This window comes from Pseudomonas reinekei (assembly GCF_001945365.1).
Classification (GTDB): Bacteria; Pseudomonadota; Gammaproteobacteria; order Pseudomonadales; family Pseudomonadaceae; genus Aquipseudomonas; species Aquipseudomonas reinekei.
This window is the reverse complement of the sequence record NZ_MSTQ01000019.1, coordinates 1-55877: the sequence shown is the minus strand read 5'-3', so window position 1 is coordinate 55877 and position 55877 is coordinate 1. Positions and strand designations below refer to the sequence as shown.

Sequence of the window (55877 nt, the reverse complement as noted above, 5' to 3'; positions counted from 1 at the left end):
AGTCGGCGGGCATCGGCCGCACTTTGCTATCGGCCTTTGGCTCTTGCCAGTCGACCTGGATCGCCTCGACCGCACGTTTGGCGTGCCACCAGCGCTCGGCGACCACCGCTACAGCGCCCGGCAGACGATGCACGGAATGCACGCCTTTCATTGCCTTGACCTGGTCTTCGTTGCGCAGATTGCCCACCGTCATCCCTAGGCGCGGGGCATGTTGAACGGCAGCATGGAGCATGTCGTCGATCTTCAGATCGATGCTATACAGCGCCTTGCCTGTGGATTTGTCATAGGCATCGAGGCGCTTCACCGGTTTGCCGATCCAGCGGAACTGGCTCGGATCACGCAGCTTCACAGAGGCCGGATCAGGAACCGGCAGATCCATCGCACGCTCGGCCAGTTCACCGTAGGCCAGCGAGCGGCCCGACTTGGCGTGCACGACTTTGCCAGGCTCGGTGGTCAATTCACCTACCGGCACGCCGAGTTGCTGCGCGCCCGCCTGCAACAACATGGCGCGGGCGAGGGCGCCGAGGCGGCGCATCACCGGATAGCTCATGCGCACCGACATACTGCCGCCGGTGATGCGCATGCCGTTTTCCATCACCACGTAGGCTTCTCCGGGCGGCGCTGCTTCGACCAGGAAGGTTGCCGGGTCGGCATCCAGTTCTTCACCGACAATCTGCGCCATCGCAGTGAACGTCCCTTGTCCGCCTTCCATGAACGGGCAGAGCAGACGCACGCGGTTGTCCGGGCGGATCTCGAGAAACGCCGGGACCTGCGTGCCACGCTCGGCCGTCGCTGCCGCTTGTACCCGTGTCACACCGAGTGGCAGACCGAAGCCGAGCACCAATGCGCCGACGGCGGTACCGGTCAGAAAACGTCTGCGCGACACATTGATCGGTTCATGCAGATCCAGTACTGAAGCGTGTTGTGAAGGGTCGATACGAACGTTCATCACGCGTCCCCCTTGCCGGCAAGCTCATGCACGGCGGCATGAATGGCGTTGTAAGTACCACAGCGGCACAGATTGACCATCGCCGCCTCGATCTGCGCATCACTCGGTTTGGGGTTCTGTTTGAGCAGCGCGGTGGCGGCCATTACCTGCCCGGACTGGCAGTAGCCGCACTGGGCGACCTGCAGATCGACCCAGGTCGAGACGACTCGTTTGCCCACGTCATCGCTTTCGATGGCTTCAATGGTGGTGACCTCGCGGCCAACCACACCCGCCACCGGCGTGACGCACGAGCGCACGACGTTGCCGTCCACCAGCACCGAGCAGGCGCCGCATTGCGCCAGTCCACAGCCGTACTTGGTCCCGGTCATGCCCAGATCATCGCGGATCACCCACAGCAAGGGCGTATCGGCGTCGGCATCGACCTGATAGGTCTTCTGGTTGATTCGTAGTTCCATGGTTCACCCGCTGATCATCGGTTGACGTGCATTGTTATGAGCGGTGACATGCGGCGAGGCGCATCACCGGTGAAGCTGGTTGTTCGATCAATTCGCTACGGTGCCGAGCGCTTCAGCCTCGAACGGTTGCCCGCGCAGAAGGGCGATGTCACGACTTGGAGCGGTGCCGAAAAGCCGGCCGTATTCGCGGCTGAATTGCGAAGGACTTTCATAGCCGACCGCAAACGCCGCGCGCGACACATCGAGGCGCTCTACCAGCATCAGCCGCCGTGCTTCGTTGAGCCGCAGCCATTTCTGGTACTGCAGCGGACTCATGCCGGTGAGCTGGCGGAAATGATGGTGAAAAGTCGGCGCACTCATCTGCACCCGCGCGGCCAGATCGTCGATGCGCAGGGCATCGGTGTAGTTGACCTTGAGCCAGTCAATGGCCTTGGCGATGCGATAACCCTGGCCATCGACGGCAATCATCTGTCGCAGCGGTGGGCCTTGGTCGGTGTGGAGCAGCCGATAGTGGATCTCTCGGAGAATCAGCGGCGCCAGAACCGGGATCGCCTCGGGTTCATCGAGCAATGCCAGCAGGCGATCGAGCGCGTCCTCCAAAGCTGATGACAGGCTGCCAATCGCGGCGCCCGTACCCGTTGATGGCTGGCGCTTGGCCGGCAAGCCGCTCTTGGTGATGACCTCGGCAAGCATGCTGACATCCAGCTTCAGCACGAAGCCGACACAGGGCCGCTCGGGACTGGCGAGCATCACTTCGGAGTTGGCGGGCAGATCCAGCGACGTGACCAGAAACCGGGACGGGTCATAGCTGTAGCCCTCACCACCGACCCACAAGCGCTTTTCGCCGCGACCCACGAGAATCAGGCTGGGCTCGATCATGCACACAACGGGGGGCGCCGGCTGGTCGCGACGAAACAGCGTTAGCCCGGGTATGGCCGTGGCGAAGTCACCCGGTGCGTTCACACGCGGGTCGATGTGCCGTGCCAAAGGTGATTCCTGGGGCAGAGGGGTCGGGATCATATGGGCTCACTCCTTTGACCGGACTCTAATGCGCGCGCGAGACGTTTCCTATCCGTCACCCTGCATCCCCAGAGGATCAGGCAAGCATTCAAGAGGAATGCACTAGGGAAGCACCGGATTGACCGGGAGAATGTGTCTATCTGTTACAGGGGTAGTGCCCGGACGGGCGAAAAACTGCTTGCCCCTGCGCATCACCCCCGACGTTTTTCGCACCACAGGTAGTTCCCATGACGTTTCCTTCTACAGATCCTTCTAAAAGAACAGGCGGCTGGAGCGCCGTGCTGGCCATGTCGTTGGCCGCATTCGCCCTGGTCGCTTCAGAGTTCATGCCCGTCAGCCTGCTGACGCCCATCGCGGCAGACCTGCACATCACCGAAGGCCAGGCAGGGCAGGGGATTTCCGTGTCCGGTGCCTTCGCCTTGATCACCAGTCTGTTGATTGCCTCGGTCGCCGCTCGCATCGAACGCAAGCAGCTTCTGCTGGGCCTGACCTTGCTGATGATCGTCTCCGGAACGGTCGTCGCCATTGCGCCGGGCTACCCGTCATTCATGTTCGGACGTGCGCTGATCGGGATTGCGATTGGTGGTTTCTGGTCGTTGTCTGCGGCGACTGCCATGCGCCTGGTGAAGCCTGAACAGGTTTCCCGTGCGCTGGCCATCGTCAATGGCGGCAACGCTTTGGCCACGGTCATCGCCGCTCCTGCGGGCAGCTTCCTTGGCTCTTTGATCGGCTGGCGCGGTGCATTCTTCTGTGTGGTTCCGGTCGCGGTGCTTGCCGCCGTGTGGCTGCTGATCAGCCTTCCGTCTTTCAAGGCCGAGCGCCAGGTCGGTAGCGGCAACGTTCTGCGGCTGATGAAGCAATTGCCAGTGGCCTTGGGCATGGTCGCCGTCAGCGTCTTTTTCATGGGCCAGTTCATGCTGTTCACCTACCTGCGACCATTTCTTGAAGGCGTGACGGGTGTCGGTGTCTCAACCTTGTCCTTCATGCTGCTGGGGCTGGGACTGGCCGGGTTTATCGGCACCTTTCTGATCGAACGGTTTATGGGGCGCGGCCTCTACCGCACGCTGACTATCATCCCGCTGATCATGGCAGCCATCGCGCTGGCGTTGGTCAGCTTCGGCAAATCACCGCTGCTGACCGCCGTGTTGCTCGGACTCTGGGGGCTGGTCGCCACGGCCGCGCCGGTCGGCTGGTGGACATGGCTGGCGCAGACGCTCCCGGATGATGCGGAAGCGGGAGGCGGCTTGCTGGTAGCCATCGTCCAACTGGCGATCGCCGCAGGCGCAATCATTGGCGGTCTGGCCTTTGATCTGAGCGGATACAAAGCTACCTTCGAGCTCAGCGCCGCCGTGTTGGTCTTCGCGTCTTTGCTGGCCTCGCTGGCAGGTCGCAGTGCCATTGAAGTTCATCTAACCGAATCGAACGCGACAGCTTGACGAGATCACCCGTAACTCAGCGAAGACGTGGAATGGTAAATGTCTGCTTTCGGCCAAAAGCGGTCCTTCGGGGTCTACGAAAAAAGGGGAAGATTCACTCTGCCCGTTGGGACCGCCCAAAATGCCAACAACACAACATCATCGCGCGGATGTTCATCTGGTTGTGTGAATAACGTCGCCTCTGCCCCCCATACGACAGGCGGTAAGAAGCTTTCAAGGCACCGGTGCACTGGTCCCCAGAGGCCTAGAGCATTCGCTAATTACCATTGTCTGATTTTTCGAGACTATGCTTTGCGAAGAGGTCGAGACAGCGTGCAGGTTTCCAGTGCCCACCACTGGATGATTTCTCGCCTCGCGGGGCGCGGTTAATATCATGGATTGCTGTCATCGTTTCTCTGGGACTGCTGGTCGCCTTACGGAAAACTGAGTATGCCAATAGGAACAGCTTTGAGCCCAGAATGATGGTGTAGCTGGATGAATTGGTTTCTCTGCATGGCCCATGCAGCCAGATGATTGCCAATGCTAGTGCCAGAGTTATCGGAAGTGGTTTATTTGTTGGTGAAAGATATTGGTAATTGGGAGGTGCAGGATCTGTTCGAAATTATGAGGAGGGGCGGGTCGCTTATGGAGTATGTCCTGCGGGCGCTACGCCGGTATTACGAAGCAAAAGTGACGAAGTCTGCCTTAGTAGCAGAGACGCTTCGTATTGAAACGAAAGCACGGTTGTCTCTGTGAGAGAATCTCAGCGTCATACTATTCGTGGGCCCACACTTCAGTATAATCGAGCGAAAGCAAATGAATGAATTTACTGAAACTGGTTATGCATATATTCTCGATGCTATGACTTTGCACGACATTGACACACTAAGAGCGCTCGCAGTCAATTTGACTTTTAGTGCAGGTCGCGTGGGGCATGCGCAGCTGTTCAATCCAAGTCATCGGAAATCCGTCGTTGCTTTCTTAGATACTAATTGCACCTGGAGCAATTGGGCTTTCGGAGTGATTCGAGCGGAGCATGGAGTTTGTAATACCCCATTAGAGAAATGTTTAGGCATACAGTTGGCCTTATACCGCACCGGTGATTTCTATGATTGGCATGTCGATGCAGACCGGGTTCACCAAGATGGCAGAAAGGTAACATTAGTAGTCCAGCTTTCCGACGAAAACGACTACGAGGGAGGTGAACTACAAGTCAAATTGCGCTCACCCTACGATAGAACTATATCTGCTCCATCTGTTGCTGGAACAGCAGTTATATTTGGTAGTGAATTAATGCATAGAGTTACACTGGTAAAGAAGGGACAGCGCTGTTCACTTACCTGCTGGTTTGGATAAATTCCACCAGTTACCAATCGCGGTAGCGTATGCAGTTTGAGTAGGTAAGTGCCCTTCGAATGCTTCACTTATAAAGCGGCCTTGGGTTGCAATGGACCGCATTAGTACTGCATTCGAGATTGCCATCTCAAGAGCGCAGTCCAATTGTTGAATATCATTAGGGTCATCAACAACAATTGCTGTCCGTTTATTTACTAGGCTTCGTGAAAATGGTTGTTTGTCAGCCACCTCTCTTGACACAATCAATGTACTTCCTGCCGCCATCACTTCACGCGGAACTTTAGGCGAGTGCGAATCAATATCAAATTTACGCTCTAAGCAAACTACTAAGTCAGCGGCGGACAGCATTGTATTTACTTCCCAAGGCGGCACCGGGGCTAAAAATTTCGTCCGCTTGCTGAGCGTCTCCGACGTGGCAACAGCGTTCTTAAATTTCTCAATAGCTGTAGGCCAGCCTAGTTCCACGCAAAAAAATTGAAAATTAAGCTTTCTTTCTGACAGGCGTGTAAGGCTTCTGACCAAGTCAAATGAGCCCTTTGCCTCGCCAATTTTAGAATAATGCAATAATGTTAGTGGGGTAGACGCGTCGACACTCTTTGGACTGATTCTAGTTTTAGGGAAATAAATTTCCGGTAGTGCTGTTGCATTAATATATATTCGTTTTTCTTCTTTTACTCCTAGCAAATCCATTTGGTTTCGAATTTTCAGATGATCGTACGTCAAAACTCGATGTGCTGAGCGAAGGGTGTCTTTGATTGTGAAGGACATGTCTGCATGTTGTGCTAAACGAAAGGCATCGGATCCAGCATGGCAAAGTAATAACACTTTCTTAGCTTTCGTTGCTAAGGCAGCTGCTACCATTCCATACGGAGCCAAGTACCAGCCGACAATGAAGTCATATTCGTTTTGCTCTATAAGTCGACATCCCAAACCATATAGCTTCTCGGTAAAGAACTGACTTTGCGGAATCGCTCTTGCGCTACCATTTGGAGTTGTTGAATATACTGACACCTTTCCCATAGATAGGCGTTTAGCAAGATTTGCGGCGTCGGAGAACGAGACATTGCATCTGAAATTTATCTCAACCTCGTCTGAGTTTGTAACCACGTCAACTGTATGCCCCGCTTTCGCAAGGTCAACAACTGAAGCAAAAACCTGAGCACTAACTCCGCCTTGAATGGGGGGGAATTTTCCTACGACTAATATCCGAGCTGCTCGCTTGGTCATGTTCGCATCCGTGGAGGTCAATTTGCATCACAGGGTGGGCTAACAGGAGAGCAGGTTTCGCATTCACAAGAAATACATTCCACTTCAGCCATTGTGCCCAACTTAACTCGTGGCCAAATGTGAGCGGGAGGGTCCTCATTGAAGGCAAGTTTATAGTCACTTAGTAGAAGTTTGTAACCTTTGTTGTAGAGGCCTTTCGTTTGGGAAAGCATCTGTGCAGGCAAATGGTGAATAAATTTACCTGCTACAGCATCGCAGAATTCAGCGTAGAGTTTAGTGAAGATCAGAAACATATGCCAAACATGATCTACTGCCCCCATAATTGAGTAACGTCCCTGGGTCACATTGGCAGAGAGCGCAAGGAAACGACACATTTCTTTGATGTGCTCTTTGGCTTCATCGTCAGTCACACCGTACTCTTTGGTATAGCGTGCAATGAGTGGTGTAAAATCAGTGCTCTCCGCAGCTAAAGCGCTAGATAGTACTGCGACTTTCCAGCGCTCATCTCTGACTGGTTTTTTTTTTGAAGGACCGCTAGTCTTGCTCATAGCCATCTCCAGATATGCCGTATCAATGCATTAGGAATGCTAGCCGCTCCTTCCAATTTTGCAAGGAGGTGCAATTGAACCAGTCCACGCCACTTCCGACTTTTGTTGCACCGTCGACACCATGCCACGAAACGCAAGGAGACTTTGGGTATCCGGCAAAAGGAAAGTGTTTTCGTTTTGGCTTGGCTTGGATTGTTCATTATCCTAATGGTGGTCAGCTATTAGCTCTTTCGCTTAAAGTTGCGCAGTTCATTTTGTCTCGTAAAATAATGCACAAGCGGCCTTTTATCTGTCGCAAATTTTTGAAGTAGTACGTGATGAAGTGCTATTTAAGTCAAGCAAGTAATGGATCTAATTTAGGAAATGAAGAAGGTGAATAAAAACTACTTCATGGCTCCGAGAGCGCTAGCTAGGGAACGATTTCTGGAGCTTATGCCTGCCCATGGGCGCATTTTAGATTTGGGTTGTGGGGCTGGATTTGACGCTGAGCATTTTTTCTCAGCTGGCTACGAGGTTGTCGGTATGGACCCCTCCGAACAAATGCTTAGCATTGCAAAAAATGTCGTGGGGCCAATATACGTTCTCGGTAGTGCGGAGCACATGCCGTTTTCAATGCAGTTTCATGGCATATGGGCACGAGCTAGCCTGATGTACGTCCCCCGAAGTTCTGAATGTGCCACACTCCAAATAATCATTAAGCAATTGTATAGGGGTGGTGTTTTTTATATGTCGGTTTTAGAGGGCGAAGGAGAGCACATATTGAATGCTACTTTGGTGAATTTTTTTACTATTGATAGGCTTGTTAAGTTGATAGATTCGGTAGGGGGGTTAAAGTTGACGAATATCTGGCGGGCACGTAGATTTCATTTAGGCAATCGAGCAGGATATTGGATTAACTGTTTGGCCCAGCGTGAATAGCCCCTCTCAAACACTAATATCACTGACACTTAGAATATATGGAGGGGTGTAAGATACTATTGACTCTCAGATCTAAATATCAAAAGATTCAAATTTTACAATTTTACAATTTTGTGTCAGGAGTAGGCCTGATGTCCAGTCTGAATGGAAATTAAGGTCCATTAATGGCTGCTTTGGGTTGTTTATTCCTACCGGTCATACTTGGCCGAATACTAACGATTGGCCGCTCGTCGCCGACTATTACCGGGGGCGATGGGCTGCATTTGGTCGTTTTTTGCCTGTAAAGAAAGACGGCAGCCAACTCTAAGCTGCTCCTAACGTATGCCAGGAATCGGCTGCGCTACATTGAGCAAGCACTATCGGATTTGCTCCCTTGCGTTCAGCTGTGTCCTTGACAACTGAACGTAATACGTACTGCAGAGCTCAATTCATTTTCTGGCACCAATCGACGCGCCTGTGGCTTTTTGATATTATCGGCGGAATTTTAGTAATCTGGAATGGAATGCCATGGCCAAACCACGTGTTTTCGTATCTTCTACTTATTATGATCTTAAGCATATTAGAAATAGTCTTGAAATTTTCATCGATGGATTAGGTTATGAATCTGTTTTATACGAGCAGGGCGACATTCCATTTCATCACGACTCACCTTTAGACGTTTCTTGCTATGATGAAATAAAAAATTGTCACATACTGGTTCTAATAATCGGAGGGAGATATGGAAGTCCGTCTTCAGATACTGATATCGAGTCTGGATTAGAGCACTTTAATTCGGTGACAAAAAAAGAGTATGAGACCGCAAGAGTTAATGATATTCCAATTTATATTTTTATAGAGAAAAATGTTCACTCCGAGTACCACACCTACAAAAAAAACAGACATAACAAGGATATTTCATATGCTCATGTCGACAATGTCAATATTTTCAAACTAATCGACGATATATACTCTCAGAAAAGAAACAATTTAGTTCGCGATTTTGAGAAGTTTGACGACTTATCATCTTGGCTTCGGGATCAATGGGCCGGACTCTTTGCGGATTTACTTGCAGCAAAAAAACGGGACCATGAGCTCGAAGACCTTTCCTCTCAGGTCGCCGGACTTAAGGACTTGAGCTCGGTACTTAAGAGTTACACCGAGTCAATTATGTCTAAACTCCAGCCTGATAATTTTGAGCAAATAATTAAGTCTTCTAATAGCAACTTAAGGAGTCGGGCTTTACGAACATTTGAAAAGCATCCGCTCGTAGTCTACCTTCTTGAGAAGTCACCCAAAGGTATAGGGATCGTTTCACTGTACGAGGCGTTTTTAAATTCGGAATCAATCGGGGATGCGTTAATTAAGTGCAACTACACTGAAGATTTTATTAAAGATTTACTTAAGCATCCCGCGGCTTCTGAGGACTTTAATCATCTCAAGAGGGAAGTAGGATAGAAGTATAAAAACAAGCTATAGCTCAGCATCGACGAGCCCCCCTGCGCAGGTTGCCGGCTCAATTACGATATCTCTTATTGACTCTTAGCAACCATTTTTAAATGACGGGAAAGGCAATTGATGCTGATGCGATCGAGGATGACGAACGTCCGCTATTGGCCGTTCTCTGCCCCTCGTGATAGGCAGAAATCGGCCGATTCTGTTGAAAAAGTAGCTCCCTTGTCTGGCCTGCGGCAATATCTCGGCATTGGCCAGCAGGGAAGCATGCAGCATGATGGGACAGTTATCGAGTGGGCAGGACCAGCACACTCTGTGGACAGTCCAACCCACTCTAGAAGCCAGCATGTTTGCTCCTACATAGAAGCATACCTTCCCGGCAAGTCGGTTCGAAGGTCGACTCTCTTTTTGCTTATGATTTGACCTGCACCGTCGGAGGGCCGAGTGGATGTTCTGCGAAACAGCCCACCGGGCCCTCGGCCCGCGCCCGAGTGGAACAAAGGATGCACCGGCAAGCCACCGAACTTAACTCAGCGTTTAGCTACGCATTCACGGCGCTTGTACGCAAAGATTCGGAGTTTCAGCGCCCGCATCGCTTGGCACTCAGCGAGCGCGGCTTTACCCAGAAGACGGGCATCCTCAACTTCAAATGGCGATCCCCAAGGGCCTATGTCGCCTGGCCCAGATTTACCCTGGCCGGTATCATCATTAAGCTGTCGACCAAGCGATTGACACACCAATCCGGATTTCTGAAACAGTGCGGTATCGACCTTCCCTGCGCCCGCAAACCTTTGCCGTTCGTCGGCATAGATTTGCCCATTCCGCGGTGGAAAGGCTGTCTTTTAACATTTAATCAATTGATTTAAATAAAGTTTTTATTATAGGTATAGTCTTTGCAAGAAGTCCTGCTCCGAAATCATCCAAAAGGACTTCATCATGTTGGTCAGTGCCAAACAAAATCTGGTCATGCCGCTTCCCAAGCGTCCCGGCGAAGACGCCACTGCCGAGGCTGCGGCCGGACTGCAAAGCGTCATAACCCAGGCTCTGCAAAACAGCGTGCAGGCGCAGGACCCCCAGATCACTACACAGGTTCAGGAATCCGCTACGGGGCAGACTACGCAGCAGGTCAGCGAGGCTACCAAGATCAGCGACAACGTTGACGAAGCATTCGCTAAGACCCGTGTGAATCTGCAAGCGGTCTATGCGCCATTGCCTGAAGGCGTGGCGGAGGCCGTCAATGGCGTAGGTTCGGCCACTTCCGAATTCAAGGAATACATGAGCAAGACCCCGGAACAGCGCATCCACGACGCGATACTGGAAGAGATGGGCCTGACTCAGGAACAAGTCGACGAGATGCCGCCGGAGAGACAAAAGGCTATCGGCGAGGAAGTCGCCCGGCGCATGCAGGAAAAAGCGGAAATCGTCGAGCAGGAGAAAGAGCAGAAGGGTGGCGACCAGAACAAGAGTCAGGTGGTGGACAAGTTCCTCGCAGCACTCTGACCACACCCTGGTTGGGGCTGGGCTGCAACCCCTGTGGGAGCGTGGCTTGCTCACGATGGTTAACTTTTACGTTGGATGCCTGACACCCCGCGTTATCGTTGGCCTCCATCGCGACCAAGCTCGCTCCTACAGGTTTGTGGTCAATTCAATTGTAGGGTGGAATTGAACTGGCTGACCGTATATAACACACGCCTCGAGCCCTGTTGAATCTCGAGAATCAACTGCCCCGCCTCATTTGCCAGCTCAATCCCGATTCCGGTGCGGCTCAGTCTCGATTGCATGCTGGTCACCGCACTCACGACAAATGAAGATTCTTGCGCAATTCAACTGTGTGAGCCTACTGGCTAGACGGAGAGTAGGACGACATCATTGTCGAGGTGACAGCGGCCCACTCTAAATTTGGCCGAGCTCCACCGAGCCATCAAAAATCCCAAAATGCCGCCACCCACCGAAACGCATCCCCATCTACCTTCACCCGCCCAACCGAAGGAAACGGCAAGTGCGTCGCTACAAACAACTCCCCGCTCGCCACTGCCTCTTGCATCAAACGAACTCGAACCCGCACTGACTCCTCGGGATCATGTTCAAACCCGTTATGCCAATCCGGATGCTCGAACGCCACCGGAAACAGCGCGTCCCCAGCAAAGGTCAACCGCTCGCCACCCGAGTTCACATACACCACACAATGCCCCGGCGTGTGACCGCCAGTCAGCTTGGCAACCACACCCGGCGCTACTTCGTATTCATTTTCGAACGTGCGCACCTTGTCGCCATAAATAGCCATGAACTCGTTGGCAGTCGACCGCAGTACATCCGGCACAGGCGACGGCATTTCAGTCTGGGTGAAATCCGGTGATTCCCAGAACGCGACTTCAGTCGCGGCCACATGGATGCGCACGTCCGGACGCAGACGGTTCTTCACTTCATCCACCAGCAGCCCACCGATGTGGTCCATGTGCATGTGGGTAATGATGACGTCGGTCACCGCCTCCAGTTCGATACCGGCACCCGCCAGACGCTTGGGGAACTGCCCGGCCCGCGGGAAACCGGGGAACTGCCCGCCCAGGCCGGCATCGACCAGGATCACCTGCTCGCCGCTGCGCACCACCAGCACGTTCAACGCCCAGTCGAAAGCGTCCGGCCCCAGGAACATGTCCTTGAACCACGCCGCGCGGGCGGCCGGGTCGGCGTTGGTGGACATGGTTGATGTCGGCAGCGGCAGCACGCCGTCGCTGATCACCAGCACGTCGATCTCGCCGACCCGCACGGCATAACGCGAAGGCACCAGCTCTTCGAAACCCGATCCCTGCTGATCGTTGGTTTCAGCCTTTGGGGCGCTGTGGTTCAGATGCGTCGTCATGATCATTCTCCTATTACCTGGATCGGCGAACACTCCACCTTCGGTTTGAGAGTGGTGTGTCGCCCGGAGAAATAGTCTGCATCGGGGCGAACGCGCTCGATACCATACCCGGGTATAGAAGCCTCAGGCATTAGGGTGATCGATCTGAGCAAAAGTATGAAAAGTTGCTCAATCCAGGTCATGGCTAAACGGCCTGGCAAGAGTAGATAAGCATCGGAAAGCCAGCAAGAAAACTACAAGACCTCTCGGCACGGGAGAAGTAATGGGTCTTGCGGCGAAGGGCCGAATGCGGCGTTGTCATGACAAATAACTAGCCAACACATGTTGGTAGCGGAGCTCAATTGCGGTAAGCGTCCGGCCAAGTCACCTTCCGAACTCCAGCATTAAGGGCGATGGTGTCCGCGTATTTTGATCTGACCCCGAAATGTTGGACGCCTTCTATGCCCGCCGAGCTTGAGTCCTGTATTCCACAGGGCTCAGGCCACTTAGCTTCAGCCTGATTCGCGAATGATTGTAGTAGTGTATGTAGCCCTCTATACCTGCTTCAAGCTCATCGAGACTATTGAATTTGTTCAGGTAAAAGAACTCGGATTTCAACGTGCCAAAAAAGCTCTCCATAGCCGCATTGTCATAGCAATTTCCTTTGCGGGACATGCTTGGCTTTACCGCGCGCTCGTTCAGCACGCGGCGGTAGATAGGCATCCGGTACTGCCATCCCTGGTCGGAATGCAAGATTGGTTTATCGCGTGGCCGCAGTCTCTCAAAAGCTTGCCGTAGCATCGCACCAACCATGTCGAACAGCGGGCGCCTCGCGGTCTTGAAGGCGATTATTTCGCCGTTATAGAGGTCAAGGATCGGCGAGAGATAAAGCTTCTGCCCACCGACCCGAAACTCCGTCACATCGGTTACCCATTTCTGGTTCGGTCGTTTGGCATCAAACTTCCGTTTCAGCAGGTTCGGCGCTACCTGACCCTCTTCGCCTCTGTAGGCCCGGTATTTCTTTATGCGCACACGGCTTTTCAACTGAAGCTCGCCCATGAGGCGCTGAACAGTCTTGTGGTTCACGAGGTGGCCAGCTCGCCGAACGGCAGCAGTGATACGGCGATAGCCATATCGGCCCTTGTGCTCGTCGAAAATTGAGCAAATTCTGGACTTCAGCACCGCGTATTTATCAACGGATTGCTGCACCTTTTGTTGATAGTAAAAAGTGCTACGGGCCAGGCCAGCCAATTTCAGAAGGCCTTCCAGAGGGTGCTCCTGCCTCAGTTCAATCACGATTTGCGCTTTTTCCGCTGCGCTGCTCGTTCCTTCGCTTGAACCAAGGCATCGAGCTTTTTTAAATAAGCAATTTCCATCCGCAACTGGCTCAATTCGACCAGCAAATCATCACGCGTACGAGCTTCATCGTCCGAAGATTCAAGCTGAATGGACGGGATGGGGTTTGTCATTTTTTTGTGAAGTCCGCTTCCTGGCGGCCGGGACAAGGCCTCCAAACCGCCTTCATCATACCTGCGCTCCCATTCGCCAATGATGTCGGATTTCCGGATATCAAACAGAGCAGCGACTTGGCGATAGGACAGCTCTTCCTCTCGCATGCGCTGCAATACATTCAGCTTGAACTCAGGGCTGTAGTTCTTCTTTCTCTTACTTTTGAGGCCTGCGGCACCAAGCGCCTGATATGCCGCAATCCACTTTCGAAGCGAAGAAGCATTGACCCCGTGACGATGCGCGACCTCTCTGTGACCTGCGTTACCCGAACAGTAATCTTCAACAACCGACAATTTCGCCTGCTCTGTGTACTTTTTCATGACACCCCTCAATGTTGATGTCCAACATTTCGGGGTCAGATCATTTTTAAGCGGACGCGATAGCCCTTAACGCCAGGATTCCATGCGCCAACGAAGCTCTTATGCGTCGACACGTCGACACGGGGCGCTACATCAGCCGACAGGCAGCTTCTGATCGGTCACTTGATTGACCGCATGGATTTTGAATTCTTCGGGGTAGATCGGGTTGCTCTTGGCAACTCCTACTTGGCTTCAATTTAAGGTACAGAGGCGTCTATGAAATTCGGGGGTGATTCACCTTGACCTCAAAGACAATCTTTAAAAGCGTTTCAATGCCTAGCAGCACAAATGTGAATGACTATCAGTGCGCTAAAAACACTTAAATCTTTAAGAGCTATACGGAGATATGATTCTCTAAATCTCCAAACCGGGTATCTTGGTAGAAATAAGAGGTGATATCTCGAGAAGATAAAATGACACCAAATAATAAAGCGTGTGCGGCAATCGTTGCTGTAGTCGATGATGACAAAGATGTTCGTGATGCTCTAAAAAGCTTATTAAGATCTTGCGGCTATAAACCCCAAACCTATAGTTGCGCGTTAGATTTTTTGAACGCGAGCGACTTGGCTGAAACTCAATGCTTGATTTCCGATATCCAGATGCCGGGTATGAACGGAGTCGAGATGCATACACGATTGCTCGCGATGGGTTTTTGCATCCCCACCATCTTCATCACCGCTCACCCAGCTGCCGCGCCCCACCTGAACGCTCATACTCCTAAACTTATTGCGTGCTTAACTAAACCCTTTGATCCAGAGCAACTTTTTTACCACATAGAAGTTGCCCTTCTAGGTTAGTATCAAATCTTTCATCTGGCATCAGATTTGAATTTGATACTAAGAGCTAGTTAATTTTAATTTCGGTCACCTTGGAGTTTGTGCTGTTCATTGGGTATGGTGAATTGGACAATCGCCCCGCGTGGGCGATTTCCACTTCCCCACAGTTTGCCACCAAGTCCTTCGATAATTGAGCGACAAATGGACAGCCCCATTCCTAGACCTGTGTCTTTAGTGGTGAAAAAAGCAGTGAATACTTGCTCCGTTCGCTCCGTAGAAAAACCTGGTCCTGAGTCAGATACCTGTACAAGAATGCCACCAGTTTCATCCTGTGACGTACTGATATGCAATTGTCGCACGCCATCAGTGACCGCTCTCATCGCCTCAATTGCATTGACTATTAGGTTGAGCAAGACTTGCTGCAGTTCAACGCGATCAGCCTCCACATGTGGCAATTCTAGAGCCAGTGCAATGTCGACCGTGACCTCCCCTTTAGTCGCTTCGCCATGAGTAAAATCCACCATCTCGCGAATCAAAGCATTTATATCCACTGACGATTTTTGCGGTGGGGTTTTTCGGATGTGGGACCGAATTCGATCTAAAACGTCAGCTGCTCGATTTGCATCGGTCACCAGACGAATAAGTACCTGCTCTGCCTCTCCAATCTCTGGTGGTTGCGCCTTCAGCCAACGTAGTGCCGCGTGGCCATTCATCAAAGTTGCAGCAATGGGCTGACTAACCTCATGAGCTATTGAAGCAGCGAGCTGCCCCATAGTCGCGACCCGGTTGGCATGAGCTAACTCATTCTGAACATCGCGATAGCGCCGCTCGCCCTCGTGGACTTTTTCTTCAGCTCTCTTCCGATCGGTGAGGTCCATTACGAATGCCACACCCTCAATTCGACTTGCTTCGAGCATTGCCAGGCCAACGATAACTGGCACTCGGCTGCCATCTTTCCTGATGTATTCCTTTTCGAAGGATTGGGCACGGCCAGACTGCACGGCGTCCAACATAGAGTTTTCACTCACCTCACGAAACTCTGGCGGCGTCAGATCTTTCCAGCAGACACGTCCAAAATTGACGTCCTCACGCTCGTACCCCACCATCTGAAGAAAAGCGTCGTTGGCCTCAATGATGTCGCCCGCAATTGTCCAGAACAGAATTCCGATGATATTGGAGTCTACCAGGCGACGAATTTTCGCTTCACGTTCAGCAATTTCGCGGTACAAGCGCGCGTTTTCAAGCGATATTGCTGCCTGAGAAACCACTAGTTTAAGCACTGCGATACGAGAGCCACTGAATGCCCGTGCTGTCAGGCTGTTTTCTAAATACAACGCCCCCGTGAGCTTTGAGTGGTTCATCAGTGGCAGGCAAAGAATCGAACGGATGCGATGTTCACGGATGTAGGTGACCGCGGCATACGAAGCCTCCGCTAGCGCATCATCGATCACCACGCTCTCCCCTGTACGTAAGACGTGGAAGAGAATCGACTCGGGTAGCAGGCTCGCGCTCACTGGTACATCTCGCAGTTGCAAAAGGGTCGAAGTGTCGCCAGCTTTTGCCTGCGCGACAATTCGATAATCCCCATCGTTCGAGAGAATTAACAGGCCGCGTTCAGCTCCTGCCTGCTCGATAGCCGTGCGCATAACGGTATCAATTAACTTCTCCAAAACTATATTGCCTGAAACAGCTTTGGACACCCTAAGTACAGTCGCAAGATCGAGTTGTTCAACATGAGTTGCAGTGGTGGTAGTCGGGCTGGTCGTCGGATCTTCCACCCTCAGGAACGGATACTTTTTCTCTAGCTGCCGTGCCTTGCCGTCGGCGCCCCAACGTCGATATCCGAAACGGGCATCCTGCATGTAAAGTCGAGCAATCTTGGTCAAGCCGCGCGCTTCGTAATGTCGAGATGCAAGCTCATTGGCCAACGCTTCGATATGCACGAACCCGCTATTCTGTGCCGACTCTATTGCCTGCTCGTAGAGATGCTCGGCATTCATCCTGCGACCTTTTATGCGGGCAATTTCTGCTCTGATCAACGCCGAATAGCTCGCGAAATTCTCTGCGCAAAGGTTCTCCCATACACGTAATTCTTCGTGGTGCTCTGCAATAATCTTCAGATGTCGAGATCGCTCGGCAGGTGACGCAGTGTCGCAAAGAGCCGCTCGTGCCAGCGCTTCATAGAAATAGCATTCTGCTTCCTCCAAAAACGAATGGGAGGTCCAGATCAGCTTTTGTGCATGAGAGGCAGCCTCAAGGGCCTCTGCGTACTGGCCATCGAAAAACCTCGCCTGCAACTTCCGCGTCCAATACCAGCATGAGTACAGTTGAGAGCTTTTATCCAGACGGCTTTCAGTACGGGATTCACCGAACTTCGCATCCTCCAGATAACCAAAGGTGGGTGTCACGCCGCGAAGCATTCGAATGAACGCAAGCTGGTTTTCGATAAAGTCGATGACCAGCCCAAAATTCACCTTTCTGGCATGAGCCAAGCCACGCTCGGCTTCACTTTGCACCTCAATCAGCGACTCACCAATAAATAACAGGTTGGAGACTAAGCTGTTGCAAGTGAACGCGCCGAACGCAACGTCACCGCTCCTGGTCGCCGCCTCGAAGGCCTGCTGCATCTGAAGACCGCAAGACCGAATAGGTTGCGCCCAACGCTCGACGAATAGAGCGTAAGAGAGATACGTGCGGGCTTTGTAACGTTCTAGGTTACGCCGCTCAACTAGTTCGCATCCGAGCTCGCCGAAACGGAATCCATCCTGATAGTTATTGAAAAGGCGACCGGCGATTCGGGGAATATTCGCGTATGCCACGCACGAAGCGTCGCCGTTTCCGTACTCCAGGCTCAGGTTGATTGCTTTGCAAATCGTCAGGCAAGCAAGGTTTGGATCTGTATGTAAAGCAGGAGAGAAAAGGGTAGTCAGTGCTTCGATCGTTGACAGAGCCTTCTCGTCAGTCATCGGGGGCATCTCGATGAGCGCCTCAATGCTCCGCTCTCCGAGAGTAGGCCATATCTGATTGTATTCTCGTCTCACCTGATCGCTGGTAGGGTGAGGTGACCAATCGATGCCAAGATGGCGAAGGAAATCGAGGCAAACAGCGACGGCGCTATGACTTTGATTGAGTACCAGATAGACGTCTACTTGTAGGCAGGCGATTAACGTGCGTTCGCACATCGTTCTCGCATGAGCCAATAACCTCTTCAGCCTCTCTTCCGCGACCGAAATTTGTCCTGTCAGGAATTCACACAACGCGCGACCTGACTCCAATGCGAAAGCCAATTCATGCTGATGCTCCCAGCAATCCTCGTCTAGAGACCGAATGCCAATGGAGAAATAGTTTAGTGCGGAGGCGTATGCAGTTGACTCCTTGGCGCGTTGGCCGGCTATAAGGTTGAATTGCGCAAGTTGCTCGCGCTCATCCCGCTCAGTGATAAGGAGGGCGCCGCGATTGAATTGGCTAGCGATTTCGAAAATTGCTTCCTCGCGGTTTTCAGTCGGGATTTGCACTGCAAGCAGGCGGCCGATCCGTAGGTGTGTCTGCACGCGCACAGATTCGGAGGTCAGTAGATACGCGGCCTCATGAACACGATCGTGAGAGAATGCGTATAGGTCCCCCCGGCGCTCGATAAGCTCCTGCTTGACCGCTTCCCCCAACGCTGCATGAACGTTCGTTGGATGCAGATCCAGGACTGTCGAAAGGACGGCAACCTCGGCTACGCTGCCCAAACAAGCCAATTGATGCAGAGCCTGTTGTGTCCCATCTGGTAACCGTGTCAGCTTGCCGATCATCAAGTCAACAATGTTATCGGTATAGCCTTTGGCATGGATGCGATTCGTGTCCCAACACCAACGCCGAGCATCATGATCAAAGACCAGAAGTGACTCGTCGACCAATGCATGTAGAAACCGAATGACGAAATAAGGGTTACCTGCCGTCTTGGTCAGCACTAGCTCAGCCAACGGCTCGATACTTTTCAGATCGCTACGCAATGATTCCATCAGCAACTGCTCGACGTGCGACCTGGTAAGCGGCGCAAGAACGATTTCATCGATCCTGACACCAGTGCTGCGTATTGCTTCAAGTTTAGACGTCAAAGAATGAGTTACATCGACCTCGTTATTGCGATACGCACCAATCAACATAAGATTGCGAATGTCTGGGCTGGTCAGCAGATCTTCAATCAAGTTTAGAGTCGCAGCGTCCAGCCACTGGAGGTCATCGAGGAATAATACAAGCGGGTGTTCCGGTCGCGCGAATACTCCTATAAACCTTCTAAATACAAAGAGGAAGCGACGTTGAGCCTGTTGCGGTTCGAGCTCCGGTATCGCGGGTGGCACGCCAATTATTAGCTTTAGCTCAGGAATGAGATCGGTAATGAGCCCTGCATTATCACCTAGTGCATTTAAAAGTGAGTCGCGCCAAATTTTCAGTTCCGCGTCACTCTTACCTAATAGCGTGCGAATAAGGCTTTGGAACGCTTGGGCAATTGTTGAATAAGGGATGTCTCGCTTATACTGATCGAACTTGCCAGCAGCGAAAAATCCGTAGTTGGGGATTAAGGATTTTTGAAGTTCGTATACTACTGAAGATTTGCCCATACCTGAGTAACCGGAAACCAACAACAACTCCGGAATACTACTTCGGACAAGTCGCTCAAAAGCCACGCGTAGACTGCCGACATCGTCTTCGCGGCCATAAAGTTTTTCGGGAATCAGCAACTGGTCGGATGCACCGTATTCATCCAACGTAAACTCATGAATACTTTGCTGTTGTTGCCATTCGTCTTGACACCGGCGCAGATCTTGCTCCAAACCAGCGGCCGTTTGGTAACGATCCTCCGCGGTTTTAGCCAGCAACTTCATGACAATCCGCGACAGCATCTCCGGTACGGTTCCAACCCGTAGGCGCGGTGCAGCTGGATTACGAGCAATATGGCTGTGCACCCACTCCATTGGATCGGACGCGGTGAATGGCAATGAGCCGGTTAGCATTTGATAGAGCGTGACACCGAGCGAGTAAAGATCACTGCGCGAATCAATTGATCGATTCATCCGGCCTGTCTGCTCGGGCGCCATGTACGCGAGCGTGCCAGCAATCGTTTCTACTGGTTCTAATACCTTCCGTTGGCGGACCAGGCGCGAGGCGAGCCCAAAGCCAGTGAAGCGAACTTGTCCATCCAAGCAGTTCACTAAAATGTGCGCAGGCTTTATGTCCTTATGGATCAGCCCGCTTTGATGAAGCTTGCGAAGCGCGACGACTATCCTGATAGCCCAGCGCAAAAACCGAGCGGTCTCCATAGGCGCAACGAGCAGTCCCGCTAGTATTTCACCGCCAGGATCTTCGAGTAAAAGTACTGTCCTACCGTCTTCACGAGATAATTCAAGAGGTCTCGCTGCCCATTCACTACTTAGTTCGTCCTTAAAGCCAAATTCATGATTGAGTCGATTTAGGCTTTCAGGCAGGGGGTGTTCAGCGGAGGTACGGGCAATTAGGATACTACCGCCAAGATGTGGACGCGACCGCCGGCAGAGGACACGCTCACCATCGTCCCATAATATCTGCATACTTCTATCCAATAGTCTAACTATAATCGGAGGTGATCAGTTACGCTCAGACGCTACGCTAATGACACGCTGTCGGATTCAGGAATATAACTTTGATGATTATTTACGTCTAAGTCAGGCACAAACGAGGACGAAAAATTTGGCCGTCGAAGTTATATTTATCAGTCGAACGCATCCAAGACTTAGCTATAACTGCACCATATAGGTGCTAAGCGCCATGCGCTCAATACCCCACGGTAATGTCCTAAGCAGTAGGTGTTTCTACATCGTGTTTTACGTAAGGCATCGGCTGCACTCCTTCCGCACCGGCAATTTTCGGTTTCCCTCTCAAAGTTTCCAGTAGCTGAGCTGTAGCGCTAGTAAGCTCGCTATTAAGGCTTGCCAGTTGTTGATTTATCTCACTTACGCGCTGCGCCTTTTGCTCATTCGTCAGGTTACGATTCATTTGAATAGCCTGAAGCTGAGCCTGTTGTTCTTGAATCTGCTCTTGTATTTCCTTAATCCGTTCGCGAATTTTTTCAAGCATCTTAGCTTGGTCCGTTTCAGAAGAATGATTAGAGCTTTTTGCAGATTCTGAAAGGCTTCGTCCATCAATTGAAATACTGACTTTGACCCCTTCGCGAACATTCGAAGGCGCATCGCTACCCACTTCACTCGTGGGAGCACTTTGCACAGGAATGTTCAAATGAAGATCCCGGCTTGAGTGATGCGCAGGGTTGGTCATCGAAATCAGCGTTAGGGTGCTCATACTTTAACCGTCCACTTTTTTCTAAAAATATTGGAATAAGTATTGTGTTTCGAATTTCAAAGATTTGGCCGAGTCAGTCGTGCCTGAAGGCATGGCAGAATCTAGGGTGTGTGTACTATCCGCGAGACCATTGTCTAAGCATACACATTTGCTATTCATGTGCGACTATACGTACGTATAGGTGGCTGGCGAAAGGAAACCACGGGGATATTTGGAGTCATTAGAACTTGCTGTCGGGTCAATGGCTGTTGTTACTGAACAACCTCTTTCCGCTTTATTTGAATCCAGCGAAATTCCTTTTCCTTTTGTTTTCATAACTTCCATCTGTTTAAAATGCTTTGGAATGTGAACGCCAGATTCAGCGTCATATTGATGGCCGTGGGACCAGCCTAATATATTTTTACTGCCTGCCCAGTAACGTTTGACTTGGGCGGTCAAGCCTTACCTGCATTGAAATTCGAGGTGCCAAATGCACGAAGAAATGTGACGACAGCAGTATTAATCCATTGATCCTGTTGCGCGGCGGAAGGAACTGATCCCGGATGGGTCAAGCATTGCATCTGTGCTTCCGAGCGCACCAAATTTGTAAAGATACTGGCTGCTGTTTCAAGTCCCACGCTACTGACATCTAATTCTCCAATCCGAGTAGATCGTTCGATGTGCTGTGCAACTAGATTATTCATAGAACTCGGCCCGACCAAGTAAAAATGGCGGGCTAACTGCGGAAACCTAGGTGCTTCACCGATTATTGCCCGAAAAAGTGCTAAGCCCGACGGTGACAGAAATATCGTCATATAGGCTCGGGCTAGAGTCGACAACACGTCACGCAAGTCATTCAGGTGCATAGCCACCGAGTGCACTGCTTGGATCGCCGCTTCACACTCTGCTTCCACGACAGCTTCGAATAGCTTCTCTTTCGTAGGGTAATACGCGTACACGGTGGACTTTGATACGCCGGCAGCACGTTGAATCATGTCGGTAGTGGCTGCGCTGAAACCGTGTGCCAAGAAAATCTCACGTGCTCCGGCGACAACCATTCTGGCTTTCGGGGAGATGGTATCCGAATGGACGGTGGAGGTTGCCTGCATGCGGATTTAAGCCTGAATTTGATAATGGGTTATGTGCCTAACGGCATGGGCGCATTAGAAATATCGGTCAATGGTCGCCGGACCCATCGGTACAGTCAACCCTTACCGGTAAAATCAGGCTAAAAGGGCCTAAACAGGTCAGTAAATTTGACCGTACCGTACCGATCGGTTTAGTCTGAATTTCGAGCGGCTTCTTTCTAATCAAGTGACGACGTGACGAGCGACATATGAGCACTATCCAGGCACCGACTGACGCAACGAAAAATACCCTTCAATACCGACGTAAAAAACTTTTCCGGTTCGCGATTTTGGGCTTCGGGTTAGTTGCGTGTGCCTACGCAGGATGGAAATTCTTTTTTGCTGGCAATTTTGTGACGACTGAAAATGCCTACACAGCGGCCGAGAGCGCTCAGATCACCCCTTTGATAGCGGGCCCCGTAAAGGAAGTCAGAGTCAGTGACACGCAATTCGTGAAAGCGGGTGATGTGCTGGTAGTGCTGGATGATACGGACGCTCAGCTAAACGTCGCACAAGCACTATCTGAGGTGGCACGAACCGAGCGGCACGTTAGGGAGTTGTTGGGTAACGACGTGAATTATGCTGGTCAGATCGACCTGCGAAGCGCTCAGATTGCTGCAGCCCGCAGTGATCTATCCCGATTCACTGCCTCTTATGACAAAGCTCTCGTTGACGAGCGCCGTAGGCATAACCTCGCCGCGGTAGGTGCGATATCGCAGGAAGAATTAACCAACGCACAAACGCGCCTTCGCGAGGCGCAGGCTGCATTGGGTCAGGCCAAAGCTAGCATACGGGTTGCAGAGGCTGCGTATGAAGCAGCGAAAGGAGCAAGGCAAGCGAACTTGGCCCTCGTCGAGGACGGCTCACTGAACTCCAACCCGGCAGTACTGACGGCCAGGGCGAAGCTTGGCCAGGCTAAAGTCAATCTGGAGCGAACTGTATTGCGAGCGCCCTTTGACGGAGTCATTGCGCAGCGGGTAGTCGAGATCGGCCAGCAAGTGCAATTGGGCGCCCGTTTAATGACAGTAGTTCCTATCGACAAAATTTACGTTGACGCAAATTTTAAGGAAGGGCAGCTGCAGCGCGTTCACCCTGGTCAATCTGTTGAACTTACTGCAGATATCTATGGAGACAACGTCATTTACAAGGGAGTAGTTGTTGGTTTCGCAGGCGGATCCGGCTCAGCGTTCTCGGCTATTCCTGCACAAAATGCCACCGGCAACTGGATCAAAGTAGTTCAACGCTTACCGGTTCGTATTTCTCTGGATCGTGAGCAAATAATGCAGCATCCACTACGCGTGGGGCTCTCTATGCAGGTCAGTGTCGACGTCAGCGACAAGAGCGACCAGAACGCTGTGGTTAAGCGATAAACACTATGAGTACTTCCAACCATTCCCCTTTGAGTGGGGGTAATCTGATCATTGCAGCTGTGGTTCTGTCGCTGGCTAATTTCATGGTGGTTCTCGACACCACAATTGCGAACGTTGCAATGCCAACCATCTCGGGGTTCTTGGGTGTCTCAACCACAGAGGGGACCTGGATCATCACCGCCTACGCAGTAGCGGAAGCTATCACCATTCCCCTTACCGGATGGCTCGTCCGCCAAGTCGGTGAAGTACGCTTGTTTACAATATCGCTCGTTTGCTTTGTAGTATTTTCTGTTTGCTGCGGATTGTCGTGGTCGTTGGGAAGCTTGGTGATTTTTCGGGTACTGCAAGGTTTGGCAGGCGGACCATTGATTCCACTTTCCTCAACTTTGATGCTCGCTGTCTTTCCAAAGGAAAAATCGCATATCGCACTTGCGTTATGGGGAATGATGACCGTTGTGGCTCCTATTTTTGGACCAATCCTCGGTGGAATTATTTCAGACAACTGGCATTGGGGTTGGGTTTTTCATATCAACATCGGATTTGGTTTGTTGGTGATGCTTGGTAGTTTAAAGGTTTTACGCGGGCGGGACGGTCCGACCTCCCGCACAAAAATTGATGGTGTGGGGTTAGCACTGCTCGCAATTTTTGTAACCAGTTTTCAGTTCATGATCGATAAAGGTAGAGAGCTGGATTGGTTCTCTTCTCCTATTATCACCACTTGTGCAGTTATTTCAGTAGTAAGCCTCATTGTCTTGATTATTTGGGAATTAACTGAAGTTGAACCTGTGATTGATCTGAGCGTGTTTCGATCTCGAAACTGGTTGGTTTCCACCGTCACATTGAGTTTGATGTTCGGAATATTTTTCGGAAACATTGTTCTAACACCTCTTTGGCTTCAGCAACAAATGGGCTATACCGCTACCTGGGCGGGGCTGGCTACCGCGCCAATGGGGATACTTGCTGTTATAAGTGCGCCTATAGTAGGAAGATTGCTACCAAAAGTAGACCCGCGCTGGATTGTGACATATGGCATGAGCGTACTAGCAATTTCATTCTTTATGAGAGCCCATATGACCACTCAAGCAGATTATGGGACAGTTGCAATCGCCATGTTCGTGCTGGGAGCGGGTATACCCGCTTGCATGATCACGCTAACCTCATTGGGAGTTTCTGACCTGCCCAGTGAAAAAGTCGCAAGCGGGGCAGGCTTGCAAAACTTCCTAAGGGTATTGTCTATGGCAATTGGCTCTTCATTGACTCAAACCTATTGGGAACACATGAGTAAGGAAAGCAGATCTGAGCTCGTTGCAGTTATCCCTTCAGAGGCACAACAAGAAATCATTGCCGGCGCGATGGGGAATCATCTGACGCGTGAAAGTGCTTCAGCGGTTTTTTCACGCTTAGTTGATGGTCAGGCAGTAATGCTCGCCACTAATGACTTCTACGCTTGGGCGACCCTGCTTATGACATTATCAATTGGAGCGGTATGGTTAATCAAACGACCCAATGGTCCCCTACAAGTTGCAGCCCATTGATGGGAACAGCGCAGAAAAACGCTTTTCTCTGGTGGAGCTTTAAGTAGTGAATCGTCCCTACATTCGTAGACACCTTTAAATGGCCCTTTCTGGCCTTGTTTTGCTTCGCCACCGGCAGCTAGGCGTCGTTTTCAGCCGGTCGCGACAGGCAACAATCGGCCATTAGCGGACGGTCGTTCTACATCCGCTTCCGCCCTACCAAAATGATTATCAGCGTTTTCCTACGAATATCAGGAAACAGTCTCTTTGTTGCTAAGCCATGAATCGTCTGCTTGCATACACGCCCAGCGGTCAGCATTTAGGTCAAGGAGACAATAATGAAAACCATGGTAGTCGGGGCAAGCAAGGGGTTGGGCAGAGCCCTGATTGACGGATTGGGCGAGCACGGGGACACCTTGATTGGTGTCTCCCGTACCCGCCCCAAAAACCTTACACATAACGCCGGTGTCGTTGTGCATTGGGTGGAAGCAGACCTTTGTGAACCCGCACAGGCCGCTCAGATAATCGAGCAGGCCGTAGTGGATGGCGGGCTTGATACGCTGATCTACAACTTAGGAATATGGGAAGAGTTTGCCTTTGATCCCGCATACAACTTCCTCGCTGACAACGACGACCAAGTTGAGGCTATCGTCAGATGCAATATCACTTCGACGATAGTGCTGATAAAGCGGCTGCTTCCAGTTCTGCTCAGAAGTGCTAACCCAAGGATCATATTGACCGGCTCGACTTCTGGCTTGCCACAAAGTGGACGATCAGAAGTCACCTTTGGAGCCTCCAAGTTCGCGTTGCGTGGTATCGCCGATGCACTTCGCGAAGGGTACAGGCAGCAACGCCTGGGAGTGACCTGTTTAAACTTGGGCTATCTGAATACCGAAGATCCAATGAGCACCCCTAGGGGGCTTGCCGAGCAACGCGGTCAAGGCAACTCAATTCCCGTGCATGACGTCGTACAGATAGTCCGCATGGCTTTGAGCCTGTCTTCAGCAAGCTTCGTCAAGGAGCTCACCTTGCCCGCGATATTCGATGAGCGCTTCTGATGACAGGCCAATCCGTAAGCCAGAAGATGACAAAAAACTACGTTCGGCTTACGTCTGTATTGATGGTTACACTGTCACACCAATGTTGCAAAAACCTGTTGGCAGAACGTTGTTTGGATAAGTTTGGGCGTCATCAATGACCTCGACAGGTCGAAAACAGTAGCTAGTGAGCAGCAGCCTTCGCCCCAAAGCGGCCCCTCATGGAGGGCAGAAATCGGCGAAAAGCGGCCACACAGCTACAACGGGTACAGAACGCCAGCGGAAACCGAATCACTGACCGGATAGACCTAAACCTGTGTCCAGTTTTCGTTGACCACAACAGACAGGATCGACCCGAGCCCGAGCCGCCCGCCGCAATCGAGGCCGTCAAAGTCGCTAGTACGCCCGAGGTAAAGAGGCGACCCAAGGCACCAGTAAGTTTTATCGCAAAGATCTTGGATGACATTGCCGATGAGGATGGCTGGACTCACTTGGGTGCGCTGGGCACCAACATCAGCAAATTGAGACCTGAATTCGACCCTCGCACCCATGGGTATAAAAAGCTCAGTGAGTTGATCAAGGGGTATCCAGATACGTTTGAACTGCAAACGAGAGGAACGTCGGGGGTGCGTGGTTCAATACTCTATGCCCGGCGCCGACATCCGAGTTCGTAGCACCTATCACCAACGATCGCTCTTGGCCGAAAGCTGACGACTACGACTGACCGATTTTGGTCGAATAGGACGACCGCCGCCTGCTAGGCATCCTAGGACTGCCGTATACGCATAATTGCATCTGTAATCGCTTTTGCGTTTGTGTCTAAGGTTTCCATAGCCATCACAGCGTTATCTGCAACTACCTGCACTCCATTAGCCGAAAGCCACACGGCGACCTCCTCTATTGCAGCCGCCAACGCATGCTGGTTGTGCAGGAGCAATGTCAAAGCATCTGCCGTTGCGATATTGGAGACTGAGTGATCTGACATGAAAGTCGTCCTTGAGCGATGGGTTTGAAAAGCCTAGTACATGCTGCGGAATTACATTGGCATAAACACATGTGCAATAGACATCTTTAGCGCACCACAATGGTGGGACAGCCCGATATCAGATCTCACGGAACGACGGCAAGAGAGTGTTCATTGCACCGGCATTTCTATCCCCGCTTTTGACAGTATCAGTAGTGCCCAGATCGTAGCCGAAAACGCTTGCTTTAAAATTGCTACAGAGAAGGGAAGAAATCGCGGAGTCTTCGAGGAGGGGCACTTGGCTGGTACGATGCTGGTACAGGGCTTTTTAAAGCGGTCTTTTGGCCTTTATAAAATGGGGAATGGATCGACGATGGGTCCGATCCATCATGGGAATGCTTGAAGGAATCGAATCCCTAGCTGCGAGGGAGAGGGATTTTCCAGGAGCATAGTCATGCGAGTGGCGATAGATAGAGTATTAGATCGGCGAGGGGGGCACGAGACGGCAAAAACTCATCCTCATTTCAGCCGTCTGTTTCGGAACCATGGCCCAGCGGAAAAAAAGCCGCTCACCACCAAATAGCCCATCCTTAACAACCCCCAGAGTCCGATTGTCAGTAGGGCGCGTTTCAAGGATCTCACCGGCGATGAAATATACGTTCCCTTTCTTGACGGTGAGATTGAAGCGGTCTCCGATGAAAGGGCCACCAAGCGGCGGAGTTTTGGCCTCAAAAGTGTGGGAGCCCTCAGGCACCTGGAGTTTCAGATAGCCGCCAGAAGGCAGCTCTGCCACTTGCTGATCATCTAGTTTGATATACAGGGTCACTCGGCGAGCAGCGCTGTGTAATGGACGAAACACGTAGACTGTAGCGCTATCAGAGTTTACTTCTGCCGGCCCTTGATAATAAGGCCGATTGTCTAAAGATGGACCGCTAGAGCAACCTTGCAGCAAGCTTAGGATGCCCATCAGGCAGCTAAAAAAACAATACGGTACATCAGAAAGATTCCTTTCTCTTTTCGGAATTCAGAAAAGCGTTAGTGGTGGGATCAGCCGTTGCCTGATCTCACCCGGAGAATTTTGCTATGCGAGGATGCGCTAATTCGCAGAGTTGCAAAGCTGGAGAAGGATATCCCGTACCAATTTCTGTACCAGTGGCCGTGTTTTGGCATGGGTTTCCGGGGTGTTGGGTGGAGCTAAGCCCTTGATTTTATTGACCCTGCGAACCTACCGAATACCCCGAAACATGGCGGTGTAATTCTGTTCCAGGGACATGAAACTACCTGTGGGATTTTACGCAAAGGGCAAGGGTACGGTGGCGGACACGGCGCTGCAAGCGTGATGCATCAGCTTTTATTCGTCGCGACCTTCCATCATGGTGCGTTTGAGCATCACATAAACGGCTCCGGCACCGCCGTGTTTCGCCTGGCACGAAGTGAAGCCAAGCACCTGCGGATGCTGGCGCAGCCAGGTGTTGACGTGGCTTTTGATCATCGGCCGCTTGCCGTCCAGGCGCACGGCCTTGCCGTGGGTAACGCGCACGCAGCGGATTTCGAATTTGGTCGCTTCAGCGAGGAAAGCCCAGAGGGTTTCCCGGGCCTTTTCCACATTCATGCCGTGCAGGTCGAGGCTGCCTTCGAACGGAATCTGGCCAACCTTAAGCTTGCGCATCTGGCTTTCCTGCACGCCGTCACGCGCCCACATCAGCTCGTCTTCCGGGCCGACGTCGATCACGAACTGATCAGACAGCCCGTCGACGGTGGTGGCATCGGTACGCACGGTGGCGGCCTGGCGCAGCTTGGCGATCTGTGCGCGGTCAGCTTTGGGTTTGCCGGTTTCGGCGCGATCGTGCTTGATCGGCTTGACGCCTTGGATCGCGCTTTTGAACAGGGAAAAATCGTCGTCTTGCATGTCAGCCTCCGCGAAGGGCGGCCAGTTTACCCAACTCGAAGCGAATGGGCGCGCGACAAAGTGCGCAGCATTGGGCTCAGTCGTGTTTTTTCATCAGATGCGGGGACATGTTCAGCGCCCGCGACTGTCGCGAACGGCGACGGCAGCGGCGCCACAGCCACACGCCGAGGTACAGCACGAACAGGCCAATCACCAGAATCACGGCCGCGCCGACCCGGTTGGTATTCATCTCACCCAGGGCCGGGGCGTGGCCGAGCAGGCTGGCGACGCCGGCCATGGCGAGCAGTACACCGCTCGTTGCCAGCAGCGCAGCGAACGCTGCGCCGATTCGAAAACGCCAGTTGCTTTGGCCTTTGGGCCGCAGGCGGCGAGCGTCAAAACCATCGGATAACTTCATTCCGACCTTCCTCAATGGGTATCGGCCCTTCGACCGGGAGTTGACCGGGATGTTCCTGAGGCTAAGACAATTACGGCTAATGAGAGACTTTTGCGGATGAGCGGCGGTGCAGACCGCTCATGGACGTATTGATCAGACCAGATCGTTGGTCTGGGCGATGGCGGCAAAGTTGTCCGCCATGATCGCCATTTCGGTCTGCTGAACATGCTCGGCGCTCAGGACGCCGCCTTTGTAGGGCAGATCGCGGGTGGCGCAGGCGTCTTCCACCAGGGTGCAACGGAACCCCAGGTTTTTCGCGGCACGCACCGTGGTGCTGACACTGGAGTGACTCATGAAGCCGCAAACCACCAGGTCCAGGCCCAGCCCTTCCAGGCGATTTTTCAGGTCCGTACCGTGAAAGGCGCTCGGCAGCAGTTTGCCAATCACAGCTTCATCGCCTTGTGGCTCGAGGCCCGGGATGAACTCTCCGCGCTCGCCCTGTGGGTCGAACAACCCACCGACGGTGCCGAGGTGGCGCACATGTATGACCGGCCGACCCGCCGCACGGGCAGCAGTCAGCAGTTTTTTGATGTTCGCGACAGCCACATCCATGCCGCTCAGCGCCAGGGGACCGCTGAGGTATTCTTTCTGGGCATCGATGATGATCAGGGTCGCTTGACTCAGTTTGGCTGCTGCATAACCGCGGCCGCTGAGTTGAAACATCGTTTGTGGAACGGACATTCTGGGGCTCCTTTGAGTGGGGCTTTTGCGACATTGTCCTCTGGCTGAGCGCTTCTGTGAATCGCTACTATTGTAAGCACCGTCGTTACTGGCGTGCAGCGTTGTCAAGTGGCCCGTTTTGTTCAATACCCAGCTGATAAAAGAGATTAGTCCTACATTTGCTCCGGGGTTTTTCCCGCGTCGTCGTGGCGACGTTTGGCTGGTAGAATCGCCAGTCGATTTTTCTGGAGTTTGCCGTCGTGATCACTTCCCGCCTTCGTACCCTGCGTGACCACATCCGTTGGGCCGTCAGCCGCTTCCATGGGGAGGATCTGTTTTTCGGCCATGGGACCGACAATGCCTGGGACGAAGCGCGTCAACTGGTGTTGGGTGCATTGCACTTGCCGTGGGAAATCGCCGACAGCTACCTCGACTGCAGCCTGGAAGAAGACGAGCTGGTCCACGTGCAGCGGTTGCTCAAGCGCCGCATCGAAGAACGCGTGCCGACCGCTTATCTGCTGGGCGAAGCCTGGTTCTGTGGCATGTCGTTCATTGTCGACGAGCGTGTGCTAATCCCGCGGTCACCGATTGGCGAGCTGATCGAAAACCGTTTCACGCCATGGCTGGGCACCGAGCCGGCAAGGATTCTCGACCTGTGCACCGGTTCCGGCTGCATCGGTATCGCTTGCGCCTACGAGTTCCAGAACGCCGAGGTTGTGCTCGCGGATCTGTCGTTCGAAGCGCTGGAAGTGGCCAATCAGAACATCGAACGTCACGGCGTTGATGAGCGGGTCTACACCGTGCAGGGCGATGGGTTTGATGGTTTGCCGGGCCAGCGTTTCGACCTGATCGTGTCGAACCCACCGTATGTCGATGCCGAAGACTTTGCCGACATGCCGGATGAATACCAGCATGAACCGGAACTGGGCCTGGCCTGCGGTGATGATGGTTTGAACCTGGTGCGGCGGATGCTCGCCGAAGCGGCGGACCATTTGACCGAGAAGGGCTTGCTGATTGTTGAAGTGGGCAATAGCCAGGTTCACGTCGAGGCGTTGTACCCGGAAGTGGACTTCGCCTGGCTGGAGTTCGAGCGTGGCGGGCATGGCGTGTTCATGCTGACGGCCGAACAGTGCCGCGATCATCAGGCCTTGTTCGCTTCCCGCGTCTGACCTCAGACATTGTGGCGAGGGAGCAAGCTCCCTCGCCACAAAAGCGTCGCAGAACGATTTCGGCGGTTACCGGTGCGTTGCAATCCAGATCAACAACCCCGCCTGAAACACTGCAAACGCCACCAGACAGGTAATCGTGAACCGCAGCCCGGCGTCTTCACGCTTGTACTTGCTGACTTTCTCTTCGTGCTTCTTGAGCTTCACCTCCTGCTCGGCCAGGTTCTGTTCGGCCTGCTGGAGCATTTGCGCCGCTTCAAGAATTTCCACGATCTGCAGTTTTTCCGTGTTCCAGTCACTCAACAGATCGCCGACCCGCACGTCTTTGACGCTGCCCTTCAAGTGCTGGGCGTCGGCATAGACCACGTCAAACCCATGCACCCGTAAAAAATGATCGCGGCGCAGGCGCGTGTCTTCGTTCAGTGCGTCCTTGTTGTTCAGGTCGACGCTGTCGACGGTGTAGCCGGGCCAGCGCTTTTTCGCCCAAGTGATGCCCTGAGCGGCCATGAAGCGGCCGATGCCGCGGTTCATCGGCTCGATCTGCAAGCCGCTGTCCGGGCCGAAATGCACGCTTTTTTCGGTGTGATCGACCCACACGTCCAGATGATTCTGTTCCTTGCGCACACGCTGGCCGGGCAGGGTGATGCTCATGCGCATCAGGCTGCGCTGCGTGTCATTGCGTTCGGCATAGCCGAATTCGACAAAGCGCAGGGGGCGGCCACCAGTGTTTCGATCGGTCTTCAACGGCGCTAGACGGAGCATTTTATGGTGTTCGACGTTGACGTCCGCCCATGGCAGCTCAACCGCTGGCGGTGCGTCTTTTTCAGCGGTGTCGTCGGGTGAAGTCTGGGTATCAGTCATAACGGCGCGATCCTGTCCAAGCTCAACGTGTCACCAGTCATTGCGCTGGCGACAAAGTCTTATCGGCCGTTTTTTTCAGGACTGGAGTGCAACCTCGCTCAACTGGAGCGAAGTCCGTCAATAAACCCGAGGATTTTCGCGCCCAATTCGGCCGCCAGTGGCAAATTCGGATCTTTATAGGAGGCCAATTGCCGTTTGACGTCGTTGGGCACGATGCGCAGGACGTGGTTCATGCCTTCGATCAGCGCCAGCTCGGCGTCCGGTTTGGCGGCCTTGAGCAGACGGGCGTCGTTGACGCCGACCTGAATGTCATTACTGCCCTGAATGATCAGCGCCGGCATTTTCAGCTTCGCGAACGCAGCAGCCGGGTCCTGGCGGAACAGGGAAATCAGATAGGGCTGCACACTCGGACGGAAAATCACCTGAAGTGGCGGCGGCACGTTGTCGTCGATTTTGCCGGCCTTGAGGCTGTCGAGCAGTTCATTGCTGCGCAGCATCAGCGCTGGCGGCAGGCGATTGCTCAATTGTTGGCGAATGACCTGATCAACCGGCCGGGCGCTGCCGGACAGGGAAATCACCGCCGTCGCATCGACGCTCGGCGCGGCGAGGCTGGCAATCAATGCACCTTCGCTATGACCGAGAAGAATCAGTTTGCCGAAACGCGGATCGGACTTGAGCTTGCGACCCCAGGCTTCGGCGTCGGAAACATAGGCATCCAGCGTCAGATTGCGCTCATCCGGGGTGGCCGCCAGGCTCGCCGCCACCCCGCGTTTGTCGTAGCGCACACTGGCGATATTGTGTTTGGCCAGCACCCAGGCCATCCGTTTGAGGCTGTCGTTGCGTCCGCCGTCGGGGTTGTTTCCGTCACGATCCGTAGGACCGGAGCCGGAAATAATCAGGACAACCGGCACCGGCGTGTCGGATTTGGGCAACAGCAACGAGCCGAAAAGCTCTCCGGTGCCTGTGTCCAACGAGATCGGCCGTTGCAGGACGGTGGCCTGGGCAAAGCCTGTAAACAAGGTAAGGGTCAAGAGCAAAACTCGCAGCATCATCACGCCATCATCAACAAGATGCCGGTTGGACTCGCAGACACCCATAAGGTTCGAGGATGAACTACTTGGGTAGCCTGCGTATACTGGCGCGCATTATGTATTTGGGTTCGATTTCACGGAGCGTCCTGCATGTCCGGCAATACCTACGGCAAGCTGTTCACTGTCACCACCGCGGGCGAAAGCCATGGTCCGGCGTTGGTCGCCATTGTCGATGGCTGTCCGCCGGGCCTGGAGATCTCCCTTGAGGATCTGCAGCGCGACCTGGATCGCCGCAAGCCCGGCACCAGCCGCCACACCACCCAGCGCCAGGAACCTGACGAAGTCGAAATCCTCTCCGGCGTGTTCGAAGGTCGCACCACCGGTTGCGCCATTGGCCTGTTGATCCGCAACACCGACCAGAAGTCCAAGGACTACTCGGCGATCAAGGACCTGTTCCGCCCGGCCCACGCCGACTACACCTACCACCACAAATACGGCGAGCGCGATTATCGCGGCGGCGGTCGCAGCTCGGCGCGGGAAACTGCGATGCGCGTGGCGGCCGGGGCGATTGCCAAGAAATACCTGGCGTCCCAAGGCATCGTCATTCGCGGCTACATGAGCCAGCTCGGCCCGATTGAAATTCCGTTCAAGACCTGGGACTCGGTCGAAGAAAACGCCTTCTTCAGCCCCGACCCGGACAAAGTGCCGGAGCTGGAAGCGTATATGGATCAGCTGCGCCGCGACCAGGATTCGGTCGGCGCGAAGATCACTGTGGTCGCCGAAGGCGTGATGCCGGGCCTTGGCGAGCCGATCTTCGACCGCCTCGACGCCGAGCTGGCCCATGCGCTGATGAGCATCAACGCGGTCAAAGGCGTAGAAATCGGCGCCGGTTTCGCCAGCGTCGCCCAGCGTGGCACCGAGCATCGTGACGAAATGACCCCGCAAGGGTTCCTCAGCAACAACGCGGGCGGCATTCTCGGCGGTATTTCGTCCGGTCAGCCGATCGTTGCGCATCTGGCACTGAAGCCGACATCCAGCATCACCACGCCGGGCCGTTCCATCGACATTCATGGCAACCCGGTGGACGTGATCACCAAGGGCCGTCACGACCCGTGTGTCGGCATCCGTGCCACGCCAATCGCCGAAGCGATGATGGCCATCGTACTGATGGACCATCTGCTGCGTCACCGCGGGCAGAACGCCGACGTGCGCGTGAGCACGCCGGTGCTGGGTCAGCTTTAATGGCTGACCTCACGGCCGCTGCAATCTGATGGTTGCGGCGGCGCTCCCGTACTGGCGGCTCTCCAGTTTCTATCTGTTCTATTTCGCCTTGCTCGGTTCGACAGCGCCGTTTCTGGCGTTGTACTTCGATCACCTGGGTTTCTCCGCCGCGCGCATCGGCGAACTGGTGGCGATCCCGATGCTGATGCGCTGCGTAGCGCCGAACATCTGGGGCTGGCTGGGTGACTACACCGGTCGGCGGCTGGCCATCGTGCGTTTCGGCGGGGTGTGCACATTACTCACCTTCTCACTGATTTTCGTCAGCAAGACCTACGCCTGGCTGGCGATGGTGATGGCGCTGCACGCGTTCTTCTGGCACGCGGTGCTGCCGCAGTTTGAAGTCATCACCCTGGCGCATTTGCAGGGGCAGACTTCGCGCTACAGTCAGATTCGCCTGTGGGGCTCCATCGGTTTCATCATTACCGTGGTCGCGCTGGGCCGTCTGTTCGAATGGCTGAGCCTGGACATCTACCCGGCGGCGCTGGTGCTGATCATGGCCGGCATCGTCCTGAGCAGCCTGTGGGTACCGAACGCTCAGCCGGCACCGGGCAACCGCGTGGCGGGGGAGGGATTTCTCAAGCAACTGCGCAGCCCCGGTGTGCTGGCCTTTTACGGCAGCGTGGCGTTGATGCAGATGAGTCACGGGCCGTATTACACCTTTCTGACCCTTCACCTCGAGCGTCTGGGCTACAGCCGCGGCGTGATCGGCATGCTGTGGGCCGTTGGCGTGGTGGCCGAAGTGTTGATGTTCATGGCCATGAGCAAAATTCTTGCGCGCTTCTCGCTGCGCCGGGTTTTGCTGGCGAGTTTTCTGCTGGCGGCGCTACGTTGGTTGCTGCTCGGTTCGCTGGCCGAGTTTCTCTGGGTGCTGCTGTTTGCCCAGGTCTTGCACGCGGCGACGTTCGGCAGTTTTCATGCCGCCGCCATTTCCTTCGTACAACGCAGTTTCGGTGCGCGCCAGCAAGGGCAGGGCCAAGCGTTATATGCCGCGCTCGCCGGCACGGGCGGCGCCATGGGGGCGCTGTATTCCGGCTACAGCTGGAATGCCCTCGGCGCGGCATGGACCTTTAGTATTGCCAGCCTCGCCGCCGTCGCGGCAGCCGTTATCATTGCCACACGGATGCAAGAGGACAGGCTTTGAGCCGTCCTTGTGAACAGCTTGCCCGGCAAACGAGGCTTTTGAATTTTTGTTCGAGTGCGAGTTGAAGACACGCTCGCTCTTAACCGTTAAGGAGTTGCCCTGATGAGCAGCCTGTCCGTCTATCACGTCTCCAGCCCCGAGATTCCCAACAAGGTGCTGACCCATCTCGAAGACATTCAGTCGACCCTGGCCGAGCACGGCGTGCGTTTCGACCGCTGGCACTCCGCTGCGAAAATCCAGCCCGGTGCGAGTCAGGAAGAAGTGATCGCCGCCTACCAGCAACCCATCGACCAGTTGATGACCGAGCGCGGCTACATCAATGTCGAAGTGCACAGCGTCAACAGCGATCACCCGCAAGTGGAAGAACTGCGCGTGCAATCCCTCGAAGAACATTGCCTTGAAGAGGACGACGTACGGTTTTTCGTTGCCGGCCGTGGCCTGTTTACGCTGCATATCGACGATTACGTCTACGCGGTGCTCTGCGAGAAACACGACCTGATTTCGGTGCCGGCGGGTACCCGGCAATGGTTCGACATGGGCGAGCGCCCGCATTTCGTCACGATTCGCCTGTTCAACCACCCGCAAGGCCGTGTAGCGAATTTCACCGGCGACAAGATTGCCGGGCAGTTTCCGCGTCTTGAGGACTAAGGCGATTCGAAGCGTATGTGAATCTCGCTACCTTCTCAGCACTGCATAAACCTGTGGGAGCGAGCTTGCTCGCGATTGCGTCGGATCAGTCCACATCAATGTGTCTGACAGACCGCTATCGCGAGCAAGCTCGCTCCCACAGTTGTTCAGTGTTTACAGCGAATGATAAGTCGGCAGCGCAAACCGTTGCTGGCTCTGCAACATCGAAATTTGCGGCAGCTCGCTGGCCTGTTCGGCAAGGTCACGGCGAATGGCGCTGATGACCCACGACAGTTGGTCGCCATTGTGCAATTGCTGGTAGGAAATCGAGCGTTTGAACTCTCTGCCTTCACCCCCACGCAGGGTCAGCAGAATTCCACCGTCAGGACGAGGCTGGGTGGCAACTTCGAAGTTGGAGAACAAAGACGAAAATTTTTCTTGGATCAGGCTCATGTCTATCAGCTCCGTTAGCTCTTGAATGGCAAGCATGTACAGAGAGTTGCAGTGATTGTGCCAGTATCCGCCGCTTTATAAATTCCTTTAAAAACATACAGTTAGTTATTTTATGTTTTTTCAGTTCCGTGCAATTTGCATGAAGGGCCATCGTGCATCCTGCATTTTGCAGGTTTCTCGGCGATTGGATGGAACCATTGTCCAGGCAGGTGCTCAGGCATTCGTCCGGTACGGGTGCGGATACAAAACATTTCAAAAACCGCGTGTACAGCTCAAGAACCGTTGACGTATTTTCGGGCTTAATCAACGCCGCCCGACAATAAAAAGATCGAACGGGAGCAGACATGAGCCGCACGCCAAGCGACACGATTACCTGGGGCATGATGCTCCGCAAGCTGCCCTCCATAGCCAAAGCCATTCCGCGTGTTGTGAAGGGGATGAAGGTGGCCAACGTCAAGGATCCGACCCAACCGTGTGGCCTGGGGTGGAGTTTCGAACAAGCCACCTTGCGCAACCCTGATGGCCTGGCCTTGTTGCATGGCGACGTTGCGCTGACTTATGCACAGGTCAATCAGTGGGCCAATCGCATTGCCCACCATCTGATCGAGCAAGGCATCGTCAAGGGCGACGTGGTAGCCGTGTTCATCGAAAATCGCCCGGAATTACTGGTGACGATCCTCGCAGTGGCCAAGGTTGGGGCGATCACGGCGTTGCTCAATACCTCGCAAACCCGTGACACCCTCGTACACAGCATAAACCTGGTGAAACCGGCCGCCATCGTCGTTGGCGAGGAGTTGGTCCCGGCGTTCCTGACCGTGCGCGAGCAAGTGTCGATCGAATCGGCGCGTACCTGGTTTGTCGCCGATCAAGACACCTGGAGTCATCCGGGAATCGCCCCGCAGGGGTTCATCAATCTGATGACCGCCAGCATCGACGCCAACAGTGAAAACCCCGCCAGCAGCCAGCAGGTTTTTTTCGACGACCCTTGTTTCTACATCTACACCTCCGGCACCACGGGGTTGCCCAAGGCCGGGGTGTTCAAGCACGGGCGCTGGATGCGCAGCTCCGCCAGCTTTGGCATGATCGCGCTGGATATGCGCCCCGAAGATGTCGTCTATTGCACCTTGCCGCTGTATCACGCCACTGGTTTATGCGTGTGCTGGGGCTCGGCCGTCAGCGGCGCTTCGGGTTTCGCCATCCGCCGCAAATTCAGCGCCAGCCAGTTCTGGAGCGACGTGCACAAGTACCGGGCGACGACCATCGGTTACGTGGGCGAGTTGTGCCGTTACCTGGTCGATCAACCGCCCAGTGCCGACGACGGCAAACACGGGGTCAGGAAAATGATCGGCAACGGTCTGCGCCCCGGTGCATGGACCGAGTTCAAGACTCGCTTTGCCGTGGATCACATCTGCGAACTGTATGCCGCCAGTGACGGCAATATCGGTTTCACCAACATCCTGAACTTCGACAACACCGTCGGTTTTTCCCTGATGTCGTGGGAGTTGGCGGCGTATGACCACGACACTGGTGCACCGACCCGTGGCACCAACGGCTTCATGCGCAAGGTCGGCAAGGGCGAGCAGGGCTTGTTGCTGGCCAAAATCGACGACAAGGCACCGCTGGACGGCTACACCGATCCGCTGAAAACCGAGAAAGTCGTCCTTCACGACGTGTTCGAGAAAGGCGACCGATACTTCAACACCGGAGATCTGCTACGCAACATCGGTTTCGGGCACGCCCAGTTTGTCGATCGGTTGGGTGACACCTACCGCTGGAAGGGGGAGAACGTCTCAACCACCGAGGTCGAGAACATCCTCCTGCAGTACCCGCCTATTTCCGAAGCAGTGGCTTACGGCGTAGAGATCCGCAACACCAACGGCCGCGCCGGGATGGCCGCGATCACGCCGGCGGAGTCATTGGCAACCCTGGACTTCAGCGAACTGCTGGCTTTTGTCCGCCAGCACATGCCGGCCTACGCGGTGCCGTTGTTTCTGCGGGTGAAAGTGAAAATGGAGACCACCGGGACTTTCAAGTACCAGAAGACCCGGCTCAAGGACGAAGCGTTCGACCCGGCCAGAACCGGAGATGACCCGATCTACGCCTGGCTGCCCGGCACCGATACTTACACGCAGGTCACCGAGCAGGTGTTATCGGATATTCAGGCCGGCAAGCATCGTTATTGAACGTGGCTATAGGCTCGCATCAGAAAAAAGAAGTGACAGTGTCGGGGCTGCTCGGGAAACTGTCGGCTTTTACGAATGACACAATGGAGTGCCCAATGTCCGACGAGAGCCGCCAGATGACCCCCGAAGAAGCTGCCGAGTTTGCCGAACAGGTATTCAACAAGGCGCGCGAGGGCGATGCGGCCATGATGGCTGCGCTGCTGAGCAAGGGCCTGCCGCCGAACCTGCGCAACCACAAGGGCGATACCTTGCTGATGCTGGCCGCGTATCACGGTCATGTCGATACCGTGAAAGTCCTGCTCGAACACAAGGCCGACCCGGAAATCCGCAACGACAATGGCCAGAGCCCGATTGCCGGCGCCGCGTTCAAGGGTGACCTGGCGGTGATCAAGGCGTTGGTTGAAGGCGGCGCGCAGGTGGAAGGCTCGTCGTTCGACGGCCGTACGGCGTTGATGATGGCCGCGATGTTCAACCGCGTTGAAGTCGTCGATTACCTGATCAGCAAAGGTGCTGACCCGAAAGCCAAGGACGCCAATGGCATTACCGCGCTCGATGCTGCGAAGACATTGGGCGCTACCGACACCATCGCGCAGCTGGAAAAACTGCTGGGCTGAGGGGCCTGCGAAAGATCGCAACCTTCGACAGCACCCTGTAGGCGCTGACGAAGGCTGCGATCTTTTTCGTTTTTGCGGTTATCCTTCGCGCCTCAAAATTCCCTCGCTACAGGATCTACCCCATGAAAGCCGCACTCGTCGAACTCATCAGCAAAATCAGCTCCGGGTGCATGGGCGATGACGAAATCCAGAAAGTCGCTGACGAAGCGGCCCAGGCCTACGCCGATCCAGAGGGTTTTCTGACAGCCAACCCAGACATCAACTACGACGAAACTTTCCCGATTCCGTTGGGTGAATGGGTCGTCGTCGGCAGCCTGCCGGAAACCGTGCTGTTCCAGGCCGATACCTACGCGGACCTGTTCGCGCAGATCGTCGCCTCGTTTGGTCCTGGGGTCGATTTCAACCTCAAGCCCAAGCAACTGGCCAAGACCGAAGCGCTGACTGCGCTCAATCGCATCCAGGTGCAGATGAGCAGCCTCAACAAGGAAAGCGGCGGTTATACGCTGATGAACTTCAGCCAACTGCTGGACGACGAGTTGCAGGTGGTGCTGGTCTACGGCAATGACCTGCCGCGGGTGCTGGAGCTGTGCGCCGAAGTCGGCATCGCGGCGGCGCCATCCCTCGAAGCGCTGAAAGTGGCCATCCACGTCTGAGGCCACAACGCTGTCAATAAAAGGGAACCCTGGCCATGGCCGGCTATCCTAAGGGGGCATACCACTCTTCAGGAGCGTCACCATGGGTTCCACCTTTAACAGCCTGGTAGGCCTGATCATTCTTGCCCTGGATATCTGGGCCATCATCAATGTGCTGAAAAGCGGCTCCGAGACCGGGATGAAAGTCCTCTGGGTGCTATTGATCCTGTTGCTACCGGTTTTGGGCCTGATCATCTGGGCGATTGCCGGGCCGCGAGGGAATGTCAGAATCTGACCGGGCTCTCGAGCCCGACGCGTTTCCCCTGCGGGAGCGAGCAGGCTCGCTCCCGCATTTTGAACGGCAACTGATCCATTGGAACGATTAGCCAGCTATCCAGGTCGAGATAGTTGTAAGCCCATTGCAGGTTTGATCGAGGAGACTCCGATGTCCAACTGGAAAGTCACTTTCGTGGATGATCACGGTGAAACCGTCGACGAAATCTTCGAGTGCGAGGAATGCCCGAGCCATGAGCAGGCCGCCAAACTCATCAAGGAACGTGTCCTTCCTGTCGCCGCGAAGCTGGATCTGAACGATTTCGAAGGGCGGACCACTGACGCCAGCGTGAAAAACCTGAAAGCCCAGAACAGCATCCAAATCCTCGGCATCACGCCAATCTGAACATCTCCTGTCACATTCACAACCAGGCCTTGGCAGCAGCTCTATCTTGGGGCTAATCTGCAATCGAGATCAGCGAATGGATCGCTAAGGTCTGGTCTTGTCAGCTCCATGCTTGTTTCCCGTCGGCACATCGGTTGCCGAAACGCTCGCACCCTCGGGGCGCGTGCGTCAGGGAGTACGGAAAGTCTATCCATCAGTTGAGGAGGACGTTTCATGAGCACAGCCCATCAAGAAGACATCAGCAGCAGTGTGCTGCGCCGCATGAAAGAAGGCGGTTTTGATTTTTCACGGTTCCATCCCATCGAGTTCTACGCCATTTTCCCGGACGAGGAGCGGGCACGCAGGGCGGCACGTCAATTTCATCATGGTGAATCGCTGAATGCGCAGATCAGTGTGCGCGACGACGGCGCATGGGCGCTCGAACTGAGCAAAGTGATGTACGCCACTTACGATGACATCGGCGATTTCGAACAGGGTTTCGAAGCGGTGGTCGAGCCATTGGGCGGCATCATTGAGGGCTGGGGTGTCAAGCAGGAGGTACGAGGGCGACTCGCATAACGCTATGAACAGTAACAAGCATCAGCAACGGCTGACCTTTGGGTTGGCCGTTTTTGTTTTTGATTCACAACATTTCAAAAAGGCAAAAAAAAGCCGCCCAAAACGGGCGGCTAAAGGGAAGTTCGGTGAGCTTTTCAGCGAATGCATGGATTATCCCCAACGTTGAGCGGGCAGTGAAATCAACTCTGACTATGCTGGTGATAGGCGACAACAACGCCTTGCAATGAAGCGGGGGCGATCAGGTTGGGGCGTTTGCCGCACAGAATTGGTGCGGTGTGTCCGCGTTGAATATCCAACCGATTGAAATCAAAGCGTTTATGCCGATGGCACGGGCCTTGCGAAGGCCTGCATGTCCGGGTGACAAGGAGTACGGCATGATCCGCACCTATTTTGATGAGATGTACGATGCCGGCGGCCAGGTCCGCCCGCATTATCGGGAGTTTGCCCGTTGGCTGGCCGAAACGCCTGACGAGCTTTTGGCACAACGGCGACGCGAGGCCGATCTGTTATTTCATCGCGCCGGGATTACTTTCACGCTCTACGGTGATGAGCAGGGGACAGAGCGCCTGATTCCCTTCGACACCATTCCCCGCAGCATCCCCGCCAGCGAATGGCGAGTGGTCGAGCGCGGTTGCATCCAGCGGGTCAAGGCGTTGAACATGTTCCTCGCCGACCTCTATCACGAGCAACGCATCATCAAGGCCGGAATCATTCCAGCCGAACAGGTGCTGGCCAACGAGCAATACCAATTGGCGATGCAAGGGCTGGATCTGCACCGCGATATCTATTCGCATATCTCCGGCGTCGACCTGGTGCGCGACGGCGACGGCACGTACTACGTGCTCGAAGACAACCTGCGGACCCCGAGCGGCGTCAGCTACATGCTCGAAGATCGCAAGATGATGATGCGCCTGTTCCCCGAGCTGTTCGCGGCGCAACGCATTGCCCCCATCGACCATTACCCGAACCTGTTGCTCGACACCCTGAAAAGCTCGAGCCCGATCGACAACCCGAGCGTTGTGGTACTGACCCCGGGACGGTTCAACAGTGCGTTCTTCGAACATGCGTTCCTGGCACGGGAAATGGGTGTGGAACTGGTGGAGGGTGCGGATTTGTTCGTGCGTGACGACAAGGTCTACATGCGCACCACCGACGGCCCCAAAGCCGTCGACGTGATCTACCGTCGCCTCGACGATGCGTTCCTCGATCCGCTGGCGTTCAATCCGGATTCGATGCTCGGCGTACCGGGACTGCTGTCGTCCTACCGTTCCGGCAACGTGGTGCTGGCCAATGCCATCGGCACGGGGGTAGCGGATGACAAATCGGTGTATCCGTTCGTCACCGACATGATTCGCTTCTACCTGGATGAAGAGCCGATTCTCAAGAACGTTCCTACCTGGCAGTGCCGTAATCCTTCTGAACTTTCCCACGTGCTGGCCAATCTTCCAGAACTGGTAGTCAAGGAAACCCAAGGCTCCGGCGGTTACGGAATGCTGGTGGGGCCGGCGGCGACGGCGGCGGAAATCGAATCCTTCCGCGCACGCATCATCGCCAAGCCCCACGCCTATATCGCGCAACCGACGCTGTCGCTGTCGACCTGTCCGACGTTTGTCGAAAACGGTATCGCACCGCGGCATATCGATCTGCGTCCGTTTGTGTTGTCAGGCCGTGAGACCCGGGTCGTACCCGGCGGTTTGACCCGGGTCGCCCTGCGCGAAGGCTCCCTGGTGGTGAATTCCTCCCAGGGTGGCGGAACCAAGGACACCTGGGTGGTCGAGGATTGAAGGAAGCCTGTCATGCTAAGTAGAACTGCCTCGGATTTGTATTGGATGTCGCGTTACCTGGAGCGGGCGGAAAACCTCGCACGGATGCTCGACATCAGTTACTCGCTGTCACTGATGCCACAGGATGGCCGTGGCAACGGCTTGCACGAACTGGCCATGCCGCTGTTGATTACCGGCACGCTGGACGACTACCTCGAACGCCACGGCGAATTGCATGCCGAGCGATTACTGCATTTCTTCGCCCTGGACGCGGCCAACCCGGCCAGCATCTACAGTTGTCTCGGCGCGGCGCGGGCCAGTGCTCATGCGGTGCGTGGGCGAATCACCGCCGACATGTGGGAAAACATCAATGCCACCTGGCTGGAAATTCGCGGCATCGCCGAGCAAGGCCTCAGCCGCTATGGCATGAGCCGTTTCTGCGAGTGGATCAAGGAACGTTCCCACCTGTTCCGGGGCGCGTCCTACGGCACCATCATGCGTAACGACGCGTTTCGCTTCATCCGTCTCGGCACGTTCATCGAAAGGGCCGACAACACGTTGCGTCTGCTCGACGCCCGTTACGAAATGGCCGGTGATCAGGCCGAAGCGGTCAGCGACGGTACGGCACACGCCTATTATCAGTGGAGTGCGCTACTGCGGGCTCTCTCTTCCTTCGAGGCCTACACCGAGATTTACCGTGACGCTCCCGGCGCGCGGCATGTAGCGGAGTTGCTGTTGCTGCGGGCAGATGTGCCGCGTTCCCTGCGCGCCTGCACCGAAGAAATCGACCAGATCCTCGCCCAGTTGCCGGGGGCCAATGGACGCCCCGCGCAACGTATGGCGGCGGAAATAGACGCGCGTCTTCGCTACACCGGCATCAACGAAATACTCGACGAAGGCCTGCACGCCTGGCTGACCGAGTTCATCCCGCTGGTGCGCCAGTTGGGCAACGCGATTCACAGTTCCTACCTGGAGGCTGCATGAGACTTTCCATAAGCCACGAGACCACCTATCACTACGAAGATCAGGTGCGGGCGAGCATCCAGTATTTGCGACTGACGCCCCACGACAGCGAGCGTCAGCATGTGCTCAGTTGGCAGCTCGACCTGCCGCGTCCGGTGCGCGCGCAACTCGATCCGTTCGGCAACATCCTGCATGTGTTGACCATGGACGAGCCTCACGAGGCGATCATCATCGGTGCCCGGGGGCAGGTCGATATCGATGAACTGCGCGAAGCCGAGCACGAGAGCCAGTCGGCGCTGCCGTTTTTGCGATTTACCCGTCTGACCGAGGCTGATAAGGCCTTGCGCGCGTTCGCCGAAAAGCAATGCAAGCAACGCCGGGACCGCACGGCGCTGATCGACTTGATGCACGGCCTTAACCAGCACATGACCTACACGCCTGGCGCCACCGAAGTGGACACCAGCGCCGCACAAGCCTTCGCCGGGCGCTCTGGCGTGTGCCAGGACCACACCCACGCATTTCTCGCCTGCACCCGCAGCCTGGGCATTCCGGCGCGTTACGTGTCGGGATATCTGTACAGCGAGAACAGTGAACACCTGGCCAGCCACGCCTGGGCTGAAGCCTGGCTCGATGACGCCTGGTACAGCTTCGACGTGACCAACGAACTGGCGCGCCCCGAACGACACTTGAAACTGGCAGTAGGGCTTGATTACCTCGATGCCTGCCCGGTACGCGGCATGCGTCGGGGCGGCGGGTGTGAGCAGATGCACGCCAAGGTCCTGGTGACCCCGACGCCGGCACCGGTGATTTCCGTGCAGCAGCAGTAGCGCAAACACCGCCGCCCCTGTGGAAGCGAGCAGGCTCGCTTCCACAGGGGAAATGCATCACGGCTTAGTTTTGCGTCCGGCCATGTGTTTCAAATAGCCCACCAACATCCCCAGATCCTCATCCGGCAACACCTCGGCTGAAAACCCCGGCATCTTCGCTTGCGGCCACTGGCGCAAACTTTGCGGATCGCGGATATAGCGCTTGAGGAAGTCCGCGCCAAAATATTCGGTCGGGTTGTATGGAATGTTCAGGTCAGGCCCGAACTGCGCGTCGCCAGCACCGTTCAATCGATGACAGGCCAGGCAGTTCTTCTGAAACAACGCGAAGCCCTTATTGACCGGATCTTCGGCCTTTAACGCGGGGTCCGGCAGCAGGGCCGGGAAGCGCTCGGCCACCGGTGCCATGCGCTTGATGCTGGCGACTTCGAACGGCCATTGTTCCGGGCTGATGTTGCCCGCCCGTGGGTCGGTCCAGACCAGATAAAACGGCCCTGCGCTGTGCTTGCCTGCGGAGAGGGGCGGCCAGGGCCTGGCGGGATCCTCAATCGCCAGCCAGGCGCGAGCCCCTTCGGTGTTCAGCAGAGGTGCAGCCGCCAGTTCTGCGGCAAAGCCGTCAAGCGCCACAGCTTGCAGGTGATCGTCAGGCTTGATGCCGGTCAGCAATGCAGCCAGCGGCACGGCGCGATAGCTCATGTCGCGTTTGTAGGAAACGTCATTGGCAATGGTGATGGTCTGGGCTTGAGGATGCTTGAGCAACTCCTCGGTCTGCCAGGTGCGGCTGTCCGCGCCGAGCTCCAGGTTGAGCTGTGCGGCATACAGAGGCGTGCTGAGCAGCAAGGCCCCGAACAGAAGGAGCGTTTTCAAAGGATCGCCGTCCATGTCGTGGAAGTGCCGCAAAGATTGGCACAGCCACGCTGGCCCGGGTAGCGAGCCAGTCACATTTTTGATGTGGCGATAATCAACTCTGGCGCGTGAGTCAGCCGATCACCTTGGTCAGGTTCGGCACGATCAACAACAATGTGGTGGCGAAGAGAATGAGCCCGGCTTGACGAACTTTCGAGTGTTTGAACATGGCTTGACCGCCTTTTTTGTTATTTCCTGATGCCTGCCTGCATATCTCCATGACGGCAGCGCGATGCACTTCCTGTAGGACGAGCGCCTCGGCAAAACCCGACGACAACTTCGTACACCTTCACCTTAGAGCCCGCGTCACACTTGGTTTAGATCCATTTAGTATGGTGTTCTTAAAAATAGCTATCAAAAAGGCATGAGGCCTATTGCCAGCTTCTTGGGCGGCCTTTTGCTAGACACCTGCGTGTCCTGAACCGGTTCACCGAGCTCTGGATGACCGTCCGTCTGAGCGTGTGCGTCAACGTCACTGAGCGTTGCGGTCATTGAATCCGTGCCAGCACGGAATAAGGTGGGAGCACCTTCAAAAGATCAAAAATCGACAACAACAAGATCGAGGACACCATGACCCAAGCTTTGATTTTCGATGCATTACGCACGCCCCGAGGCAAGGGCAAGGCCGATGGCGCCTTGCACAGCGTCAAACCGGTCAACCTGGTGGCGGGGTTGCTCACGGCGCTGCAACAGCGGACGGCCCTCGATACCCGTCAGGTCGATGACGTGGTGCTGGGCTGCGTGACGCCCATCGGCGATCAAGGCTCCGATATCGCCAAAACCGCCGTTCAAGTCGCCGATTGGGATGTCAGTGTGGCCGGCGTGCAGATCAATCGATTCTGTGCGTCTGGATTGGAAGCGGTGAACCTGGGGGCGATGAAAGTGCGTTCCGGTTTCGAAGATCTGGTGGTCGTTGGCGGCGTCGAGTCGATGTCGCGGGTGCCGATGGGCAGCGACGGCGGGGCCTGGGCGCTGGATCCTGCCACCAATCTGCACAGCCATTTCACTCCGCAAGGCGTGGGCGCCGACCTGATTGCCACCCTCGAAGGCTTCAGTCGCCAGGACGTCGATGCATACGCTCTGCACTCGCAGCAGAAAGCCGCGCGGGCGCGGGCTGATGGTTCGTTCAAAAAATCACTGGTACCGGTACAGGATCAGAACGGCATCATCCTGCTCGATCATGATGAATTCATCCGTGCCGAATCGACCCTCGAAGGCCTGGCCAGGCTCAAGCCGAGTTTCGAGATGATCGGCCAGATGGGCTTCGACGCCACGGCGCTGCGGGTCTACAGCCATGTGGAGCGGATCAACCATGTTCACACCCCGGGCAACAGCTCGGGGATCGTCGACGGCGCAGCCTTGATGTTGATCGGCTCCGAAGCCAAGGGCCGGGCGCTAGGCTTGCAGCCCCGGGCGCGGATCGTCGCCACGGCGGTCACCAGCACCGACCCGACCATCATGCTCACCGGCCCCGCGCCGGCGACACGCAAGGCCTTGGCGAAGGCCGGGTTGCGTGTCGAAGACATTGACCTGTTCGAGGTCAACGAGGCCTTCGCCTCGGTAGTGTTGAAATTCATCAAGGACATGGCCGTCGACCCGGACAAGGTCAACGTCAATGGCGGCTCCATCGCCATGGGCCACCCGCTGGGCGCTACCGGTTGCGCGATTCTCGGCACCTTGCTCGATGAACTGGAAACCCGGCGCTTGCGTTATGGCCTCGCGACCTTGTGTGTCGGCGGCGGCATGGGCATTGCCACCATCATCGAACGCCTCTGAGTCTCGCCTTCAAGGAACCTGTTTATGAGCCAAGCCATTCGTTACGAAAAGGGTCAGGACCGGATCGTTGTCCTGACCATCGACATGCCGGGCCAGAGCGCCAACACCATGAACGCGGTGTATCGCGAAGCCATGGCCGATTGCGTCGCCCGTCTGGTGAGCGACAAGGACAACATCGCCGGCGTGATCATCACGTCCGCCAAGAAAACCTTCTTCGCCGGCGGCGACCTCAATGAACTGATCAAGGTCGGCAAACCCGAAGCCAAAGCCTTTTACGACATGGTGCTGACCCTCAAGGGCCAACTGCGCACCCTGGAAACCCTCGGTAAACCGGTGGTCGCCGCCATTAACGGCGCGGCGCTCGGTGGTGGTTGGGAAATCTGCCTGGCCTGCCATCACCGGGTGGCGCTGGACAATCCGGCGGTGCAACTCGGCCTGCCGGAAGTGACCCTCGGCCTGTTGCCGGGCGGTGGCGGGGTGGTGCGCATGGTGCGCATGCTCGGTCTGGAAAAAGCCCTGCCGTACTTGCTTGAAGGTAAAAAAGTTCGGCCACAACAGGCGTTGCAAGCAGGGCTGATCGATGAGCTGGCCGCGGATCACGATGACATGCTGGCCAAGGCGCGAGCATGGATTGTTGCTAATCCCGGCGCGGTTCAATGTTGGGATGTGAAGGGCTATCAGATCCCCGGTGGCACGCCGTCGAACCCGAAAGTTGCGCAGATGCTGGCGATTGCGCCGTCGATCCTGCGCAGCAAAACCCAGGGCACGATGCCTGCGCCGGAGAAAATCCTCTGTGCGGCGGTTGAAGGCGCGCAAGTGGATTTCGACACTGCGCACCTGATCGAAACCCGCTACTTCACCGAACTGACCACCGGCCAGGTCTCGAAAAACCTGATCGGCACCTTCTGGTTCCAGCTCAATGAAATCAATGCCGGCGGTTCCCGACCTCAGGGTTTCGCGCCTTATGTAACCAGGAAGGTCGGCGTGCTCGGCGCCGGGATGATGGGCGCAGGCATCGCGTTTGTCAGCGCGTCGGCGGGTATCGACGTGGTGCTCAAGGACATCAACCTCGCGGCGGCCGAGAAGGGCAAGGCGCACTCGGCTGCGCTGCTGGACAAGAAAGTAGCGCGCGGGCAGATGAGCGTCGAGCAACGTGAAACCGTGCTGGCGCGCATCCATCCCACTGAAAGCGATGCCGACCTGGCGGGCTGCGACCTGATCATCGAAGCGGTATTTGAAGACCGTGAACTGAAAGCCAAGGTCTCGTTGGCCGCGCAGAACGTCGTCGGCGCGGACGCGGTGATCGCGTCCAATACCTCCACCCTGCCGATCAGTGGCCTCGCCACGGCAGTGCCGGACCAGAGCAAGTTCATCGGTCTGCATTTCTTCAGCCCCGTGGAGAAAATGCCGTTGGTGGAAATCATCAAGGGCGTCAATACCAGCGACGAAACCCTGGCACGCGGCTTCGATTTTGTTCTGCAAATCAAGAAAACCCCGATTGTGGTCAACGACAGTCGTGGTTTCTTCACCTCGCGGGTGTTCGGCACCTTCACCAACGAAGGCATCGCCATGCTAGGCGAAGGCGTCAGCGCGCCGATGATCGAGACCGAGGCGCGCAAGGCCGGCATGCCTGTCGGGCCACTGGCGATCTCTGACGAAGTTTCCCTCAGTCTGATGAGCCACATCCGTCAGCAAACCGCCAAAGACCTTCAAGCAGAAGGGAAACCGCTGATTGAGCACCCGGCGTTCGCCGTGATTGACTTGCTGCTCAACGAATACAAGCGGCCAGGCAAGGCGGCCGGGGGCGGTTTCTACGAGTATCCGGCTGGGGGGCAGAAACATCTGTGGCCCGAACTGAAAACACGCTTTGAAAAAGCCGATGGGCAGATTTCGCCGAAGGACGTACGCGATCGCCTGCTGTTCGTGCAAGCCATCGAAACCGTGCGCTGCGTGGAGGAGGGCGTGCTGACCTCGACGGCGGATGCCAACGTTGGATCGATCTTCGGCATAGGCTTTGCCGCCTGGACCGGCGGCGCGCTGCAGTTTATCAATCAGTACGGGGTCAAGGACTTCGTCGCACGGGCCCAGTACCTCGCCGGGCAGTATGGCGAGCGCTTCGCTCCACCGGCACTGCTGTTGGAAAAGGCTGCCAAAGGGGAGGCGTTCTAAGGGGCAAGTGACGCGCTGGGGGCTTGCCTTGATACCGTGTTTCAAGGCAGGCTCTGAGGTGTGCATTATCCCCATCACGTGTCAGGTATTTTTTATGTCGTTACGCATCTGCATTCTGGAAACCGACAACCTGCGTCCGGAATTGGTCGACCAGTACCAGGGCTACGGGCAGATGTTCAAGCGCCTGTTTTCGCAACAACCGATTGCCGCTGATTTCACCATCTACAACGTGGTGCAGGGGGATTACCCGAGCGATGACCTGGCGTTCGACGCCTACCTGGTGACGGGCAGCAAGGCCGACTCCTTTGGCACGGATCCGTGGATCGAAACCCTCAAAAAGTACTTGCTGAGCCGCTACGAGCGCGGCGACAAACTGTTGGGCGTGTGCTTCGGCCACCAGTTGCTGGCGCTGTTGCTCGGCGGCAAGAGCGAGCGCGCGAGCCAGGGCTGGGGCGTCGGCACGCACAACTACAAACTCGCCGCCAAGGCCCCGTGGATGAGCCCGGTGCGCGAAGAGCTGACCCTGTTGATCAGCCACCAGGACCAGGTCACCTCATTGCCGGAAAACGCCACGGTAATTGCTTCCAGCGATTTCTGCCCGTTTGCCGCGTACCACATCAACGATCAGGTGCTGTGCTTCCAGGGCCATCCGGAATTCATTCACGACTATTCCCGTGCCTTGCTGGAGATCCGTCAGCAAGCGCTGGGCGAGCAGATTTACTCGAAAGGCATCGCCAGTCTGGACAGTGAGCATCACGGCACCACGGTGGCTGAGTGGATGATGCGGTTTGTGGCGCACAAGCCGGAAACTCAATCAGTGTGAGACCCGTGCATTCATTGTGGCGAGGGAGCTTGCTCCCTCGCCACGAAGGACTGTTAAAGCCAGCCCGACTTCTTGAAACTCGCCCACAAACTCACGCAACCCACCGAAATAAACCCCAGCACGGCAAAGTAGCCGTAATGCCAGGTCAGTTCGGGCATGTTCTGGAAGTTCATCCCGTAAATCCCCGCCACCGCCGTCGGGAACGCCAGAATTGCCGCCCACGCGGCAAACTTGCGCTGCACCACACTTTGCCGTGACGCCTCCAGCAACACCCCGACCTCGATGGTCTGACTGGCGATGTCAGCCAGGGTCGTCAGGTCTTCCATTTGCCGAGTCACATGAATCTGCACGTCGCGAAAGTACGGACGCATGTTCTTGTCGATAAACGGGAAGCTCAACTTCTGCAGTTCTTCGCCAATCTCCACCATGGGCGCCGCAAATCGGCGCAAGCGCAACACATCGCGGCGCAGGCTGTGGAGTTTTTGTATGTCGCGCTCGTTCAGCGAACCGCACATCACATTGCGTTCCAGCTCATCAATCTCGTCATGGATCGCTTCGCCCACTGGCTGGTAGTTCTCGATCACGAAATCAAGGATGGCATAGAGGACGAAATCTTCCCCATGCTCCAGCAACAACGGACGCGCTTCACAACGTTGGCGGACATAGGCGTAGGATGCCGAGTGACCATTGCGTGCGGTAATGATGTAGCCATTGCCGGCAAAAATGTGGGTTTCGATGAACTTGAGTTTGCCGTCTTCGCGAATTGGCGAATACGTGACGATGAACAGCGCATCGCCAAAGGTTTCCAGTTTTGGCCGGCTGTGTTTCTCAAGGGCATCTTCGATGGCCAGTTCATGCAGGTTGAACTGTCGTTGCAGATTGAACAGCTCTTCTGCATTCGGCTCTTCAAGGCCGATCCAGACAAAGTGACCAGGCTTTGCTGCCCAGGCCGCGCCTTCATCGAGGGTGATATTGGTAACTTTCTTTCCAGCGCTGTAAACCGCAGCAGCAACAACTCTACCCATGGTCTTGGTTCACTTCTCGGCAGCTTTTATTGGTCGCGTTCTAATACTAAAGAAGGCCGTGGCAGGCAGTGTCCAGCTTAGCCTTGTCTACTGTGTGAGAGTCAGTGAAATCTGCCGAGTTCGCGGGTAAAAATCCACAGGCAAAAGAAAACCCGCACAGGGCGGGTTTTGTTTTAAGCGGCTTGCAGTTGCCGGTCCATTGAATCGATGCATTCGCGCATCTGTTCACGACACTGGGCCATCAGCATCGGCATGTCATCCAGGCTCAAACCCGTCGTTGGAATCGCCGGCAGCGAACGGATCAGAATTTTCCCACTGCGCCAGCGGTTCAATCGCATGTGCTTGACGTAACTGCTGACACACACCGGCACGATCGGCACACCCGCGGCAATGGCCATCTGGAACGCGCCTTTCTTGAACGGCAGCAACTCTTCGCCCAAATTACGGGTGCCTTCCGGGAACACCCAGATCGAGGTGTCTTCGTTTTGCAGGGTGTGGGTGGTGGTCAACATCGACTGGCGTGCCTTCTGCGCATTGCCACGGTCGATCAACACGTTACCGGCCAGCCAGAACAACTGACCGAACAACGGCACCCATTTGAGGCTCTTCTTGCCGATGCACACGGTCCGGCGAGGCACGACGTTGCCGAAGACGAACAGGTCGTAGTTGGACTGGTGGTTGGCGATGATCACGCAGCTGTCGGGTTTCTCCATCAATGGGCCGACATCGGCCTTCACTCGCAAACGCAGAATGCACATCGCCGGCCACGCGTAGAGGCGTGCGCACAGTCGACTGTTGTCCGGATTGAACGGGCGACACAGGCCGAGAATCACACCCAGCACACCCGCCACGATAAAGTGCAGGCCCATCAATGACATACGTAAAACAAACAGCATTTTCAGGCCCCACCGGGACAAAAGGTGGCGCAGTGTACGGATGTGCACTGTTTTCGGCAATTGCCGCTATATAGGTGGAAGATGGCCGATGTTTGAGCACATGTTTCAGAATCTCGGGTAAGACGTGTTCTAGAGCGGTTGTAGGCTTTTTCGTCATCGCCCATACGAAAAGCCCGACACGACGGTCGGGCTTTTCGCTATCGCAGGTTTGGGCTTAACCCAGATGCTCCTGATCCTGGATGATCGCGTTGTCCAGGGCCTCCAGCAAAGCTTTGCGAACTTTCAACTTGGTGTTCTTGTGGGCCGTCATGTTGATCTTCTTCAATTGACGGGCCGCCGCCAGCGCAGCGCCTTGCAATTCGTCAGCCGCAACCACCGCGTCGAGGAAACCGGCCACCACGGCCGTCTGCGGATTGAACATCTCACCGTTGACCACCGAACGCTGCAGCGCCGCTTTGCTCAGGCGGTCGCGAGCAATCTCGATCCCGGCATGGTGCATGGTCATGCCGATCTGCACTTCATTCAGGCCAATGCTGAACGGACCCTCGACACCGATGCGATAGTCGGCCGACAGCAGCAGGAACGCACCCTTGGCCACAGCATGCCCAGGGCACGCCACGATCACCGGGAACGGATGCGACAACAGGCGCCGGGCCAGCGTCGAGCCGGACGTTACCAACGCCACTGCTTCTTTAGGGCCGGTCGTCATCACCTTCAAGTCGTAGCCACCGGACAGAATCCCTGGCTGACCGGTAATGATCACCACCGCACGATCAGTCACCGCCTGATCCAGCGCAGCGTTGAAGGCAGTAATCACGTCTGGAGAGATGGCATTGACCTTGCCATTGCTCAAGGTCAGGGTCGCGATACCGTCTTCGAGATGGTAGGAAATCAACTCACTCATGACGCTATTCCTTTTAATAAAGTAGGGCAGAAGTTACCCACCGCCACCGGCCAGGTAAAGCGCCGTGACTGACCCGCCAGTCACCCTTTACCCGCCCGGCAAGCGTAGCCCGCCACGCCGGCCACGCATTGCCCTCTATATAGAGGAGGGCGCGAAGCCGGAGTTTGGCCGGTTTGCCCTGTCCCTGAACGATCGCAATCAACCAATCGCGTTAACCGCATGAAAATTCTGAAAAAAATGTTTGCCATCAGAAATGCTTTCGACTACATTAGCGCGCCTCGACAGACAGAACATGTTTGAAGAGATACGGTGAAGTGTCCGAGTGGCTTAAGGAGCACGCCTGGAAAGTGTGTATACAGGAAACTGTATCGAGAGTTCGAATCTCTCCTTCACCGCCAAATTCGATGTAAACAAAACCCCTGGTTTCGAAAGAAACCAGGGGTTTTGTTGTTTCAGGTGCCTGAATTTCAGGCGGCAGAAACCAGGCCGCTTCTGAAATTGATGTAGGACGTTGGCTCGGCGTGTGGGAACGCCTGCTGCAAACCCGCACGTTTAGACGTTTTAGGAGGTTTCAGCACTTGATAACCCCGTTCTTGCCGGGGATTCGTTTTGCGCCTTCGATGAGGTACAAAGTGAATCAAAGGGCAACGCACTCTGACAGGCCCATCCATCAGCACGGGTACGCGCACGTTATGCAGGAACTCACCATGAAGCAGGCGGAGCTGGAGAAGATTCATGTGGAGATCGTCAAGCTGATGGCTGAGCAGCGCAAGCTGAACGCTGAAGCTGGCAAGATGACGCGGGAGACGTTCTGGTACCCGGTGGCGGTAGCCACTGGTTTGATTGGCACGGTGGCGACTGTCACGGCGGTGTTGGTCAAGTTTCTCTGATTCGTCGTTTGCTCAAATCCCCTGATCAGAATGAGCGACGCGGCGTAGCGTTTAATGCACTTCATTCTTTGAGCAACAAGGAAATTAAATGATCACCACCACAACCCATTCCATCGAAGGTCGGCAAATCACCGCGTACCTCGACATCGTCAGTGCCGAGTCGGTGCAAGGCGTCAACGTTATCCGCGATATGTTTGCCGGCATGCGGGATATTTTTGGTGGGCGTTCGCAGACGCTGGAGCGGGCGTTGAAGGAGGCGCGAGAGCAGGCCACTGACGAGATCAAGGAGCGGGCGCGGGCACTGCAGGCGGATGCGGTGGTGGGGCTCGATTATGAGATCAGCATGCCGGCCGGGAAGGGCGGGATGGTGGTGGTTTTCGTTACGGGTACGGCGGTCAAGCTTCGGTGATGCGAAAGGGGCCATTCGTCGGGCGTTGGGCTATCTGAACAGCAAGTCCAGTAATGACCGGCTAGTCTCAAAATCCTTGGTGGTCGATATTTTTCAGGCAATAGGGCTTGCCGGTGTCGATCCCGTTTTTGAGAGGGGCGAAGAGATGGCTGATCCGTATATTGAAGACGACGGCGCGGAGTTTCCGATCAACAATTTCGTACAGTGCGGCCAGACGCAGTATGTAGCCAGCTTCGGTGAAGATCAGACCGAGGTCGACAAGATCAAAACCCGGGCTTGCCGAGTGCTGAAGGGAAAATTCCTACCCAAGGTTACGGCACCGGCCAGGAAATAATGGACATTGAACAGACCCCGTCATCGAACGGGGTTTTTTGTCTCTGGAAGATTGTGTGAACGTTTATTTAATGCGGATTTTTTTCACAAAGTTTTCACATGGACCTACGTAGGCTCAACTCATCCGTTAGAAGCAACACCCTGCCCGTTCCCCAGCGGGCTTTTTTTTGCCTGTCATAAAACCTTTTCCAAAAATGCTGTCCAACCGTCGCTAATAACGAGGTTGCGCGCGCGCGTGGCTGGACTTTTTCTCCTCTAAAGCATTCAATCTCGCCCCTTTCGTTTACACCCTATTTTCGAGGTTTTTGTCATGCGTTTCACTCTGCCTGCTCTGGTTCTGGGTCTTCTGGTTGCTCAAGGTGCAATGGCTGGTGACGGCACGGCCGCCATCGGCGGCGGTTTGGGCGGTGCACTGGGTAACGTTGTAGGCCAGAGCATGGGCGGCAGCACCGGCGCGGCTATCGGTGCAGGTGTAGCGGGCGCAGCGGGCAGTGCCGTAGCGGCTAAAAAAGGCCACCGTACCAGCGCAGCCATCGGCGGCGGCGTTGGCGCTGCCGGTGGTTCGGTCATCGGCAACAGCCTGGGCGGCAAGACCGGTTCGACCATCGGCGCAGGCCTGGGTGGCGCGCTGGGCGGCGGCGTAGGCAACAACCTGGCCAAAGGTCACAAGCGTCACTGAGCAAATCTGATCGTCTAAAAAGCCCGGCTTGTGCCGGGCTTTTTGGTTTGTGCGCCAGGCATGGCGCGTTGCGCGCAAGCGCAACTAGCTTGGCTGTGGTGGCCATGCTGGTGACTTGGAGGTGAAAGTCCTCTACACACCCGGCAAGGGGAAGTGTTAGCCAGAGGCAAGG

At 55.1% G+C, this 55877-nt stretch carries 56 protein-coding genes, 1 tRNA gene and 2 pseudogenes (1 of these 59 running past the window's edge); 34 read left to right on the top strand and 25 right to left on the bottom strand.

Annotation, left to right across the window (positions count from 1 at the left end; translation table 11 throughout):
• From BVK86_RS23935 to BVK86_RS23925, 3 genes are all read right to left on the bottom strand, one after another.
• A protein-coding gene (locus tag BVK86_RS23935) for a xanthine dehydrogenase family protein molybdopterin-binding subunit (protein WP_075948736.1) crosses the window boundary here: on the bottom strand, positions 1–949 show its beginning. 1295 nt of this gene lie to the left of the window's left edge; the window shows 949 of its 2244 coding nt (coding positions 1–949); its start codon is at positions 947–949; the stop codon falls past the left edge of the window.
• Positions 949–1404, bottom strand: coding sequence for a (2Fe-2S)-binding protein (locus BVK86_RS23930; protein ID WP_039772180.1), 456 nt, complete (start codon positions 1402–1404; stop codon positions 949–951). Before BVK86_RS23930 ends, BVK86_RS23935 begins: the two co-directional genes overlap by 1 nt.
• A gap of 87 nt (positions 1405–1491) precedes the next feature.
• Positions 1492–2424 (bottom strand): AraC family transcriptional regulator, encoded by a 933-nt coding sequence (locus BVK86_RS23925; protein WP_075948735.1) that lies wholly within the window; start codon positions 2422–2424, stop codon positions 1492–1494.
• A 227-nt stretch (positions 2425–2651) separates the two neighbouring features.
• Here BVK86_RS23925 and BVK86_RS23920 point away from each other — a divergent pair, with 227 nt between their 5' ends.
• Both BVK86_RS23920 and BVK86_RS23910 read left to right on the top strand, forming a co-directional pair.
• Entirely contained in the window at positions 2652–3860 is a 1209-nt protein-coding gene (locus BVK86_RS23920) for an MFS transporter (protein ID WP_075948734.1), read from the top strand.
• Between the two features lie 795 nt (positions 3861–4655).
• Complete coding sequence (locus BVK86_RS23910; protein WP_075948732.1) at positions 4656–5195, top strand: 2OG-Fe(II) oxygenase; 540 nt, start codon at positions 4656–4658, stop codon at positions 5193–5195.
• Here the strand turns inward: BVK86_RS23910 and BVK86_RS23905 are convergent.
• Both BVK86_RS23905 and BVK86_RS23900 read right to left on the bottom strand, forming a co-directional pair.
• Entirely contained in the window at positions 5172–6422 is a 1251-nt protein-coding gene (locus BVK86_RS23905) for a glycosyltransferase (RefSeq protein WP_075948731.1), read from the bottom strand. The two genes, BVK86_RS23910 and BVK86_RS23905, sit on opposite strands and share 24 nt — an antisense overlap.
• A gap of 17 nt (positions 6423–6439) precedes the next feature.
• Positions 6440–6970, bottom strand: coding sequence for a glycine-rich domain-containing protein (locus tag BVK86_RS23900; protein ID WP_075948730.1), 531 nt, complete (start codon positions 6968–6970; stop codon positions 6440–6442).
• A gap of 74 nt (positions 6971–7044) precedes the next feature.
• Between BVK86_RS23900 and BVK86_RS29600 the strand changes: the two genes are divergently transcribed.
• The 5 genes from BVK86_RS29600 to BVK86_RS23880 all read left to right on the top strand — a co-directional run bounded on the left by BVK86_RS29600 (position 7045) and on the right by BVK86_RS23880 (position 10819).
• On the top strand, positions 7045–7281 hold the full coding sequence (locus BVK86_RS29600) for a hypothetical protein (protein ID WP_139315799.1): 237 nt from the start codon (positions 7045–7047) through the stop codon (positions 7279–7281).
• 52 nt (positions 7282–7333) lie between these two features.
• A complete protein-coding gene (locus BVK86_RS23895) occupies positions 7334–7888 on the top strand; it encodes a class I SAM-dependent methyltransferase (protein ID WP_075948729.1) in 555 nt (184 codons plus the stop codon).
• 507 nt (positions 7889–8395) lie between these two features.
• A complete protein-coding gene (locus tag BVK86_RS23890) occupies positions 8396–9322 on the top strand; it encodes a DUF4062 domain-containing protein (protein WP_075948728.1) in 927 nt (308 codons plus the stop codon).
• A gap of 500 nt (positions 9323–9822) precedes the next feature.
• The gene (locus tag BVK86_RS23885; protein WP_075948727.1) at positions 9823–10185 is read left to right on the top strand and encodes a glutathione S-transferase family protein; all 363 of its coding nucleotides are present in this window, start codon (positions 9823–9825) and stop codon (positions 10183–10185) included.
• Positions 10186–10255: 70 nt separating this feature from the next.
• A complete protein-coding gene (locus BVK86_RS23880) occupies positions 10256–10819 on the top strand; it encodes a hypothetical protein (RefSeq protein ID WP_075948726.1) in 564 nt (187 codons plus the stop codon).
• 140 nt (positions 10820–10959) lie between these two features.
• Here the strand turns inward: BVK86_RS23880 and BVK86_RS29595 are convergent.
• The 3 genes and pseudogenes from BVK86_RS29595 to BVK86_RS29100 all read right to left on the bottom strand — a co-directional run.
• Positions 10960–11118, bottom strand: a pseudogene (locus BVK86_RS29595) (pili assembly chaperone); the annotation flags it as partial.
• 122 nt (positions 11119–11240) lie between these two features.
• Positions 11241–12179: an MBL fold metallo-hydrolase gene (locus BVK86_RS23875; protein WP_075948725.1), complete on the bottom strand. Its 939-nt coding sequence runs from the start codon at positions 12177–12179 to the stop codon at positions 11241–11243.
• A gap of 438 nt (positions 12180–12617) precedes the next feature.
• Positions 12618–13987, bottom strand: a protein-coding gene (locus BVK86_RS29100) for an IS3 family transposase (RefSeq protein ID WP_092267260.1) whose coding sequence is annotated in 2 segments (ribosomal slippage) — positions 12618–13519 and positions 13519–13987 — 1371 coding nt in all. Because the reading frame shifts where the segments join, the coding sequence is not laid out codon by codon here.
• A gap of 452 nt (positions 13988–14439) precedes the next feature.
• Between BVK86_RS29100 and BVK86_RS23850 the strand changes: the two genes are divergently transcribed.
• Positions 14440–14823 (top strand): response regulator transcription factor, encoded by a 384-nt coding sequence (locus BVK86_RS23850; RefSeq protein ID WP_075948721.1) that lies wholly within the window; start codon positions 14440–14442, stop codon positions 14821–14823.
• A 56-nt stretch (positions 14824–14879) separates the two neighbouring features.
• Here the strand turns inward: BVK86_RS23850 and BVK86_RS23845 are convergent, their stop codons facing one another.
• From BVK86_RS23845 to BVK86_RS23835, 4 genes are all read right to left on the bottom strand, one after another.
• Positions 14880–20375, bottom strand: a complete 5496-nt coding sequence (locus BVK86_RS23845) for a trifunctional serine/threonine-protein kinase/ATP-binding protein/sensor histidine kinase (RefSeq protein WP_075948720.1) — start codon at positions 20373–20375, stop codon at positions 14880–14882.
• A 244-nt stretch (positions 20376–20619) separates the two neighbouring features.
• Positions 20620–21123 (bottom strand): hypothetical protein, encoded by a 504-nt coding sequence (locus tag BVK86_RS29585; protein ID WP_139315798.1) that lies wholly within the window; start codon positions 21121–21123, stop codon positions 20620–20622.
• Positions 21124–21288: 165 nt separating this feature from the next.
• A complete protein-coding gene (locus BVK86_RS29580; RefSeq protein ID WP_139315797.1) occupies positions 21289–21561 on the bottom strand; it encodes a hypothetical protein in 273 nt (90 codons plus the stop codon).
• Positions 21558–22211, bottom strand: coding sequence for a TetR/AcrR family transcriptional regulator (locus BVK86_RS23835; protein WP_075948718.1), 654 nt, complete (start codon positions 22209–22211; stop codon positions 21558–21560). Before BVK86_RS23835 ends, BVK86_RS29580 begins: the two co-directional genes overlap by 4 nt.
• A gap of 227 nt (positions 22212–22438) precedes the next feature.
• On the opposite strand from BVK86_RS23835, the gene BVK86_RS23830 reads away from it, so the two are divergent.
• The 4 genes and pseudogenes from BVK86_RS23830 to BVK86_RS23815 form a co-directional block, all read left to right on the top strand.
• Positions 22439–23599: an HlyD family efflux transporter periplasmic adaptor subunit gene (locus tag BVK86_RS23830; protein WP_075948717.1), complete on the top strand. Its 1161-nt coding sequence runs from the start codon at positions 22439–22441 to the stop codon at positions 23597–23599.
• Positions 23600–23604: 5 nt separating this feature from the next.
• A complete protein-coding gene (locus tag BVK86_RS23825) occupies positions 23605–25134 on the top strand; it encodes a DHA2 family efflux MFS transporter permease subunit (RefSeq protein ID WP_075948716.1) in 1530 nt (509 codons plus the stop codon).
• Between the two features lie 317 nt (positions 25135–25451).
• Positions 25452–26171 carry an SDR family NAD(P)-dependent oxidoreductase gene (locus tag BVK86_RS23820; protein ID WP_075948715.1) on the top strand — a complete coding sequence of 240 codons (720 nt, stop codon included), beginning with the start codon at positions 25452–25454 and terminating at the stop codon, positions 26169–26171.
• 317 nt (positions 26172–26488) lie between these two features.
• Positions 26489–26824: pseudogene (locus BVK86_RS23815) on the top strand (OST-HTH/LOTUS domain-containing protein); the annotation flags it as partial.
• A 92-nt stretch (positions 26825–26916) separates the two neighbouring features.
• On the opposite strand, the gene BVK86_RS23810 reads toward BVK86_RS23815, so the two are convergent.
• From BVK86_RS23810 to BVK86_RS23785, 5 genes are all read right to left on the bottom strand, one after another.
• Positions 26917–27135 carry a hypothetical protein gene (locus BVK86_RS23810; RefSeq protein WP_075948714.1) on the bottom strand — a complete coding sequence of 73 codons (219 nt, stop codon included), beginning with the start codon at positions 27133–27135 and terminating at the stop codon, positions 26917–26919.
• A gap of 457 nt (positions 27136–27592) precedes the next feature.
• Positions 27593–28081, bottom strand: a complete 489-nt coding sequence (locus tag BVK86_RS23800; RefSeq protein ID WP_139315796.1) for a DUF2846 domain-containing protein — start codon at positions 28079–28081, stop codon at positions 27593–27595.
• Positions 28082–28465: 384 nt separating this feature from the next.
• Positions 28466–29023, bottom strand: coding sequence for a Smr/MutS family protein (locus BVK86_RS23795; RefSeq protein ID WP_075948712.1), 558 nt, complete (start codon positions 29021–29023; stop codon positions 28466–28468).
• Positions 29024–29099: 76 nt separating this feature from the next.
• On the bottom strand, positions 29100–29420 hold the full coding sequence (locus BVK86_RS23790; RefSeq protein ID WP_075948711.1) for a hypothetical protein: 321 nt from the start codon (positions 29418–29420) through the stop codon (positions 29100–29102).
• A 132-nt stretch (positions 29421–29552) separates the two neighbouring features.
• Positions 29553–30140, bottom strand: coding sequence for a cysteine hydrolase family protein (locus BVK86_RS23785; protein ID WP_075948710.1), 588 nt, complete (start codon positions 30138–30140; stop codon positions 29553–29555).
• Between the two features lie 239 nt (positions 30141–30379).
• Here BVK86_RS23785 and prmB point away from each other — a divergent pair, with 239 nt between their 5' ends.
• Positions 30380–31288: a 50S ribosomal protein L3 N(5)-glutamine methyltransferase gene (gene prmB, locus BVK86_RS23780; RefSeq protein ID WP_075948709.1), complete on the top strand. Its 909-nt coding sequence runs from the start codon at positions 30380–30382 to the stop codon at positions 31286–31288.
• Positions 31289–31354: 66 nt separating this feature from the next.
• Here the strand turns inward: prmB and BVK86_RS23775 are convergent, their stop codons facing one another.
• Together BVK86_RS23775 and BVK86_RS23770 are read right to left on the bottom strand one after the other, a co-directional pair.
• Positions 31355–32146 (bottom strand): hypothetical protein, encoded by a 792-nt coding sequence (locus tag BVK86_RS23775; protein ID WP_075948708.1) that lies wholly within the window; start codon positions 32144–32146, stop codon positions 31355–31357.
• A gap of 98 nt (positions 32147–32244) precedes the next feature.
• Positions 32245–33243: an alpha/beta hydrolase gene (locus BVK86_RS23770; protein WP_075948707.1), complete on the bottom strand. Its 999-nt coding sequence runs from the start codon at positions 33241–33243 to the stop codon at positions 32245–32247.
• An 84-nt stretch (positions 33244–33327) separates the two neighbouring features.
• Between BVK86_RS23770 and aroC the strand changes: the two genes are divergently transcribed.
• The 3 genes from aroC to BVK86_RS23755 all read left to right on the top strand — a co-directional run bounded on the left by aroC (position 33328) and on the right by BVK86_RS23755 (position 36247).
• Positions 33328–34419, top strand: coding sequence for a chorismate synthase (gene aroC / locus BVK86_RS23765; protein WP_075948706.1), 1092 nt, complete (start codon positions 33328–33330; stop codon positions 34417–34419).
• A 28-nt stretch (positions 34420–34447) separates the two neighbouring features.
• Positions 34448–35599: an MFS transporter gene (locus tag BVK86_RS23760; protein ID WP_075948705.1), complete on the top strand. Its 1152-nt coding sequence runs from the start codon at positions 34448–34450 to the stop codon at positions 35597–35599.
• Between the two features lie 102 nt (positions 35600–35701).
• The gene (locus BVK86_RS23755; RefSeq protein WP_075948704.1) at positions 35702–36247 is read left to right on the top strand and encodes a 1,2-dihydroxy-3-keto-5-methylthiopentene dioxygenase; all 546 of its coding nucleotides are present in this window, start codon (positions 35702–35704) and stop codon (positions 36245–36247) included.
• A 153-nt stretch (positions 36248–36400) separates the two neighbouring features.
• Here the strand turns inward: BVK86_RS23755 and BVK86_RS23750 are convergent, their stop codons facing one another.
• Positions 36401–36679, bottom strand: coding sequence for a DUF3509 domain-containing protein (locus tag BVK86_RS23750; RefSeq protein WP_075948703.1), 279 nt, complete (start codon positions 36677–36679; stop codon positions 36401–36403).
• 344 nt (positions 36680–37023) lie between these two features.
• Between BVK86_RS23750 and BVK86_RS23745 the strand changes: the two genes are divergently transcribed.
• The 10 genes from BVK86_RS23745 (at position 37024) to BVK86_RS23705 (ending at position 44898) form a co-directional block, all read left to right on the top strand.
• Positions 37024–38862: a long-chain-acyl-CoA synthetase gene (locus tag BVK86_RS23745; RefSeq protein WP_075948702.1), complete on the top strand. Its 1839-nt coding sequence runs from the start codon at positions 37024–37026 to the stop codon at positions 38860–38862.
• Between the two features lie 95 nt (positions 38863–38957).
• On the top strand, positions 38958–39476 hold the full coding sequence (locus BVK86_RS23740) for an ankyrin repeat domain-containing protein (protein ID WP_075948701.1): 519 nt from the start codon (positions 38958–38960) through the stop codon (positions 39474–39476).
• A gap of 122 nt (positions 39477–39598) precedes the next feature.
• The gene (locus BVK86_RS23735; RefSeq protein WP_075948700.1) at positions 39599–40129 is read left to right on the top strand and encodes a hypothetical protein; all 531 of its coding nucleotides are present in this window, start codon (positions 39599–39601) and stop codon (positions 40127–40129) included.
• A gap of 82 nt (positions 40130–40211) precedes the next feature.
• A complete protein-coding gene (locus BVK86_RS23730) occupies positions 40212–40403 on the top strand; it encodes a PLDc N-terminal domain-containing protein (protein WP_075948699.1) in 192 nt (63 codons plus the stop codon).
• Positions 40404–40553: 150 nt separating this feature from the next.
• On the top strand, positions 40554–40787 hold the full coding sequence (locus tag BVK86_RS23725) for a hypothetical protein (RefSeq protein ID WP_075948698.1): 234 nt from the start codon (positions 40554–40556) through the stop codon (positions 40785–40787).
• A gap of 213 nt (positions 40788–41000) precedes the next feature.
• Positions 41001–41345: a ribonuclease E inhibitor RraB gene (locus tag BVK86_RS23720; RefSeq protein ID WP_075948697.1), complete on the top strand. Its 345-nt coding sequence runs from the start codon at positions 41001–41003 to the stop codon at positions 41343–41345.
• A gap of 4 nt (positions 41346–41349) precedes the next feature.
• Complete coding sequence (locus BVK86_RS29865; RefSeq protein ID WP_157720451.1) at positions 41350–41511, top strand: hypothetical protein; 162 nt, start codon at positions 41350–41352, stop codon at positions 41509–41511.
• 208 nt (positions 41512–41719) lie between these two features.
• On the top strand, positions 41720–43129 hold the full coding sequence (locus BVK86_RS23715; RefSeq protein WP_075948696.1) for a circularly permuted type 2 ATP-grasp protein: 1410 nt from the start codon (positions 41720–41722) through the stop codon (positions 43127–43129).
• Positions 43130–43141: 12 nt separating this feature from the next.
• Positions 43142–44092: an alpha-E domain-containing protein gene (locus tag BVK86_RS23710; protein WP_075948695.1), complete on the top strand. Its 951-nt coding sequence runs from the start codon at positions 43142–43144 to the stop codon at positions 44090–44092.
• Entirely contained in the window at positions 44089–44898 is an 810-nt protein-coding gene (locus BVK86_RS23705; RefSeq protein ID WP_075948694.1) for a transglutaminase family protein, read from the top strand. Before BVK86_RS23710 ends, BVK86_RS23705 begins: the two co-directional genes overlap by 4 nt.
• Before the next feature lie 57 nt (positions 44899–44955).
• On the opposite strand, the gene BVK86_RS23700 is transcribed toward BVK86_RS23705, so the two are convergent.
• Positions 44956–45777: a c-type cytochrome gene (locus BVK86_RS23700; protein WP_075948693.1), complete on the bottom strand. Its 822-nt coding sequence runs from the start codon at positions 45775–45777 to the stop codon at positions 44956–44958.
• A gap of 97 nt (positions 45778–45874) precedes the next feature.
• Entirely contained in the window at positions 45875–46078 is a 204-nt protein-coding gene (locus BVK86_RS29575; protein WP_139315795.1) for a hypothetical protein, read from the bottom strand.
• Between the two features lie 293 nt (positions 46079–46371).
• Here BVK86_RS29575 and BVK86_RS23695 point away from each other — a divergent pair, with 293 nt between their 5' ends.
• The 3 genes from BVK86_RS23695 (at position 46372) to BVK86_RS23685 (ending at position 50569) form a co-directional block, all read left to right on the top strand.
• Positions 46372–47577, top strand: a complete 1206-nt coding sequence (locus tag BVK86_RS23695) for an acetyl-CoA C-acetyltransferase (protein ID WP_075948692.1) — start codon at positions 46372–46374, stop codon at positions 47575–47577.
• 24 nt (positions 47578–47601) lie between these two features.
• The gene (locus tag BVK86_RS23690) at positions 47602–49746 is read left to right on the top strand and encodes a 3-hydroxyacyl-CoA dehydrogenase NAD-binding domain-containing protein (protein WP_075948691.1); all 2145 of its coding nucleotides are present in this window, start codon (positions 47602–47604) and stop codon (positions 49744–49746) included.
• A 94-nt stretch (positions 49747–49840) separates the two neighbouring features.
• A complete protein-coding gene (locus BVK86_RS23685; protein ID WP_075948690.1) occupies positions 49841–50569 on the top strand; it encodes an amidotransferase in 729 nt (242 codons plus the stop codon).
• 53 nt (positions 50570–50622) lie between these two features.
• Here BVK86_RS23685 and BVK86_RS23680 read toward each other — a convergent pair whose 3' ends face one another.
• From BVK86_RS23680 to BVK86_RS23670, 3 genes are all read right to left on the bottom strand, one after another.
• On the bottom strand, positions 50623–51594 hold the full coding sequence (locus tag BVK86_RS23680) for a magnesium and cobalt transport protein CorA (RefSeq protein ID WP_075948689.1): 972 nt from the start codon (positions 51592–51594) through the stop codon (positions 50623–50625).
• 173 nt (positions 51595–51767) lie between these two features.
• Positions 51768–52490, bottom strand: a complete 723-nt coding sequence (locus tag BVK86_RS23675) for a lysophospholipid acyltransferase family protein (RefSeq protein WP_075948688.1) — start codon at positions 52488–52490, stop codon at positions 51768–51770.
• Positions 52491–52704: 214 nt separating this feature from the next.
• The gene (locus tag BVK86_RS23670; protein ID WP_075948687.1) at positions 52705–53394 is read right to left on the bottom strand and encodes a crotonase/enoyl-CoA hydratase family protein; all 690 of its coding nucleotides are present in this window, start codon (positions 53392–53394) and stop codon (positions 52705–52707) included.
• A gap of 308 nt (positions 53395–53702) precedes the next feature.
• Between BVK86_RS23670 and BVK86_RS23665 the strand changes: the two genes are divergently transcribed.
• The 5 genes from BVK86_RS23665 (at position 53703) to BVK86_RS23645 (ending at position 55705) form a co-directional block, all read left to right on the top strand.
• Positions 53703–53792, top strand: a tRNA-Ser gene (locus BVK86_RS23665).
• 309 nt (positions 53793–54101) lie between these two features.
• Positions 54102–54284 (top strand): hypothetical protein, encoded by a 183-nt coding sequence (locus BVK86_RS23660; protein ID WP_083659350.1) that lies wholly within the window; start codon positions 54102–54104, stop codon positions 54282–54284.
• A gap of 88 nt (positions 54285–54372) precedes the next feature.
• Complete coding sequence (locus BVK86_RS23655) at positions 54373–54693, top strand: YbjQ family protein (RefSeq protein WP_075948686.1); 321 nt, start codon at positions 54373–54375, stop codon at positions 54691–54693.
• Positions 54694–54838: 145 nt separating this feature from the next.
• A complete protein-coding gene (locus BVK86_RS23650) occupies positions 54839–55027 on the top strand; it encodes a hypothetical protein (protein WP_075948780.1) in 189 nt (62 codons plus the stop codon).
• Positions 55028–55336: 309 nt separating this feature from the next.
• Positions 55337–55705, top strand: coding sequence for a bacteriocin (locus BVK86_RS23645; protein WP_075948685.1), 369 nt, complete (start codon positions 55337–55339; stop codon positions 55703–55705).
• The last annotated feature ends 172 nt before the right edge of the window (positions 55706–55877 follow it).

Excerpts from the sequence above, each read along its gene's own strand:
- BVK86_RS23850 (WP_075948721.1), top strand. The coding sequence starts at position 14,440 with ATGACACCAAATAATAAAGCGTGTGCGGCAATCGTTGCTGTAGTCGAT.
- BVK86_RS23730 (WP_075948699.1), top strand. The coding sequence starts at position 40,212 with ATGGGTTCCACCTTTAACAGCCTGGTAGGCCTGATCATTCTTGCCCTG.
- BVK86_RS23890 (WP_075948728.1), top strand. The coding sequence starts at position 8,396 with ATGGCCAAACCACGTGTTTTCGTATCTTCTACTTATTATGATCTTAAG.
- BVK86_RS23715 (WP_075948696.1), top strand. The coding sequence starts at position 41,720 with ATGATCCGCACCTATTTTGATGAGATGTACGATGCCGGCGGCCAGGTC.
- BVK86_RS23685 (WP_075948690.1), top strand. The coding sequence starts at position 49,841 with ATGTCGTTACGCATCTGCATTCTGGAAACCGACAACCTGCGTCCGGAA.
- BVK86_RS23820 (WP_075948715.1), top strand. The coding sequence starts at position 25,452 with ATGAAAACCATGGTAGTCGGGGCAAGCAAGGGGTTGGGCAGAGCCCTG.
- BVK86_RS23810 (WP_075948714.1), bottom strand. The coding sequence starts at position 27,135 with ATGTCAGATCACTCAGTCTCCAATATCGCAACGGCAGATGCTTTGACA.
- BVK86_RS23750 (WP_075948703.1), bottom strand. The coding sequence starts at position 36,679 with ATGAGCCTGATCCAAGAAAAATTTTCGTCTTTGTTCTCCAACTTCGAA.
- BVK86_RS23835 (WP_075948718.1), bottom strand. The coding sequence starts at position 22,211 with ATGCAGGCAACCTCCACCGTCCATTCGGATACCATCTCCCCGAAAGCC.
- BVK86_RS23900 (WP_075948730.1), bottom strand. The coding sequence starts at position 6,970 with ATGAGCAAGACTAGCGGTCCTTCAAAAAAAAAACCAGTCAGAGATGAG.
- BVK86_RS23655 (WP_075948686.1), top strand. The coding sequence starts at position 54,373 with ATGATCACCACCACAACCCATTCCATCGAAGGTCGGCAAATCACCGCG.
- BVK86_RS23785 (WP_075948710.1), bottom strand. The coding sequence starts at position 30,140 with ATGTCCGTTCCACAAACGATGTTTCAACTCAGCGGCCGCGGTTATGCA.
- BVK86_RS23790 (WP_075948711.1), bottom strand. The coding sequence starts at position 29,420 with ATGAAGTTATCCGATGGTTTTGACGCTCGCCGCCTGCGGCCCAAAGGC.
- BVK86_RS23670 (WP_075948687.1), bottom strand. The coding sequence starts at position 53,394 with ATGAGTGAGTTGATTTCCTACCATCTCGAAGACGGTATCGCGACCCTG.
- BVK86_RS23735 (WP_075948700.1), top strand. The coding sequence starts at position 39,599 with ATGAAAGCCGCACTCGTCGAACTCATCAGCAAAATCAGCTCCGGGTGC.
- BVK86_RS23910 (WP_075948732.1), top strand. The coding sequence starts at position 4,656 with ATGAATGAATTTACTGAAACTGGTTATGCATATATTCTCGATGCTATG.
- BVK86_RS23695 (WP_075948692.1), top strand. The coding sequence starts at position 46,372 with ATGACCCAAGCTTTGATTTTCGATGCATTACGCACGCCCCGAGGCAAG.
- BVK86_RS23800 (WP_139315796.1), bottom strand. The coding sequence starts at position 28,081 with ATGGGCATCCTAAGCTTGCTGCAAGGTTGCTCTAGCGGTCCATCTTTA.
- BVK86_RS23710 (WP_075948695.1), top strand. The coding sequence starts at position 43,142 with ATGCTAAGTAGAACTGCCTCGGATTTGTATTGGATGTCGCGTTACCTG.
- BVK86_RS23650 (WP_075948780.1), top strand. The coding sequence starts at position 54,839 with ATGGCTGATCCGTATATTGAAGACGACGGCGCGGAGTTTCCGATCAAC.
- BVK86_RS23885 (WP_075948727.1), top strand. The coding sequence starts at position 9,823 with ATGCACCGGCAAGCCACCGAACTTAACTCAGCGTTTAGCTACGCATTC.
- BVK86_RS23675 (WP_075948688.1), bottom strand. The coding sequence starts at position 52,490 with ATGCTGTTTGTTTTACGTATGTCATTGATGGGCCTGCACTTTATCGTG.
- BVK86_RS23700 (WP_075948693.1), bottom strand. The coding sequence starts at position 45,777 with ATGGACGGCGATCCTTTGAAAACGCTCCTTCTGTTCGGGGCCTTGCTG.
- BVK86_RS23705 (WP_075948694.1), top strand. The coding sequence starts at position 44,089 with ATGAGACTTTCCATAAGCCACGAGACCACCTATCACTACGAAGATCAG.
- BVK86_RS23845 (WP_075948720.1), bottom strand. The coding sequence starts at position 20,375 with ATGCAGATATTATGGGACGATGGTGAGCGTGTCCTCTGCCGGCGGTCG.
- BVK86_RS23875 (WP_075948725.1), bottom strand. The coding sequence starts at position 12,179 with ATGACGACGCATCTGAACCACAGCGCCCCAAAGGCTGAAACCAACGAT.
- BVK86_RS29865 (WP_157720451.1), top strand. The coding sequence starts at position 41,350 with ATGAACAGTAACAAGCATCAGCAACGGCTGACCTTTGGGTTGGCCGTT.
- BVK86_RS23720 (WP_075948697.1), top strand. The coding sequence starts at position 41,001 with ATGAGCACAGCCCATCAAGAAGACATCAGCAGCAGTGTGCTGCGCCGC.
- BVK86_RS23830 (WP_075948717.1), top strand. The coding sequence starts at position 22,439 with ATGAGCACTATCCAGGCACCGACTGACGCAACGAAAAATACCCTTCAA.
- BVK86_RS23880 (WP_075948726.1), top strand. The coding sequence starts at position 10,256 with ATGTTGGTCAGTGCCAAACAAAATCTGGTCATGCCGCTTCCCAAGCGT.
- BVK86_RS23905 (WP_075948731.1), bottom strand. The coding sequence starts at position 6,422 with ATGACCAAGCGAGCAGCTCGGATATTAGTCGTAGGAAAATTCCCCCCC.
- aroC (WP_075948706.1), top strand. The coding sequence starts at position 33,328 with ATGTCCGGCAATACCTACGGCAAGCTGTTCACTGTCACCACCGCGGGC.
- BVK86_RS23925 (WP_075948735.1), bottom strand. The coding sequence starts at position 2,424 with ATGATCCCGACCCCTCTGCCCCAGGAATCACCTTTGGCACGGCACATC.
- BVK86_RS23690 (WP_075948691.1), top strand. The coding sequence starts at position 47,602 with ATGAGCCAAGCCATTCGTTACGAAAAGGGTCAGGACCGGATCGTTGTC.
- BVK86_RS29585 (WP_139315798.1), bottom strand. The coding sequence starts at position 21,123 with ATGAGCACCCTAACGCTGATTTCGATGACCAACCCTGCGCATCACTCA.
- BVK86_RS23660 (WP_083659350.1), top strand. The coding sequence starts at position 54,102 with ATGAAGCAGGCGGAGCTGGAGAAGATTCATGTGGAGATCGTCAAGCTG.
- BVK86_RS23645 (WP_075948685.1), top strand. The coding sequence starts at position 55,337 with ATGCGTTTCACTCTGCCTGCTCTGGTTCTGGGTCTTCTGGTTGCTCAA.
- BVK86_RS23825 (WP_075948716.1), top strand. The coding sequence starts at position 23,605 with ATGAGTACTTCCAACCATTCCCCTTTGAGTGGGGGTAATCTGATCATT.
- BVK86_RS23760 (WP_075948705.1), top strand. The coding sequence starts at position 34,448 with ATGGTTGCGGCGGCGCTCCCGTACTGGCGGCTCTCCAGTTTCTATCTG.
- BVK86_RS23920 (WP_075948734.1), top strand. The coding sequence starts at position 2,652 with ATGACGTTTCCTTCTACAGATCCTTCTAAAAGAACAGGCGGCTGGAGC.
- BVK86_RS23755 (WP_075948704.1), top strand. The coding sequence starts at position 35,702 with ATGAGCAGCCTGTCCGTCTATCACGTCTCCAGCCCCGAGATTCCCAAC.
- BVK86_RS23680 (WP_075948689.1), bottom strand. The coding sequence starts at position 51,594 with ATGGGTAGAGTTGTTGCTGCTGCGGTTTACAGCGCTGGAAAGAAAGTT.
- BVK86_RS23930 (WP_039772180.1), bottom strand. The coding sequence starts at position 1,404 with ATGGAACTACGAATCAACCAGAAGACCTATCAGGTCGATGCCGACGCC.
- BVK86_RS23725 (WP_075948698.1), top strand. The coding sequence starts at position 40,554 with ATGTCCAACTGGAAAGTCACTTTCGTGGATGATCACGGTGAAACCGTC.
- BVK86_RS23895 (WP_075948729.1), top strand. The coding sequence starts at position 7,334 with ATGAAGAAGGTGAATAAAAACTACTTCATGGCTCCGAGAGCGCTAGCT.
- BVK86_RS23770 (WP_075948707.1), bottom strand. The coding sequence starts at position 33,243 with ATGGGTGTCTGCGAGTCCAACCGGCATCTTGTTGATGATGGCGTGATG.
- BVK86_RS23745 (WP_075948702.1), top strand. The coding sequence starts at position 37,024 with ATGAGCCGCACGCCAAGCGACACGATTACCTGGGGCATGATGCTCCGC.
- BVK86_RS23740 (WP_075948701.1), top strand. The coding sequence starts at position 38,958 with ATGTCCGACGAGAGCCGCCAGATGACCCCCGAAGAAGCTGCCGAGTTT.
- BVK86_RS23795 (WP_075948712.1), bottom strand. The coding sequence starts at position 29,023 with ATGCAAGACGACGATTTTTCCCTGTTCAAAAGCGCGATCCAAGGCGTC.
- BVK86_RS23775 (WP_075948708.1), bottom strand. The coding sequence starts at position 32,146 with ATGACTGATACCCAGACTTCACCCGACGACACCGCTGAAAAAGACGCA.